Annotated in this window: 32 protein-coding genes, 1 rRNA gene and 1 pseudogene; 16 read left to right on the top strand and 18 right to left on the bottom strand. The window is 45.5% G+C overall.

The window, feature by feature from the left end; translation table 11 throughout:
• Nucleotides 1–298: 298 nt before the first annotated feature.
• The 9 genes and pseudogenes from JWG39_RS12730 to JWG39_RS12690 all read left to right on the top strand — a co-directional run bounded on the left by JWG39_RS12730 (nt 299) and on the right by JWG39_RS12690 (nt 14,360).
• The gene (locus JWG39_RS12730; RefSeq protein ID WP_205219794.1) at nt 299–793 is read left to right on the top strand and encodes an NUDIX domain-containing protein; all 495 of its coding nucleotides are present in this window, start codon (nt 299–301) and stop codon (nt 791–793) included.
• Between the two features lie 409 nt (nt 794–1,202).
• Nucleotides 1,203–1,877 (top strand): ABC transporter ATP-binding protein, encoded by a 675-nt coding sequence (locus JWG39_RS12725; protein ID WP_205219793.1) that lies wholly within the window; start codon nt 1,203–1,205, stop codon nt 1,875–1,877.
• 7 nt (nt 1,878–1,884) lie between these two features.
• Nucleotides 1,885–4,380, top strand: coding sequence for an ABC transporter permease (locus JWG39_RS12720; protein WP_205219792.1), 2,496 nt, complete (start codon nt 1,885–1,887; stop codon nt 4,378–4,380).
• A gap of 694 nt (nt 4,381–5,074) precedes the next feature.
• Nucleotides 5,075–5,632, top strand: a complete 558-nt coding sequence (locus JWG39_RS12715) for an arylesterase (RefSeq protein WP_240192133.1) — start codon at nt 5,075–5,077, stop codon at nt 5,630–5,632.
• A 1,173-nt stretch (nt 5,633–6,805) separates the two neighbouring features.
• On the top strand, nt 6,806–7,468 hold the full coding sequence (locus JWG39_RS12710) for a hypothetical protein (protein ID WP_205219790.1): 663 nt from the start codon (nt 6,806–6,808) through the stop codon (nt 7,466–7,468).
• A gap of 279 nt (nt 7,469–7,747) precedes the next feature.
• Nucleotides 7,748–10,996: a response regulator gene (locus tag JWG39_RS12705; RefSeq protein WP_205219789.1), complete on the top strand. Its 3,249-nt coding sequence runs from the start codon at nt 7,748–7,750 to the stop codon at nt 10,994–10,996.
• A pseudogene (locus tag JWG39_RS12700) lies at nt 10,974–11,890 on the top strand (diguanylate cyclase domain-containing protein). Before JWG39_RS12705 ends, JWG39_RS12700 begins: the two are co-directional and overlap by 23 nt.
• A gap of 368 nt (nt 11,891–12,258) precedes the next feature.
• Nucleotides 12,259–13,065, top strand: a complete 807-nt coding sequence (gene scpB / locus JWG39_RS12695) for a methylmalonyl-CoA decarboxylase (RefSeq protein WP_205219788.1) — start codon at nt 12,259–12,261, stop codon at nt 13,063–13,065.
• Nucleotides 13,066–13,319: 254 nt separating this feature from the next.
• Entirely contained in the window at nt 13,320–14,360 is a 1,041-nt protein-coding gene (locus JWG39_RS12690) for a nucleoside hydrolase (protein WP_369130622.1), read from the top strand.
• Nucleotides 14,361–14,472: 112 nt separating this feature from the next.
• Here the strand turns inward: JWG39_RS12690 and JWG39_RS12685 are convergent, their stop codons facing one another.
• Nucleotides 14,473–14,913, bottom strand: a complete 441-nt coding sequence (locus JWG39_RS12685) for a phosphate-starvation-inducible PsiE family protein (protein ID WP_205219786.1) — start codon at nt 14,911–14,913, stop codon at nt 14,473–14,475.
• A gap of 542 nt (nt 14,914–15,455) precedes the next feature.
• Between JWG39_RS12685 and JWG39_RS12680 the strand changes: the two genes are divergently transcribed.
• From JWG39_RS12680 to JWG39_RS16850, 4 genes are all read left to right on the top strand, one after another.
• On the top strand, nt 15,456–15,737 hold the full coding sequence (locus JWG39_RS12680) for a YkvA family protein (protein WP_205219785.1): 282 nt from the start codon (nt 15,456–15,458) through the stop codon (nt 15,735–15,737).
• A gap of 124 nt (nt 15,738–15,861) precedes the next feature.
• Nucleotides 15,862–17,028, top strand: coding sequence for an ATP-grasp domain-containing protein (locus tag JWG39_RS12675; protein WP_205219784.1), 1,167 nt, complete (start codon nt 15,862–15,864; stop codon nt 17,026–17,028).
• Nucleotides 17,029–17,130: 102 nt separating this feature from the next.
• Nucleotides 17,131–18,195 (top strand): peptide-methionine (R)-S-oxide reductase MsrB, encoded by a 1,065-nt coding sequence (msrB, locus tag JWG39_RS12670; protein WP_205219783.1) that lies wholly within the window; start codon nt 17,131–17,133, stop codon nt 18,193–18,195.
• An 806-nt stretch (nt 18,196–19,001) separates the two neighbouring features.
• A complete protein-coding gene (locus JWG39_RS16850; protein ID WP_275889011.1) occupies nt 19,002–19,127 on the top strand; it encodes a hypothetical protein in 126 nt (41 codons plus the stop codon).
• Nucleotides 19,128–19,507: 380 nt separating this feature from the next.
• On the opposite strand, the gene lpxB is transcribed toward JWG39_RS16850, so the two are convergent.
• The 7 genes from lpxB to JWG39_RS12635 all read right to left on the bottom strand — a co-directional run bounded on the left by lpxB (nt 19,508) and on the right by JWG39_RS12635 (nt 26,535).
• Nucleotides 19,508–20,659: a lipid-A-disaccharide synthase gene (gene lpxB / locus JWG39_RS12665; RefSeq protein WP_205219782.1), complete on the bottom strand. Its 1,152-nt coding sequence runs from the start codon at nt 20,657–20,659 to the stop codon at nt 19,508–19,510.
• Nucleotides 20,656–21,633: a Gfo/Idh/MocA family protein gene (locus JWG39_RS12660; RefSeq protein ID WP_205219781.1), complete on the bottom strand. Its 978-nt coding sequence runs from the start codon at nt 21,631–21,633 to the stop codon at nt 20,656–20,658. Before JWG39_RS12660 ends, lpxB begins: the two co-directional genes overlap by 4 nt.
• 11 nt (nt 21,634–21,644) lie before the next feature.
• Nucleotides 21,645–22,352 (bottom strand): ABC transporter ATP-binding protein, encoded by a 708-nt coding sequence (locus tag JWG39_RS12655; protein WP_205219780.1) that lies wholly within the window; start codon nt 22,350–22,352, stop codon nt 21,645–21,647.
• A 3-nt stretch (nt 22,353–22,355) separates the two neighbouring features.
• A complete protein-coding gene (locus JWG39_RS12650) occupies nt 22,356–23,135 on the bottom strand; it encodes an ABC transporter ATP-binding protein (protein WP_205219779.1) in 780 nt (259 codons plus the stop codon).
• Nucleotides 23,132–24,439 carry an ABC transporter permease subunit gene (locus tag JWG39_RS12645; RefSeq protein WP_240192130.1) on the bottom strand — a complete coding sequence of 436 codons (1,308 nt, stop codon included), beginning with the start codon at nt 24,437–24,439 and terminating at the stop codon, nt 23,132–23,134. The genes JWG39_RS12650 and JWG39_RS12645 overlap by 4 nt, the downstream gene beginning before the upstream one ends.
• Complete coding sequence (locus JWG39_RS12640) at nt 24,417–25,331, bottom strand: branched-chain amino acid ABC transporter permease (protein WP_205219778.1); 915 nt, start codon at nt 25,329–25,331, stop codon at nt 24,417–24,419. The genes JWG39_RS12645 and JWG39_RS12640 overlap by 23 nt, the downstream gene beginning before the upstream one ends.
• 76 nt (nt 25,332–25,407) lie before the next feature.
• Nucleotides 25,408–26,535, bottom strand: coding sequence for a branched-chain amino acid ABC transporter substrate-binding protein (locus tag JWG39_RS12635; RefSeq protein WP_205219777.1), 1,128 nt, complete (start codon nt 26,533–26,535; stop codon nt 25,408–25,410).
• 257 nt (nt 26,536–26,792) lie between these two features.
• Here JWG39_RS12635 and lpxK point away from each other — a divergent pair, with 257 nt between their 5' ends.
• Nucleotides 26,793–27,836 carry a tetraacyldisaccharide 4'-kinase gene (lpxK, locus tag JWG39_RS12630; RefSeq protein WP_205219776.1) on the top strand — a complete coding sequence of 348 codons (1,044 nt, stop codon included), beginning with the start codon at nt 26,793–26,795 and terminating at the stop codon, nt 27,834–27,836.
• A 245-nt stretch (nt 27,837–28,081) separates the two neighbouring features.
• Nucleotides 28,082–29,071, top strand: coding sequence for a UDP-3-O-acyl-N-acetylglucosamine deacetylase (gene lpxC, locus JWG39_RS12625; protein ID WP_205219775.1), 990 nt, complete (start codon nt 28,082–28,084; stop codon nt 29,069–29,071).
• 79 nt (nt 29,072–29,150) lie between these two features.
• Here the strand turns inward: lpxC and JWG39_RS12620 are convergent, their stop codons facing one another.
• Together JWG39_RS12620 and JWG39_RS12615 are read right to left on the bottom strand one after the other, a co-directional pair.
• On the bottom strand, nt 29,151–30,350 hold the full coding sequence (locus tag JWG39_RS12620) for a DegT/DnrJ/EryC1/StrS family aminotransferase (protein WP_205219774.1): 1,200 nt from the start codon (nt 30,348–30,350) through the stop codon (nt 29,151–29,153).
• Between the two features lie 198 nt (nt 30,351–30,548).
• A complete protein-coding gene (locus JWG39_RS12615; RefSeq protein WP_205219773.1) occupies nt 30,549–31,250 on the bottom strand; it encodes a tetratricopeptide repeat protein in 702 nt (233 codons plus the stop codon).
• Between the two features lie 166 nt (nt 31,251–31,416).
• On the opposite strand from JWG39_RS12615, the gene xseA reads away from it, so the two are divergent.
• Entirely contained in the window at nt 31,417–32,763 is a 1,347-nt protein-coding gene (gene xseA, locus JWG39_RS12610; protein ID WP_205219772.1) for an exodeoxyribonuclease VII large subunit, read from the top strand.
• A 120-nt stretch (nt 32,764–32,883) separates the two neighbouring features.
• On the opposite strand, the gene sat is transcribed toward xseA, so the two are convergent.
• The 8 genes from sat to rrf all read right to left on the bottom strand — a co-directional run bounded on the left by sat (nt 32,884) and on the right by rrf (nt 40,668).
• On the bottom strand, nt 32,884–34,161 hold the full coding sequence (gene sat / locus JWG39_RS12605) for a sulfate adenylyltransferase (protein WP_205219771.1): 1,278 nt from the start codon (nt 34,159–34,161) through the stop codon (nt 32,884–32,886).
• 165 nt (nt 34,162–34,326) lie between these two features.
• Complete coding sequence (locus tag JWG39_RS12600; RefSeq protein WP_205219770.1) at nt 34,327–34,860, bottom strand: pilus assembly FimT family protein; 534 nt, start codon at nt 34,858–34,860, stop codon at nt 34,327–34,329.
• A gap of 345 nt (nt 34,861–35,205) precedes the next feature.
• Nucleotides 35,206–35,751: a cob(I)yrinic acid a,c-diamide adenosyltransferase gene (cobO, locus tag JWG39_RS12595; RefSeq protein ID WP_205219769.1), complete on the bottom strand. Its 546-nt coding sequence runs from the start codon at nt 35,749–35,751 to the stop codon at nt 35,206–35,208.
• Between the two features lie 68 nt (nt 35,752–35,819).
• Nucleotides 35,820–36,878, bottom strand: a complete 1,059-nt coding sequence (locus JWG39_RS12590; RefSeq protein ID WP_205219768.1) for a GDP-L-fucose synthase family protein — start codon at nt 36,876–36,878, stop codon at nt 35,820–35,822.
• Between the two features lie 11 nt (nt 36,879–36,889).
• On the bottom strand, nt 36,890–38,014 hold the full coding sequence (gene gmd, locus JWG39_RS12585; RefSeq protein WP_205219767.1) for a GDP-mannose 4,6-dehydratase: 1,125 nt from the start codon (nt 38,012–38,014) through the stop codon (nt 36,890–36,892).
• Between the two features lie 4 nt (nt 38,015–38,018).
• Nucleotides 38,019–39,359, bottom strand: coding sequence for a UDP-glucose dehydrogenase family protein (locus tag JWG39_RS12580; RefSeq protein ID WP_205219766.1), 1,341 nt, complete (start codon nt 39,357–39,359; stop codon nt 38,019–38,021).
• Between the two features lie 20 nt (nt 39,360–39,379).
• A complete protein-coding gene (gene galU / locus JWG39_RS12575; RefSeq protein WP_205219765.1) occupies nt 39,380–40,243 on the bottom strand; it encodes a UTP--glucose-1-phosphate uridylyltransferase GalU in 864 nt (287 codons plus the stop codon).
• A gap of 308 nt (nt 40,244–40,551) precedes the next feature.
• Nucleotides 40,552–40,668, bottom strand: a 5S ribosomal RNA gene (gene rrf, locus JWG39_RS12570).
• Nucleotides 40,669–40,727 lie beyond the last annotated feature (59 nt).

The raw sequence follows: 40,727 nt of genomic DNA, 5'->3' as shown, positions 1-40,727 counted from the left end.
TTGATCGAAGCGGTGGTGCATTGACCAAGGCCTGCTTTGTTGGTTTGAGTAAGTGTGTTTGTGATGGGACAGCATATCGCCGGGAGCGAAAAGTTACAAAATCCATCGTAACCTCCTTAGAAGATTAGTCTTTTAAGGAGGGCAAACTCGGAATTTCACTTATTTGTCAAGAAAAAAACTTCTCCTTGTAATTTATTTTTTTCTACATGCAAAATCTTAACCGGACACTACTGACATTGAATCGTTCTCACAGTACAATTTCATGTTAATTTTGCAGAAATTCTTTATCATGTTCAAAATGAATCAAAAAAAATTCCCCGAACCCGTCGTTGGTGCCTTTATTTTTAATAACGAAGGCCAGATTCTTCTGTTGCAGGAGGCAAAGTTTGACGATCAGTTTGTGCCCCCTGGAGGACACATCGAGATGGGGGAGACCTTTGAAAAAGCACTGCGGCGGGAGGTCAAAGAAGAAACCGGGCTTATAATTGACAATATCCAGGTCATGGCACTGCAGGATGTCATTCTGCCTGCCGGGAAAATTCCTGCCCGCCATTTTGTTTATATCGGCTTTGGCTGTACAACACGTTCCACCGAGGTTGTTCTCAACGAAGAGAGTCAGGATTACGTCTGGGTACTGCCTGAAAATTCTCTTCAACTTCCCCTGCATCCTTATACCCGCGCCTTTATAACCGAATACCTGTGTGGAAAAGATTCCGCCTGCCGCACCACACTCCTGTACAACTATTACGCCTCCCACGACACCTCTTCGAAGCAGGGTTCCCGCAAACCATAAAGTGATGGAGAACAGGTTTGCAGTAAAACTGATTCCCCCACCCCGCTGTTACCCCATGGTGAATACCATTTTACGCCTTCTGCGATGTTTCCTGTCACCGTCACATTCCCGTCACCGTGTAGACAAGGCATGCCTTGTCTCTACATCATCGCCGGAATCGCCGCTTCGTGTTGATTTTTCGGAAACGGTTTCTCAATCCCGGCATTACCACCACGATCAATCCCATTATTTCAATCTCGACTCATCCCCACCCCACCGTTCCCCCCGCAGCAACAACATCCTGTGGTATCATTGCCAGATCAAAATGGTTAACCTGTCCTGGTTCTGCTCGAATTTTCATTCTCGATGGTTATCATAATCAGGACGCGACACTGATCTCTCATCCAAGACAAAAAACCGCAGGAAAATCATGTCAAGCACCCATATTCAGACTGAAAATCTCTCCAGGTATTATTATCTCGGCGACCAGAAAATAATGGTGTTAAGAGATATCTCACTCAAGATTAACAGGGGGGAGTTTGTGGTTATTGCCGGCAGCAGCGGCAGTGGCAAGACCACCCTGCTGAGCCTGCTGTCCGGACTTGACCGGCCGAGCAGCGGCAGAATAATCATGGGGGATAGAGATATCACGGATTTAACTGAAGATCAGCTGGCACCGGTGCGCAACACACTCACGGGCTTTGTATTTCAGGCCTTTCATCTGATCCCCTCACTTAACGCCATTGAAAACATCATGTTCCCGGCTGAGTTGCGAAAAGATCCCAAAGCCAGGGAGAAAGCCCAGTCGCTTCTTGATCAGGTTGGCCTGCGTGATCGCGGGAAAAACTTCCCGGAGCAACTCTCTGGCGGAGAGCAGCAGCGGGTGGCCATCTGCCGGGCGCTGATCAATGATCCCGAAATTATTTTTGCCGATGAACCGACAGGGAACCTTGATTCCGAAAACAGTGAAGGCATAATCCAGTTACTGGTCGATCTGCATAAAGAGAGGAATGTTACTCTGGTTATCGCTACCCACAGTCAGGCTCTGGCCAGTCGCGCCGGTAGAATCATACATCTTTATGATGGCAGGATAGAAAAGGGGTGAAGAGTCGATGAATATTCGGTTTCTGATACGAGAGATATTGCATGGCAAAAGCCAGGCGGTCGTTTTTATCCTCTGTGTGGCATTGTCTCTGGTGAGCATTGTTGCCATTAACAGTTTCCGCGGCGACGTCCAGCACTCCATTGCCAGTGATGCACGAGACCTGCATGGCGGTGATGTCATCGTTCATTCCCGCTACGAATTTTCTCCCGCGCTGCAGCAGGAAATTTCCCGGCTGGCTGAGCAGCCAGGAATTCAGGTTGCGCGTACCTGGGAATTTTATTCTGTTGCCAGAAGAGCAGATGGACGGGATTCACTGTTCAGCAATATCAAGGCGGTAGAGGCAGGTTACCCGTTATACGGCACGGTTGATTTACTCTCCGACAGAGATTTTTCTGCAGTTCTACAACCGGGGAAGGCCATTGTTGCTCCAGAGCTGCTTGACCGCCTGGGACTTGTTCCCGGCGATACACTGCTGCTTGGGGAGAGTTCTGTAGATATTGTTGATACCATTCGCCGAGAATCGTTACGCCCCGTCGATTTTTTCACTTTTGGCCCAAGAATCCTGGTCTCCGCTGCTGATCTTGCCCGGATGAACCTGGTCCAGCAAGGCAGCAGAGTGCAATATGAAACTCTTTTGAAAATTGCTGATTCCAGCCAGATTGAGAAGATCACCTCACAGTTGCAGGCCCTGGCAATTCCCGGGCAGGAACGTATCGCAACCTCTACGACGGCGAGTTCCCGGGTGAAACGATTTTTCGACAACCTGCTGTTCTTTTTGTCTCTGATCTCCGTTTTTACCCTGCTGCTGGCGGGAATCGGTATGCAGAGTTCTCTTGCCGCGTTCCTGCGTCCAAGGGAAAAGAGCTTCGCCATCCTCCGCTCTCTCGGGGCCACCGGATCATTTCTGCTGTGTCACTATCTGGTGATAGTCTTTCTGCTGAGCGCCATCGGATGTACTATTGGCATACTCTCCGGGCTGCTGCTTGAAAAGAATTTCTCCACCCTCTTTGGCGGACTGCTGCCAGATAATATAGTTCTTGGAGGTTCACTTGCAGACGTGCTGGAAGGAGTCGGACTCGGGCTGGTGGTGGTGAGCTTTTTTACCTTTCTACCACTCAGCAGAATACAAAATGTCAAGCCAGCAGCCGTGTTCAGAAAGGAAATCGAGAGCGGACGGACGAATCGCAGTGCTTATGTGCTGACGGGGTGTGGAATCATCCTGCTGACCGGACTTGTCGTCCAGCAACTGGATGATCTGCGTATCGGTTTATATTTCCTCGGCGGTGTTTTAGCCCTCATTACGATAATTTCAGTGTTGATCAGCATACTGTTGCGACTGCTTTCCCGATTGAGAATTGCTTCCCTGCCATTGCGGCAGGCAGTGAGAAGTCTGCTGCGACCGGGGAATGCAACCCGGACGATTGTCGTCACCCTTGCCTCGGCCCTCTCAGTGCTGCTGACGATCTACCTGATTGAGTACAATCTCCATGCCACCTATATTGCATCCTACCCCGAGGATGCCCCAAATCTTTTTTGTCTGGATATTCAAAAGAACCAGCAGCAGGACTTTCTAAAACTCGTTGGCAAGGATGTGGAGCTTTTCCCTGTTATCCGCGCCCGCCTCGCTTCTATCAATGGTGAAAAGGTTCGCAGAACAGCTGAAAGGAAAAAGCGGGGGGACAGTCTTGCCCGTGAGTTTAACCTGACCTATCGCCAACAATTGCTCAGTGATGAAGTATTAATCAAGGGAGACTCTCTCTTTGGCAGAGTGAGCGAACAGAGTGGCCTGATTCCAGTCTCTATTCTTGATACTGTGGCAGATATGGGGGATATGAAGCTGGGCGATGTGTTGATGTTTAATGTGCAGGGCGTGCCAATGAAGGCTGAAGTGAGCTCTATACGCAGTCGCACGAAATCGATGCTCTATCCGTTTTTCTATTTTGTCTTCCCGGAAGAAAATTTGCGTGCTGCCCCGCAAACCTTTTTTGGGGCACTGAAGGTACAAAAAAGTGAAATAGCTCAATTGGAGAATACCATCGTTAACCGTTTCCCCAACATCAGCACGATCAATGTGGGTGAAACGGCAGCTGAACTTGAAAAAATTCTACAGAAACTCTCTGCAATCATTAATTTTTTTGCTTCTTTTTCAATTCTGGCCGGTGCATTGATCCTGGTGAGTTCTGTATTGGCAACACGAATGTCCAGAATCAAAGAGGCGGTTTACTATAAGGTTCTCGGCGCGAATACCCGGTTTGTACTGCGGGTCTTTTTTCTTGAGAACTTCATCCTCGCCCTGCTGAGCAGTGGATGTGCTATCCTGGTCGCTCAGGCGGGCAGTTGGGCACTCTGTCTCTTTCTCTTTAACATTGAGTACGATCCGAGCTGGCAGATGAGTTGTATCATGCTGATTCTGACCGTCTGTCTGGTTGTCACCCTGGGGCTGCTCAGTTCAGTATCTGTTTTGCGTCAGAAACCGATAGGTTTTTTACGAGAGCAGTCATGATGCCAGAGTCAAAGGCAGGGGAACGGGAGACGGGAGACGGGAGACAGGAAAAAGCAAAAGGTCTTTGTAGAGACGACCAATTTGGGCGTCTCCAGCACAACGGGCGTTTTATCCCACAACGAACGTTTCTACAATGAGATCAATTTACATCCTGTTTATCCATTCATGGTTACAAACTACAAAAGGAACCACGAATGGACACGAATGGACACGAATTATTACTGAAAAAACCATAAGAGAATGCCCTTGTGGTTGAATTCGGTCTGTTATTTGCTTTGAGGTAATTGATATATGAGAGCGTAAAACGCTCAACCCCGACTTTCGGATGACTCCCAAAGTTGATTAATAATTCTGGTGCACTGTACGGCTTAACTTCGAATACAAACGTTTTCGTTTAATGCGTTGTCCCTGTTCGTGAAAATTCGTGTCCATTCGTGGTTACAAACTGCAAAAGGAATCACGAATAAACACGAATTATTACTCATTCGTCATCGCCAAAAAAGATGTCCACGCAGTCGCGTTCTCTGGTCAGTAAAAATGGAATTGGCAGCAGAGCCCATAAAAATATTACATCTGAAGGGATAATTAAGATATGAGAAAGACACTCTGTATGGTTATGTTCGTAACATTGTTATCTCTTGTCGGCTGCAGTCAGGAACAGGAGAAAAACCATGAGACAAAGGAATCAGAAACAATGATGAAAACGATTGTGGCGGTGGGAGACAGTCTTACCGCAGGTTATGGGGTTGATGAAGGTGCCGCCTATCCGGCTCTGCTTGAGGAAAAGCTGCGGACAGATGAATATAATTATAATGTTGTGAATGCCGGGGTGAGCGGGGAAACCAGCAGTGGGACACTCAGTCGTATGGAATGGATACTCACCCTGGAACCCGATATCGTTGTCCTGGAGACGGGGGCAAACGACGGTCTTCGTGGTATTGACACTGAGGTGGCTGAAAAAAATATCAGCGAAATCCTCCAGCTCCTTAAAGATAAAGACGTGGTCGTCGTCCTCGCCGGGATGAAAATGGTCTGGAATATGGGACCGGCTTATGTGGCACAGTTCAATAGAATCTACCCAAAACTGGCGAAAGAATTTGATGTCGTGTATATGCCATTTTTTTTAGAAGGGGTAGCGACGAGGGGTAACTTGAACCAGGGAGATGGCATCCATCCAAATGCACAGGGGTATCAAATAATAGCGGAAAATATCTATCCTTATGTTGTACAGGCGATCAAAAAGAAGAATTGAGCGCTGAAAATCCTCATCAATAATACCATTTACATTTTGTATTGGCAGATTCAAAGACAGTGGGACAGACGCCCAATTTGGGCGTCTCTACGATGTCAGCGATTTATCTTACGGGTATTGATTGTACAAATCCGGATACAATTCTGCCGCAATAACCACGTGGTAGCAATATGGCGTTGTCTTTGTGGGAAGGATGTCCTTGTAGAGACGCCCAATTTGGGCGTCTTCAGCACAACAGGTGGCTTATCTCACAACAGACGTTTCTACAATGAATTAATGTATTACCCTGTTTGTCCTGTCGTGTTTTTGGGTCAGTAAATGTAAATGGTAGAACAAAATTTACCAGCGTCATTCAAGCGTTTTTTGCGTGAAAAAACATCTTGTATGGCGCTTGCCTCGTGGTCTTTCGATATTTCTTTGCCCCTCTTCCAGATCTCTTCCATGGAGACCTTTCTCTCCTTTTCCACTTCGTGTCGTGGTCTCCGTTTCGCCACGGCTTGTCTTCACCAGGCTGGGACTTGTTCATTATACCATTCCTATTAAGTTATACCCCGTTTTGTCTCCTGTTTATCCATTCATGGTTACAAACGACAAAAGGAACCACGAATGGACACTAATAAACACGAATTATTACTGAAAAAACCATAAGAGAAGCTGGATTCAAGTAATAAGTGCAATACGTTTGCCAGTGAAGTTTTCCAGCGGGGTTAGCCCTTTTAAGACCTTTCTCGGTGTCAAATTCAACAACAGAACTCCGTTGTCTTTTTCCTGTCTCCTTCCTCCCGTCTCCCTTTTTCTTTCTCCCTTTTCCCGTCCCCCCTGCCTTTGAATCCGCCAATACAAAAGTAAATGGTTTCAGAGAAAACTTCTGGTATAAGAGAAACCTTCAGAGTTTTGTTTTGTGGCCCTCTCAGCAGATTTCCGTCTGATCATCGCTATGACCTGAACAACACAGCGATCACCTTCCCTCCAAAAGAGTTGCAACCAATTTTAGATGAAATTTTATTCTTAGCCTGATTCAGGCTCCTGTTAATCTCCGTTTAAGTATTTTTGGTTTAAAGAAAGACCATGATCTGGTACTCTTTTAAAAGAGTGATTCTCTGGTAGCTGTGCATGGTAATATTCGGTCAGCATGCGAGAAGCTACTTAATTTAAGGAGAGAGGAGTCCTTTAATGAAAAAGATAGCATTGACAATTTGTTTATCAATGATTGTAATGATTGGTTATACCTCTGCATATACATATACCAAAAAATGGACAATGGATGAATTAAAAAAAGGAGTAGGATGGTATAATCCTTCTGGATATTCATTTCACTGCGAAAAGTATTTTAGGGATTCCGTGATTCAGAGTTGCTTAAAAGAAGAGTCTAAAGCGTATAAAAAGTCTAAAGGTAATATCGCGTATATGAAAATAGAGCATCAAAATTTAGAAAAATCGTGGGCTAAATATAATCTTAAGATGTCTGGGGACTTTCAATCAAATACTTATAATTCACCCTCACCTGCTAAAAAGAAACATCTGACCGATAAACAGAGGGAGCAGAAAAGATTTGATGATAGAGTATACCAGAATGGCGTTATTGCAAGTCGATCTTATAATAATATGTTACAAAATATGAGACAGATAGGTATAAGAGAAAATAATGAACAAGGCGACCCGAGATTATATCAGACAATCATTAGAATAGAATCTAATTACAACTATTACTATAATTGCATAATCAAGACTGCATCCATCGATATGGCCAAAAAATTCAACCATCCATATAATAATATGGAGAAATACATGGCAGAAAATATCGAATCTCTCTTCAAAAAATGTAATAAAAAATAATCAATAGCGGTATGTTTATATGGCATATAAATGATGAAATTTAAATTATTTCCGTAAAAGAAGGGGGAAATAAAAAGCATCGAACAAGGCAATTGAGAAGAACGATAGTACTGCTATTGAAAGTTCGATTCGCAGAGTGGTTAATTTGAGACTCAAAGCATTTATCCAAACCTCAATTACGGATTTCAAGTACACAATTCAACTGCTCAAAAAAGCAGAAGTGGATCAAACTTTTGATTTTACATTTGAATGATCGAACGTTAAGGAAAAGGGATCTTCATGAAAAATAATGAAATTAAAGGCATTTGTATTAAACTGATTGCTGCGATCATCATGCCCATAGTGCTTGTTTTTGGCTCCATGATGTTAATCATATCACGGGACCATGACGTTTATAAGATGCTTTGGTATAGCCTTTTGGGGGTTATTATTCTTTCACTACCCACCCTTTTTTTAACAGGTAAATTGATTAAAAAAATTAAAAATATATTGGAGACCACCAGAATGATTGTTGATAAACTTCCCTTTGGGATGGTTATTATCAACAAACAGAAACGGATTAAATTGGTGAACAAGGCAGCATTGGATATCATGGGTTATGAAAATGCCAATGAACTCATAGGGAAGGCCTGCTACGACAGTATATGTGGTACCGGAAAGGACAAGTGTCCAATTCTGGATCTTGGTCAGCATTTGGATAAATCCGACCGCATTCTGCGTCGCAAAGATGGCACAGAGATTTCCATCATGAAGACAGTTATTGAAGCGCACCATAACGGTGAAGATATTCTGTTGGAAACATTCATTGATATAACTGAAAAGCAAAAGATCCAATCAGATCTACAGAATGCCCTGACCGAACAGACAGCCATATTTGAAAGCAGCCTTGTGGGAATTATGGTGCTTCAGAACCGCATTTTAACCAAAGCTAACCGGCGCATGGCAGAGATGCTCGGATACAAAACTGAGGAAATTGTGGGGAAGGGCCCTGAACAACTTCATTTATCCATGGAAAAATTTCATGCGTTTGGGGAAAAACATTACTGGCGTTTATCCCAAAAAGAAATGGTGAACATTGAATACCCCCTTCTCCATAAGGATGGCCATACCGTCTGGTGCCTGTTCAACGGCAAAGCCATGGCCCCCCCTGATCTGGCAAAAGGGGCCGTCTGGGTTATTGAAGATATCACCGAAAGGAAGCGTATCCAGGAGGAACTGCACCAGGCCAAGGCACAGGCCGAGGCTGCCAACCTTGCTAAGAGCGATTTTCTGGCCAATATGAGCCATGAGATCCGAACCCCCATGAACGCCATCATCGGAATGTCCCACCTATGTCTGGGAACCCGGTTGAATTCCCAGCAGCACAACTACATCCAGATGATTCACCAGTCTGCCCAGTTGTTGTTGCAGATCATTAACGACATTCTTGATTTTTCAAAAATTGAGGCAGGTAAGCTGGAACTGGAATTTATACCCTTCAGTCTGGAAGAGGTATTAAATAACTTAAGTAACATGGTTTCCATCAAGGCCCAGGAAAAAGGGCTTGAGATTCTGTTTGATATCGCTCCTGGGACACCGGTTCAGCTGATCGGTGATCCTTTGCGGTTTGGTCAGATACTGCTCAACCTTGCGGGAAACGCTTTGAAATTCACCGAATCCGGTGAGATTGTGGTCAGAATTCGAGCGGTTAAAACAGACGAGGATACGGCGGAACTGGAGGTAATGGTAAGAGATACAGGGATGGGTATGACCCCTGTCCAGCAGTCAAAACTCTTTCAATCTTTCAGTCAGGCAGATAGTACCACAACACGAAAATTTGGGGGAACCGGTCTGGGGCTTGCCATTTCCAAACATCTGGTTCAGTTAATGAAAGGCGATATCTGGGTTGAAAGCGAGCCTGGCAGGGGAAGCTGTTTTTACTTTAACACAGTTTTGGGCAGGGATGAGACAAAAGCCGAATCGCGTATTCCTGTGAATCTGGACCAGCTCAAAGTTTTGGTGGTGGACGATGTGGCCAGTGCACGCCAAATGTTTGAGGCAACCCTTGGCTCTTTTTCCTTCAGGGTAACCTGTGTGAATTCTGGAAAAGCAGCCCTGGAAGAATTTGAAAAGGCCCCGAAAGAAGATCCCTTCAGTCTGGTTCTCATGGACTATATGATGCCTGAAATGAATGGTATCCAGGCCTCCCGGCGGATAAAAGAATCCGACAAAAATGTCCATATTCCCACCATCATCATGGTAACCGCCCTTGGCAGGGATGAAGTGATGGCAGAGGTCCAGGAAGGTGATCTGGATGGTTTTCTCACAAAGCCGGTCACCCCTTCTGGTCTGCTGGACGTCATTATGAATACGCTCAGCGGCAAAGGAATACCCAGAAGGGGCGATCACTCTTCTGATCGCTGGGAAATCAAGACCCTGGAAACCATCAGGGGTGCCCAGGTACTTCTTGTTGAGGATAACATTATCAATCAACTCCTTGCAAAGGAACTCCTTACCCGGGCAGGGCTTGGGGTGACCATCGCCAATAACGGAAGACAGGGGGTTGAACTGGCCGGAAAAACAAAGTTTGACGTCATATTGATGGATCTTCAGATGCCTGAAATGGATGGCTTTGAAGCCACTCAAATCATCCGGGGAAAAAGCTTTGACAAACAGCCACCCATAATTGCCATGACTGCCAATGCTATGGCCGGGGACCGTGACCGCTGCCTTGCCGCCGGAATGGTTGATCATGTGCCCAAACCTATTGAACCCAAGGTTTTGTTTGAGGCCCTGGTTAAATGGATACCGGCATTTGAAAAACAGCCGCCCCTGGTGGAACAGGAAGAGGCTATGGAGAAAAAATCATCCCTGCCCACTGATCTGGCCGGCATTGATATTGAAACCGGATTAGAGAGAACCAGCGGTAATAAAGACCTTTACATCACCCTTTTGAAAATTTTTGTTAAAGATCACGGTAATGACAACCAGACCATAATGGAAGCTGTCGCAAGAAATGACATTACCCTGGCCCTGAGGACAGCCCATACCCTTAAGGGCGTTGCAGGGGGGATTGGGGCACAGGGATTGTATGACAGTTCGCAGCAGGTTGAAAGTGCGTTAAAGGAAAACCAGATCACCTGCCTCGCCCCCCTGATGGAAAGGCTGGCCGGTGATTTGACGGAAGTTGCAGCAGATTTGAAAAAAAAGATCTTACCCCCACTGCCTGGGACTGAAACCATCTATGCACAGCCCATTGATATGGAAGAATTAACCTTGCTGCTGGACCTGTTTGAGGGATTGGCCAGGGAGATGGATCCTGATATGGACAGTAAAGCCGAGGAGATCAACCAGCTGCTTCACCGTCATGACAGTATCCATAAAGAGCTGGGTGCAAGGCTTTTGGATCAAGCGGAAAACCTGGATTTTGACGAGGCACTTGAGACGCTGGCGGAACTCAGAAAGAGCTTGAATACGGACTGTTCATCTCTAACCGTTGACAGGCCCCAGGCTTTTTGGGAGAAAAATGGAGAGGAAAAAAATGGATAAATCCAGCAGCATTCTCATCGTGGACGATGAGCGGCACAATATTAAAGTGCTGTCTGAACTTTTGCGCAAAGACTATAAGATCATGGCAGCTAAAAACGGGGAACAGGCTCTGAAAGCTGTGCTGGGAGACAATCCGCCGGACCTGATTTTGCTGGACATCATGATGCCGGGAATCAATGGGTATGAGGTGTGCAGAAAACTCAAAGAAAATGACCATAGCATGCACATTCCTATTATATTTGTATCAGCCCTTGGTTCTTCCGATGATGAGTCCCTTGGCTTTGAGTTGGGTGCGGTTGACTATATCACCAAGCCGTTTAAGCCGGTTATTGTCAAGGCCAGGGTCAGAACCCATATCCAGTTGAAACAAAAATCAGACCTTCTTGAACGCATGGCTTCAATTGATGGTCTCACAGAAATTCCAAACCGTCGAAGTTTTGATGAGACACTTGAAAAAGAAATTCGCAGGTCCGCAAGAAACAAAATGATATTATCATTGATATTGATGGATATTGATTTTTTTAAAAAATATAATGACCAATACGGACATGCAGAGGGTGATGACTGTCTGCGGCGAGTGGCAAAGGCTATAGACGGATGTATGCAAAGGGCTACTGATTTTGCTGCCCGTTATGGGGGGAAGAGTTTGCTGTAATTCTTCCGGACACCGACAGGGATGGCGCGATACAGATGGCTGAGAAGATACGACTTGCCGTGGCCAGATTGAATATCAGGCACACTGCATCGGATGTGGCAGACCATGTCAGCCTCAGCCTGGGTGTGGCCACTGTTGCTGCTGACCTGGAGAGTTCACCTGTTGATCTTATCAAGGCAGTAGATATTTTTCTCTATAAAGCCAAAGAAAACGGTCGGAACCGCGTTGTTTCCGGTTAAATTGAGCTAAAAACTTTGTGAGTTCCAGGTTTTTTGCAACACAACAAAAAGGGGACAGATTGAGAGCGCCGGGAAAAGCTGGCAAAACAAGCTTTTACCGGCTTTGTCTATCCGGGAATTCCGGGCAAAACCGGGCCGCTCCACCAGGGCTGCCTTCAGAGATGCTTGAGCCGTGTGAGGTGAAAATCTCATCCACGGTTCTGAGGGAGGACGGCCCATATATGTAGTAAGTTTGGCCAATCACCAGTTACGACCTCACCTGCCAGGCTGTTGAAGAAGGCGGGCCTTCTGAAGAAAATATCGGACTACGCCGTTTTTCCCGCAATGGACCGGAACAATGAAATTGATCGAGAATTGGAGGAAGAATAATGGAACATGACACATCCGAAAAACAAGAGATTGTTACTTATGAAGAGCAAAACAGCTTCATAGGCATCATTACCATGAACAATCCGAAGAAACTCAATTGCCTGAGCACCGAACTGGTGACGGGGATACTGAAAGCATTTGATCATCTTGAGGAATCACGGGCTCATGTCGTTATTCTGCGGTCTTATTCAGGATGCAAAGTGTGGTCCGCAGGACACAATATTAAGGAAATCCCGGTTGACGGCCAGGATCCCCTCAACTGGAACGTCCCCTTTGAGCGTCTTCTCCATCGCGTACGAACCTGCCCCATTCCAGTGGTCGGAATGATCGAGGGGAGTGTGTGGGGAGGCGCGTGTGACCTTGCCATGACGTGCGACATCCTCGTGGGGACGACGACCACGACCTTTGCCATCACCCCGGCAAAACTTGGCTTGTCTTACAACACGACCGGGGTGAACCATTTTCTCGGTGTGCTTCCGATTCACATCATTAAGGAAATGTTTTTCACGGCCCAACCTCTCTCCGCAGACGTCGCGTATCGACTGGGGCTTCTGAACCGTCTCGTGGAACCCGGGGAACTGGAATCAGCCACCCTGAAGCTTGCCGGTGATATTGCCAGCCGCGCACCCCTTGCGGTGCAGGTACTCAAGGCGGAGATTCAGCGCCTGACGGCCGGTCCGGGTATTCTTCCCGATGATTTTGAAAAGATTCAGGGAATGCGTCGGGAAGCCTACAGGAGCGAGGATTTCAAGGAAGGGATTCAAGCATTTTTTGAAAAACGCAAACCGGAATTCAAAGGAAAGTAAATATAAAAAAAGAGAGTCGTAAAAAAGCACTGGAAGGAATTCTGGTCCTCGATTTTACACATCTGATTTTTCAAGACCTGACCCTGTTGTTTTTCTTAAATCACGGACGGTTCCCCCGTGAAATTGTTTTTGAGGGGAATTTTGAGGCACAATTAAAAAAAGGAGATCACGACATGAAGGACATTGGGTCCTGCAAGCGGCATCTATTAACGAAAACACTTGCAGTGATATGCATCATCTGCTCCTCTCTTTTTATGTCAGGCCACATTGCTGCGGCTGCGGAGAAAGGGGCCATAAAACAGGTTGTTATCGATACGGATATGGGATGGGATGACATCCTTTCCATTCTGTATTTAATGAAGAATCCGAACATTAACATTATCGGAATTACGGTAACGGGGTGTGGAGAAACCAATCTTCGGTGGGGAACAATTATCGCGAAAACCCTCATGGAACTTGGTGGAAAAACCCAGGTGCCGGTCGCTGTCGGGACGAGTACTCCGCTAAAGTTTGACCATGTTTTTCCACAGGCATTCAAAAGTGATATGAATGATATCATGGGGTTACTCGGATCGTTAAATCCTGATAAAACGATGAATATCGATACTCGGCCCGCATGGAAATTTCTTGCCGATAGTATTGATCAGAGTGAAGATAAAATTACCATTCTGTCTCTTGGCGGTTTCACGAATCTTGCCAGAATGTTGGAACTCTATCCCGCAACTCATATAGACAACATCGAGAATGTATATGCCATGGCAGGCGCAGTATATGTTGACGGGAATGTTGCGATGTTCAACAATGCACGGTCTGAATGGGACCAGGGACCTCTTTACAGTACAAACTACACTGCTGAGTGGAATGTCTTTGCTGATCCTGTGGCGGCAAAGAACATCTTCGACTCTGAGATCCCAATCACTCTCATACCGCTTGATGCCTGTGATTACGTGATATTAGATCCTGGTTATATCGAAAAAATCACAGCCACTGATAACCTTGCGATCCTGGCCAGACACATTTTTGAGAAAAAAACAGGGAGTAGCAACGAAGGGATTCCTGTCCCCATTTTTGACCCGTTAGCCGCCGTAATTATGGCTGATGGAATGAAAAACTATCAAATTCATTATGAATATCTTGATGTAAATATCATGGATAGGATGAAGAATAATCAGTGTGGAAAAACGTCTGTTGTGGAGGCCGGCACAAGAAAAATCGGCATCGTTCAGGGCGTCTCACAAGTTCAGTTTGCCACGAATTTTGCAGCTGTGATCAACAAAAAAGTGCGCAACGAGTGAAATAGTGCAAAAAGAGTCCTTAAGTATGATGGGAGTGTAGAACAATGGGGTCAGTCTATTATTCTTAAAAAAGTAAATCTGGTGGATAAAGAACAAGATAAACAATGAATACTTATATTTCCTTTTCTGACTCAGGAGTATAAATAACGGCTAAAGTTCGAACGATTCCCAGTGAAAGAATCAATAGGGAAAACCCTATGTTAGTTTGCCATACAACATCTTCATGGGTGTAGAGAATTACTATGAGTTCTCGGACAACAAATATGATAAAAGGATCCATCATACTATGAAGACGAAATCGTTTTGATTTAAAGTATTCAATAAAACTTCTAAAGAGTTCCAAAATTACTAAAAATGACAGTATGTCTGTAATAATATGGTTAAATCCGTCTGAAAAATTTTCAATAGATATCAATCCTTTTATTGAATAAACAGTTTTTACAAGACCGATTATTAGAATAATAATTATAAATATAATAAGGGTATTGATAATAAGTTTTAATGATTTTTTGAATAATTCTTCAAAGTTTATATTTTTGATGACAGTCAGCATGATTTCCTTTTTTTTAGTGAGATAGAATCTTTCTTATGATTGAAAATCACTATATATTGCAGATATTTGAAAGGTGATACGATTTGATTATATTTTTATTAAAAATCGAACGGTATTTCTTGAAACAGGAAGATCTCAGACTGATATTGCTGATACAGCAAATCATTCTAATACCATTTCAATTAAGTTATGACCTTGTTTGATGCCATTTTCACTTTCTATTGGCGAATTCAAAGGCAGGGGGATGGGAGACAGGAGAAAGGAGACGGGAGACAGGAAAAAGCAAAAAACGAAACAGCAAAAAACTTTTTGCCAACGAATAAAAGCTCTAATCATGCGAATAAAGGCAAAAAACTTTAAGAAGTTAAGCTTTTATAAAAAATGCCCTTTTTCGCATGATTAGACCATTTCTATTAAGTTATGCTCGTTTTACATCCTGTTTATCCATTCGTAATAGCCAAAAAAGATTTCCACGCAGTTGCGTTATCTGGTTAATACAAAATGTAAATGGTATTAAACCTAAAATAAAAAACAAATCGAAAATGGATATCCTGAAAAAATATGTAGAATATATGCTTTTAATTTTCCCCATGCTTAAAGATACTTTTTCGGGTGAGTATAAAGAACTACCTAAAGGTTCGATAATCGCAATTATATGTACACTGTTATATATTTTATCTCCAATAGACTTGATTCCAGATATCATTCCAGTGCTTGGTGTTTTAGATGATGCGGTAATGATTTCATTATGTATGAAACTTGTTTCAGATGATATTGAAAAATATAAAAAGTTTCGTGAAAATAAATCTGGCTTAGAAAAGTAGTTCAAAATATCCAATCATGCTCCCCTTCTGTCTGTAATACTAAATAGAACACTCTTTTCAGAAGTCGATATCTTTTGCGAGAGAATACAATTTTTATAAACCAATCAATGTAAAGGATTTTATTATGTTTTTGTTAGACAAACCTTATGTATCAGATTTTCTTAAAAGAACAATTAAAGAAAATGCTATACCTGTTGTTGATACCATAGAATCTCGAGAATTAGGTCTTCTTAAAGGAACAAATATTATCAGTGAAGAAACAGCAAAATTAGAGGCTGAAAATAATCCTTTAATTTATACAAATTCAGAAAATACCATAGGTTGGATTTCTGAAAATTTATCCTTTACCGATATTCCACAAAAAATAGAATTATTTAAAGATAAATATAAATTCAGAGAATTAATTTCGGATTTATTCCCTGATTTTTTTTATAAAAAAGTGGATTTTAATTCTTTAGATGAAATTGATATCAGTTCATTTCCTTTCCCCTTTATTATTAAGCCCTCAGTAGGATTTTTCAGCATGGGAGTGTATAAAGTAAATGCAGGAGAGGAATGGAGTGAGGTTAAGGAAAAAATAAAAAATGAAGTGAGCAAAGCTCTAAAGATTTATCCTGATCAAGTTATAAGCTATACTTCATTTATAATAGAACAATGTATCAATGGGGAAGAATTTGCTATAGACACATATTTTGATTCACAGGGCGATCCCGTAATTTTAAATATTTTACAACATGCTTTTTCTGACGATTCAGATGTAAGTGATAGAATCTATATGTCATCAAAAGAAATTATAAAGAACAATTTTGAAGATGTATACAGTTTTTTGAAGAAAATCGGAGAGCTGGCACAAGTTAAAAATTTCCCCTGCCATGTTGAGCTGAGGAAAGAAAGTGACGGAACGTTAATTCCTATTGAGATAAACCCCATGAGATTTGGAGGCTGGTGTACAACACCTGATTTCACCTATTCTGTGTATGGAATTAATTCATATTTATACTATTATAATCAGCAGAAACCTGACTGGGATAAAGTATTAGAGGGCAAAGATAATAAAGTTTTTTCTTTGATAGTCTTAGATAATTCTACAGGAGTTGATGGAAATAACATAACATCTTTCAACTATGAAAAATTACTTTCAGATTTTGCCAAACCACTGGAATTGAGAAGGATAGATTACAAGGAATACCCAATTTTTGGATTTCTTTTCACAGAAAGTGCCGATGATAACTTACAGGAATTAGAAAATATACTGAAATCAAATCTTAGAGAATATATTACAGCTAAATAAAAGAATTAAGAAAGGAGACAGGAGAAGGGAGGCGGGAGAAAGGGAAAGGCGGAACACATTCAGCGGATTATTCGTTAAATAAACACAGCAAAGCGAGGTCTTATGAAAAAGATAACAGGGTTATTTTTGTCAGCATCAATACTTTGTTCTGCATCATTAGCGAGCGCGGATACAACGGTTTTAGCGGGCGGCTGTTTCTGGTGCATGGAATCGGATTTTGAAAAGCTGCCCGGGGTGACGGATGTTGTCTCTGGCTTTACCGGTGGTACAGTAGAAAATCCGACCTATCAGGGAAACCATGATGGCCACTATGAAGCCGTGCAGATAACCTATGATCCAGAGAAGGTCAGCTATCAAAAATTATTAGATTATTATTGGGTGCATATTGACCCCTTTGACAGCAGAGGGCAATTCTGCGACAAGGGAGAGAGTTATTTAAGTGCTATTTTCGTCGCTAATGAGCAGGAACGAAATCTGGCGGAACAGTCAAAGCAGGTCGTTAAAGATACATTTCCCAATAAAACCGTGGTCACTCCTGTATTAAATTCCAGCACTTTTTATCCTATACAAGGGAATGAGAGTTACCATCAGGATTATTACAAAAAGAGCCCTTTGCGTTATAAAGCGTATCGCTGGAATTGCGGGCGGGATAAACGTTTACGAGAGATTTGGGGGAAACCTGTCAGCCACAAAGAGGTGACGGGGAAAAGTGCGAAATATGTCATCCCCGCCAAAGCAGTATTAAAAGAGAAATTAACACCTTTGCAATACAAAGTAACACAAAAAGCGGGCACTGAAACACCCTTTAAGAATGAATACTGGGATAACAAGAAAGCGGGCATTTATGTAGATATCGTCTCAGGAGAGCCCCTTTTCAGCTCGCTTGATAAATACAAATCCGGTACAGGATGGCCAAGTTTTACGAAACCACTCGAACCTGCAAATATCATTGAAAAGGAAGATAGAAGCTGGTTTTCAGTAAGAACGGAAGTCGTGAGCAAACATGCGGGTTCTCATCTGGGGCATGTTTTTAATGACGGGCCTGCACCGGCAGGACTGCGCTATTGTCTGAATTCAGCGGCATTAAAGTTTGTTCCTGTAGAAGAACTTGAGGAACAGGGGTACGGCATGTACAGCAAATTATTTACTCCAAAAGCTGACCAATAATTTTTAAAGGGGACCTCAAAGAGCTCGCTGCACCCCTCTGTGAGGGGTTTTTTTGAGGTTTCCTTTCACCCGTTTGATTCCCCCATCGTTATCGTTACGTTTCGCGTCACCGTGTAGACAAGGCATGCCTTGTCTCTACAACACCATTGCTAAAATCCCTGCCGTACCGATTTTTCATCAATGGTGATGATCGCGTTCTCTGGTCAATACAAAATGTAAATGGTATCATATCAGCCTGACCATCAAAAGAGTAAATTTTCATGTGACCACAACGCGTTGTTCCTCTTCTTCCGGATACACCGTGGAAGGATGACGTTTCAGCACCATGGATGCATCAAAAGGACATTGCGGGGGGCACAATAGAGCAAAAAAAATGCACTCCTGCCCCTGCGGAGAGATAATACGACGTTTTTAACGAAAGACAGATGGGATCAGAAGAGGTTGTAATTTCTCCTTTTCCCATCTCTTTAAGATGGTGTTTTTTGTTAAATAAATCAATATATTACGAAATTCACAGGGAATATTATTCCCTGAATAATAATATTTCAAAGTTTTCCAGAGCTGATCTCTCAACATAAATTGAGGAGCTTAGATAAATTGGGGGTTGTTTTCCATCAATCCTGTGATAAAATAAGGGTATTGGAAGATTTTACAGGGAAAATAACAGTCGGATATAATTTTCAACTTCGATGTCTTTAACGTCGTATGCAGTGGAAAATTTATCCAGTTATAAGGCGATATTATAGACTTTTTCCATGTTCTATGTATTGCATTCTTATAAAATAAACCTGAACAAGGAGTTACTCATGTCTAAAGGTAAAGATTCCCAGAAGAGCACCAAAAAAGCTGCCGGAAAAACATTGAAAGAAAAGCGCAAAGATAAAAAAGCAAAGAAAGCCAATAAAAAATCTACAATAAATGCTGAGCTCTAGTAACAGGGGGACCTTGAAACAGCTTGTATTTCGTTCATACTCAAGGCACAGGAGGAAATTTATCGCAGGCATATAAGTACCTTAGAAATTATTTTTGTTTTTTTTGAAAAGAATTTCGTGAAGGCCCTTATGCTGTTTTACCGTTCATCAGCGGTGTTATGATATCGGAGTCTGGCGTTTGCCTCCGAGGATAATTTCTTGACTGTAACGAAGAAGATGGGCGAAATACAGGTTATAAAAGATACCCTGGAAGGTTGTAATGAAAGGCAGCGATGACTGCTGTTTGAGAAGATGAAAAGAGGAGAAAAAAGATAGAAATGCCCAGATCCCGGGCGATTGTCCTTGTTGTACGTTTTCGTTAGAGATTTCTCGCAACCCGCTCAACGCTCAAGTAACGCCAGCACATCATCAGCCACCCTCCCCGATGCCCCCGGCTCTCCAAGCGCCGCCTTCACCTCCGCCAGCCCCTGCAACATCGTCTGCCGCTTCTCTGTATCAAAGAGTTGTCCCTGCAACTCATCAGCAATTCGCTGTGGTCTTACCTCCTTTTGCAACAGCTCCGGCACAACCTCGCGATCAGCAATGAGGTTGACGAGAGAGAAGTATCTCACCTTAATAAGGCGGATACCAAGCTGGTAGGTGAGCGGAGACAATTTATAGCAAACCGCCATCGGCCGCTGCAGGATGGCCAGTTCAAGGGTAACCGTGCCAGAGGCGGCAACGGTACAGTCACAGGCAGCCATCGCTTCGGTGTGGGAATCGGCCACCAGTTCGATACGAAGATCTGAGAAATCAGACAGGCCGCATTCTTGAAGAAATTCTTCGGAGATAGTCGAGGCGCGGGGAATGAGGAAAACCGGTGGGGTGTCGAGTCGTGCCTGCAGCTCCCGCCCGGCGGCGAGAAAAATCGGCAGCAGTGAGGCCACTTCCCGTTTCCTGCTGCCTGGAATAAGCCCGACACAAACCGTGGCTGGATCAATGTGTCGTTCCCGCAGAAACTGTTCCCGGTCCGTTGTCTTCGTAATGCTGTCCAGCAGCGGATGGCCGACATATCTCGCCGTCAGGCCATGTTCACGGTAGAATTTCTCTTCAAAAGGAAGAATGACACCGAGTCCGTCCACCCGCTGACGCAGGGTTTTTACCCGTCCGGTACGCCACGCCCAGATCTGCGGACAAATATAGTAATAGACTGGAATACCAACTTTTTTAGCAACCTTTGCGAGCAGCAGGTTGAAGTCGGGAAGGTCAATAATGATCAGGAGATCAGGGCGGCTCTGCCGCAGTCGTCGCCGCAGAATACGCTGGGCACGGATAATATCCGGCGCATGCGCCAGAACTTCCACCACACCCATCACTGAGATCTTTTCTGCCTCAAAAAGAATCTCCACGCCTTCCGCTTCAAGCAGCGGACCGCCCATGCCGCAGAAGTGAATGTCACTGTGGCGCTCTTTGAGCGCTTTCACGAGGTTGCTGCCATGCAGGTCCCCGGAGGCTTCTCCGGTGACGATCATTATATTGAGGCTCTTTTTCATGGTACCGCCAATGAGAATGTATTGAACGCCGTGCTTACGGCACCTGCCTTGATCTTCTCCATAACTTCGAGGGCTACGGCGAGAGCTGCTCTGCCCTCTTCTCCGCTTACCTCTGGACGACTGCGCTCGCGTACATGACCGACAAATGCGCAAATCTCGTCAAACAGAGCATCAGCACTGTCAAACCGCTCCTCCTCCGTTGAGAGGAGAGGCTGGCCCTCTTTCATTCCGTTACTCTTCACCCAGGAAAGAGAGCGTTCCGCAAAATTGACATCAAGTCGTCCCCCAGGCTGTAACACCTGCATCCGCCGCTCATTAATCGGAGAAACACGGCTGGCAGTGAGGGTGGCCACTGCCCCGCTGGTAAATTCAAACCATGCAGAGGCCGTGTCAGTGTTGGGGGTCACCGTTGCTGCCCCTGCAGCCGCAATAGACTTTAAGGGAGCGTCAATCATGCTCAGGATGAGGTCAATATCGTGGATCATCAGATCAAGCACTACGCTTACATCAACACCGCGATTCTTGAAGGTTGCCACCCGGGTAGCCTCAATAAGTGCGGGAGAATGAAGCCGGGCCCGCATGGCCCGCACCGCCGGATTGAAGCGTTCAAGGTGTCCTGTCTGCAGAATGCATTTTTTCTTTTTGGCCTTTGCCAGTAGTTCATCGGCCTCGGCAAGGGAGACGGTGATCGGTTTTTCCAGCAGGACATCAATGCCCTGGTCGAGAAAAAATCCGGCAACGTCACGATGGCTGACAGTGTTTACCGCCACAGACACCAGATCAACCTTTTCGGCCAGTTCGTGATAATCAGAGAACGCTGCACAACCACACTCAGCGGCTACACTCTCGGCCCGCTCTCTGTTGCGGTCTGCAACGGCCACCAGGTTCACATTTTCCAGCGCGGCATATTTCCGGGCATGAAATCGGCCAAGGTAACCGACTCCAATAACTGCAGCCCGCAACACCTCTGCCATGGTCAAACTCCTTAAATACCGAGGTAGGCTTTCCGGATATCTGAATTTTTGAGCAGATCCTGTGCCTTGCCGGCAAGAGTTATGGTTCCGTTCTCCAACACATAACCGCAGTCTGCAATCTGCAGGGCCTGGTTGGCATTTTGTTCAACAAGAAAGACGGTAACGCCCCGCTCCCGGTTGATCTCTTTGATAATATCAAAGATCTGTTTAATAACCAGTGGCGCAAGCCCCATGGAGGGCTCGTCGAGCAGCAGCAGCTTCGGCCGGGTCATCAGCGCCCGGGCCACGGCAAGCATTTGCTGTTCTCCTCCGGAGAGCGTACCACCCGCCTGTGAACGACGGCGGGCAAGAATGGGAAAGAGATCAAAACAGTTCTGCATATCCTTTTTGATTCCGTCTGCATCCCGCCGGAGAAAAGCCCCCATGTCGAGGTTCTCCTGGACGGTGAGCTGTGGAAAGATATGCCGCCCCTCGGGTACCTGGGAAAGGCCCATTTTCACGGTTGTTTCCGGCGATTTGTTCTGAATCTCCTGATCAAGAAAGGTGATTGTTCCCTCGCGTGCGGCGACTATGCCAGAAATGGTCATCAGGGTGGTACTCTTCCCTGCGCCGTTAGCCCCGATAAGGGTGATAATCTCACCCTCGTTGACCTCAAGGGAAATGCCCCGCAGAGCCACAATGTTCCCGTAGCCGGCCACTACATTTTTCAGTTTCAGCATGGTTTACTCTCCGAGATACGCCTTAATGACGGCGGGATTGTTGCGGATCTCTTCCGGTGTTCCTTCGGCGATCCTGCTGCCGTAATCCACCACGAAAATCCGCTGTGACAGGCTCATGACCAGCTTCATGTCATGCTCAATAAGGAGCACGGCGAGACCTTCTCCGGCAATTTCACGGATGAGATCATTGAGATCTTCGGTTTCCTGCGGATTCATGCCGGCAGCAGGTTCATCGAGGAGCAGCAGGTGCGGCTCGGTGGCCAGAGCCCGGGCTATCTCAAGGCGGCGCTGGGCACCGTAGGAAAGATTTTCCGCGAAGTCATTGGCAAACTCCGCAAGGCCAACCTTCTCCAGCAGTCGGTAGCTGTGCAGGAGAATCTCCCGCTCCTCACGACGTGCACGGGGGGTCCGGAAGATTGCCCCCAGAATAAAGGTTTTCGTGCGACAATGACGGCCTATCATCACATTTTCCAGCACGGTCATTTTGGGGAAAAGGCGGATGTTCTGGAAGGTGCGCGAAAGCCCTTTGCTGGTAACAATGTTAGGTTTTAATCCTTTGATACTGACTGGTTTCTCGCCCTTTCCAGGGGTGAGAAAAATATCTCCGGCGGTCGGTTTATAGATTCCGGTTACACAATTAAAAAAGGTGGTTTTCCCCGCACCATTCGGACCAATGAGGGCGGCAATCTCACCACTGTGAACGGTGATGTCCAGTTTGTTCAAGGCGCGGATACCGCCAAAATCCATGGTGAGGTTCTGCACCTGCAGGATCGGTTCACTCATGCCCCACCCTCCTTTTTTTCAGCCTTGATACTGTCGATATCATATTTTCGCCGTACCACTGAGATCAGTCCCTGCGGACGGAAAATCATCATCAGGACGAGGATGGCACCAAAAAAGAGCATCCGGTACTGACTGAGCTCCCGCAGGTACTCTGGAAGCAGAATGAGAATCAGCGCACCGAAGATAACCCCGACGATGGATCCCATGCCACCGAGGACGACGATGGAGAGGATCATGGCTGATTCCAGAAAGGAGAAGCTGACCGGATAGACAGAACGGTTCTGTGCGGCAAAGACAACTCCGGCGATGCCAGCCCAGAACGCTCCAAGAGAGAACGCGGCGAGTTTCGTCCGTCGTTTGTCTATTCCCATGGCCTGACAGGCGATTTCATCTTCGCGCAGGGCCAGCCAGGCGCGGCCGAGGCGGGAGTCCTGCAGTCGGTTAACCACAAAGATGGTAAGAACCACGAAGAGGACCATCAGGTAATAGAGATAGAGAATCTTCTGGGAAGGTGTAAGACCCAGGCCCAAAAAGGTGGGACCGGGAATGTTGACAATTCCGGCGACACCGTTGGTAAGTTCGGTCCAGTTTTCAAGGACAACCCGGATGATTTCACCAAAACCGAGGGTAACGATGGCAAGGTAGTCACCGCGCAGGCGCAGGATGGGAAAGCCGAGAAGCAGACCAAAAATCGCGGCAAAGAGCCCGCCGAGGGGCAGTGCCATCCAGAAATTGATGCCGTAGTGAAGGTTGAGCAGTGCATAGGTGTAGGCACCGACGGCATAAAAGGCAACAAAGCCGAGGTCCAGCAGACCGGCCATACCGACGACGATATTGAGACCGAGTCCGAGCATGATGTAGAGAAGTGCCATGATCATGATATTGATCTGGTATTCATTGACGACCTGCGGATAGATGATCGTCAGGAGCAGCACCACAGCACAGACGATGGCGCGTTGTCTCGGGTTGGTAATAACACGATTGATCAGAGAATCCCGGTGTGCCTTTTTTTTCACAATTTTATGAGGAGACGTGCCCCTGAAATGATGCCAGAGGCGAATCCCCCACGCCTGTATGGAGAGATAGAGGAGCCAGAGGTGCGGAAGGCTCTGCAGCACGGCAGTGCCGATGCCCACCCACATTACATTCTTCAGTCGCCATATAATATTATCGCTGAGTGGATCAACCCTCATACCCAGAATCGGGAAGGTGAGAATCATGAACCAGCCGGAGACAAGCAGAATACGTCTGATATCTTTTGCCGTAATCATCTCTTCCTCTTCATACTTTCTCAGTCTCAGCATGGCCAAGAAGACCAGCGGGACGGAAGATTAAAATCAGCACCAGCAGCGAAAAAGCAAAAACATCTTCGTAGGCGCTGGAGAAATAACCGGTGGCGAAGCTCTCCGCCATACCGAGGACAAGCCCGCCGAGAACTGCTCCGGGGATGGAGCCAATTCCGCCGAGAACTGCGGCTGTAAAAGCTTTGATTCCAGCAATAAAGCCGATGTAGTAGTGAATGGAACCGGTATGCGAAGAGATGAGTATCCCTCCGACCGCAGCCAGTGCCGAGCCGATGATAAAGGTGGCGGAAATGATTCGATTGACGTTGATTCCCACCAGCTCCGCCATGGTGCGATCCTGGGCAGTGGCGCGCATGGCCTTGCCTGTACGGGTAAATTTTATGATCCAGGTGAGAATGAGCATGACGATAACGGTCGTCATCCAGATGACAAAGTCGGAACTGGAAAATGTTGTGGCAAATGGCTCAAGAAAATCAAACTCGGGGATAACCTCGGGAAATCCAAGATATTTTTCCGTCTGCCCGAGCATGACGTAGTTCTGCAGGAAAACCGACATGCCGATTGCCGAGATAAGCGGAGAGAGACGCGGTGCGCTACGCAATGGCTTGTAGGCGATCTTCTCCACCGTATAACCGTAACCACCAGCCCAGAAGATTGACGCTGCGGTGGCGATACAGATCATTGCCCACAGTGGCAGGCCAAGGACGGTGAGCAGTGAGGATGCAAGAAAGAAGACAAAAGCCCCGATCATATAAATCTCACCGTGGGCAAAGTTGATCAGCCCGACAATCCCATACACCATTGTATAGCCGAGAGCGATCAGAGCGTAGATTGACCCTTTGGTCAATCCGCTGGCAAAGAGTTCTATAAAATATTGATAGTCGAAATCCATGGCGCCTGAGTGGAAAAAGGAAAGCCTGAGCCGGGAATTCCTGACTCAGGCTTGAGAGACATCGTGTTCCGGCAGGTTATTTCTGTTCTACAAATTCACCATCAACAACCTTTGAGACAGCATACCCGATTCCGGTTGCATCGCCAACCTCATCGAAGCTGACATTTCCCATGGGAGTGGCAACGGTCTCAGATCGCAGAGCCTTTGCCACTGCGGAAAGCTCAGTGGAGTCAGCCTTGTCGACAGCATTGACGAGGACAATCATGGCGGTGTAGGCATTGAGATAAAATTCACCGGGCTCAGAGCCGAATTTCTTTTTATGCTCTTCTATCGCCTGAATGGCCAGAGGATTGGAGGTGGTGTCTTTTGAGCTGGATGCATACACGCCTTCGGCATATTTTTTCGCAACGTCAATGAAGGTTTTTACACGAATACCATCGTCTGAGACAAAATACGTCTTCATCCGTTTCTTGCGCATGGTAGTGACTATCTTGGACGCTTCTGGATGATATCCACCATAGAGCACAACATCAGCTTTGGACCGTTTTATCTTCTGTACGATAGCAGAATAATCAACTGCACCCTGGGTAATACCCTCTTCAAGAACGATTGTGGCACGCCCGTCTTTTTCAAATTGCTCTTTGGCAAAGGAGATAAAACTTTTGCCGTAGTCGCCTTTGTCATCAAGAAGAGCAATTTTTTTTGCCTTGAGTGTATCAAGGATAAAATCGACATCAACCTGAGCCTGGGCATCATCGGGGGCAACTGTGCGGAAGAAATTAGGATATTGCCCATCCTTGGTAAGCCCCGGAGTCGTTGCCGAGGGAGAAATGACAAGGATTGACTTCTCTTTGTAGAGAGGCATTACGGCTGCAGTTGGTCCGGAACAGGTATGTCCTATAACAACATCCACGCCGTCGGAGATCAATTTTTTTGCACTGTTGACGGCGATCTCTGGTTTACAGAGATCATCTTCAGAAAGGATCTCAATTTTTTTGCCGTTGATACCACCTTCAGCATTTACCTTTTCTGCAATAATTTGCGCTGCTTTGAGGGTAGGCAGTCCGTAGGAGGCGAGCTGTCCGCTGTGGGCTCCAGCGACACCGATCTTAATAGTATCACCTGCAGACGCAGCCACCGGCGCGAAAGCAAAGAGGCAACATGCCGCCATAAAAAATGCAGAATTACGAAGTGGGAACTTCATGGAAATGCTCCTTGTTTGGGGTTTTGAGTGCCTCGCATTGCGATCGCTCTTTCATCTGTATCCCTCGGAATCAGACGACAGAGTGTACACTCGATAGAGTACCTGCAGGATATCGTTTCAATTGACAACTTCTCACCTCATATCTGCAAGAAGTGACAAATGTGAGTATAATGGTGCAATTATAACGTAAATCACCATGCAAACATATCTCAAAGTTGACATACTTGCATAACCTTTTGTTTTTATCCTTTATACAAATGAAAACCAGACTCGATCTCCTTTTTCTCCTCGGGCGCCCCCTCGGTCCTGTGTACGGTATGGTGATGAAAATCCGTACCCTGTTCTACCGTCACGGTATTTTCACGGTACATCAGATGGGGGTGCCGGTAATTTCCGTAGGCAATCTCGTGCTTGGCGGCACCGGCAAATCTCCAATGGTGCGACATCTGGCCCGGCTGCTGCAATCTTCCGGGTTTCGGCCGGCGGTGATCAGTCGTGGTTACGGTGGAATGGCCTGCGAGGCTGTCAATGTTGTTTCCGACGGCCGCTCTCTCCTGCTCAATGCGATGCAGGCAGGTGACGAGCCCTTCATGCTGGCGAAGTCCCTGCCGGGTGTTCCGGTGCTGACCGGGAGCAAACGGCGGCTGCCCGCAGCCCGGGCTGAAAAGGAGCAGGGAGCGGATTGTCTTGTGCTTGATGATGCCTTTCAGCATCTGGCCGTTGGACGGGACATCAACATCGTCCTTTTCGATTCCACAGCCCTGACAGGCAACAGCCGCATCTTTCCTGCAGGTCCTTTGCGGGAACCATCCTCCGCCCTCAGGCGGGCAGATTGTTTTGTTCTGACTGGAACGACCGGGGCAAATACGAAACAGGCGACGAAGTTTGCCGCCAGGCTCAGAGAACAGTTTCCTGAAAAACAGGTCTTCCTGGCCAGGCGAAAACAGTATCAGCTTTATTCAGAGGCTGGCGAGGTCGTCTCGTGTGAAGATGTACCGGCAGCAGCAGCTTTCTGCGGGATAGCGCATCCAGAACGATTTGAACAGAGTCTGAAGGAGCTCGGGATTTCGCTCAAGCTCTTTACAGCACTGCCGGACCACTTCACCTATACGCAGAAAAGTTTGCAGACGTTCTGTAAGAAGGCAGGCGAGGCCGGTGCGGAAGTACTGATAACAACGGAAAAAGATATCGTAAAAGCAGGTGAACTGGAAAGTTCACTGCCCATTTTCACTGCTCGATTTGAAGTCGCCCTGCCGAAGGCATTTGACCGTTATATACTGGAAAAGCTTCAGAAAAAGTGAGTGCTGTGTGTGAAGGACATTGTCAGCAGGCCTGTTGCGGGAAAAAGAACACACTCATCAGCCACGATATGTGGCTTTTATCCCATAGTTTTACTGTTGTTTGTTTTTGTATCGGTACAAAAAATAAAACTTTTATTCGATATTTCATAATGATACATTTAATTGCCCTCCTTTTTCTGTTTCAGGTATAGTTCTTGCTTATTACCCTTTGTACAACAAAACAAATTTCTTCGAAGGGTAAAATTATGAAATATGCAATGGATCCTCACCAGTACACACTCAAGAAAACGGTAGACTGTCATGGTATTGGCCTGCACTCCGGGCGTGACATTTCGCTGCGGATTAAACCAGCCGCAGCCGATACTGGAATACGTTTCTTCCGCAGTGATCTTCCAGGCCAGGCACCTGTTTATGCACACATGAACCGGGTGGTTGACACCACTCTGGCGACGACCATTGGCAACCAATATTTTCGGATCTCCACGACGGAACATCTCATGGCAGCTCTTCGTGCCGGCGGAATTGACAATGCCGATATCGCAGTAAATGCCCCAGAGATTCCGATCATGGATGGTTCTGCAGCTCCTTTTGTTGAAGCTTTGAATCAGGCGGGGATGAAACAGCAGAATCGCTGCCGCCGCGTCTTGAAGATTACCAGACCTGTCACCTATACCGATGGCGACAAACGCCTCACCATCTCTCCTTACGATGGCTTCAAGGTAAGTGGTGAAATTTCCTTCGATGCCGAGATAATCAAACACCAAAAATATACCTTTGACCTCAACAGCGGTCATTTTGATGCAGATATTGCCCGTGCACGTACATTCGGTTATGTAGAAGAGGTGGAACAGCTGTGGGCGAACGGACTTGCACAGGGTGGTAATCTGACGAACGTTATTGCAATTCACTGGGATCGCAAGTCCATTCTTAATGAAGACGGCCTGCGCTACAAAGATGAATTTATCCGCCACAAAATTCTTGATCTCATTGGCGATATTGCACTGCTCGGAATTCCTGTTCTCGGTCACATTGAGGCGTACAAAGTTGGTCACACCCAGCATCTTGGTTTGATGAAAGCCATTGAAGAAGCCGAGAATTGCTGGGAAGTTGTTGAACTGAAGAGTAACGGAGGACAATCTGTCCTCAGCCGTATGGCTGCAAGTACCAGAGCAATTGGAACGACCATGCTCCCCTTCTTCCACACGGAAGAGGAACCGACAGCTCTTGCCGCCTGAAGTTACGTACGATAATATAAAAAAAGAGGCCATATCGCTTTAAAGCGATATGGCCTCTTTTTTATTCTGTGAAACAAATTCAGGCTGAAATGGCAACAATTGCCTTTTTGATTTTCTCGAAATGAGCATCGTCCATTTTGACGTTGATGGGATAGCAGAGAGTCCGTGTCAGGATTGCCGCAGTCTTCGGTAATGCATCCACATCGTAATGAATCCGCCTGCGACCATCGACGTCGGCAAAGGGATAACCAGACCGGGTGACGCTCTTCTCTCCCAGGAGATGTTCCCAGTGGGTGTAATAGTGCCAGCTGTTTTCACTGAAATTTATTGCCCCGCAGTCGTGTGCGCGTAAAACTTCATTCACCCTGCGGGACTCATCTGCAGTCGGCAGGAGAAAGGTAACAAAGGAAGCGTTGTCTCCAGCTTCATCCAGAATAGTACGGAAACTTACCCCGGGAATATCAGAGAGGATTTTTTTCAGGCGGGCTTTGTTTGTACGTTGAGTGGCGATGAGTGAATCAAGTTTTTCAAGTTGACCCAGTCCAATTGCCCCCTGGAGTTCCATCATGCGGTAGTTGGATCCAAAAAAGCGACGTCCATCAGCTCCGCGTCCTCCCGGATTCTCAGCATGGTCATGACCATGGTCATGATACTCACTCATCTTTCTCCACAGGTCTGCATTCCGGGTGATTATCATTCCCCCTTCACCAGTGGTAAGAGTCTTTACGGAATCAAAGGAAAACGTACCGCATGCCCCGAAACTGCCGAGATGCCTTCCGTGAAGATAGCCACCAGTGGCCTGGGCAGTATCTTCGAGTATGGGAATGTTGTGTTTTTCACCGATGGCAACGATCTCCTCAATCCTGGCCGGAGCACCCATCATGTGAACGGGAACAATGCACTTTGTCTTGTCAGTGATTTTATTTTCGATATCGTCGGGATCAAGATTAAGGGTATCGTCAATTTCAGCAAAAACAGGAACAGCTCCAATCTCAAGGATTGCTTCCCAGGTTGCAACAAAAGTAAATCCCTGGGTAATGACCTCATCACCGGGGCCAATTCCGAGGGCCATGAGTGCCACTTTCAAAGCAGCGGACCCTGAAGTGACTGCCTGTGCGTGGGTGCTACTGGTATAGGCCGCAAATTTCTCTTCAAATTCACGAACCTTATGAATTCCTTTGCGTTGTTCTCCAAACTCATAGCGGAAAAGCACGCCGGTATCAAGAACCTCATTGATATGACGTCGTTCTTCTTCCCCAAAAATTTCATAACCCGGCATACTGCCTCCCCTGCGTACTTCATTGCAGTTTTATGTATTATAGATACCTTGAAACAGCCTGCATTCGTTCATATTCGAGGCACAGGAGGAAATTTACCGCAGGTATGCGATTGATATCGGAGTCCAGACGTACCTCCGAGGATAAATTTTTTACTGTAACGAAGAAAATGGGCGAAAGACTGGTTACTCAAGGTATTCTTATTTTGTAATAACCGCTTTTACCTGCTCTATTCTGGACTGCATAAGCAGTTTGTTCTGAGCCATGTTCGGGTCATCACCGGCAGTTATCACATAATCGTTGTAAATTGCGAGAGCCCGTTCAGCCTGACTCTGTTCTTCAAGAATTCGTCCCTCGCCGTAGAAACCGATGAATTTATATCCAGCAATATTCTGCAGTTCATGATAGAGAGCAATTGCTCCGACAAAGTCTTTTGCCCCTTCAAGTGCCTGTGCATTCCCATAGAGAAGCAACCCGTAGAGCGGGTTACTCTCGGAAGTTTCGCCTCGGATTGCACCAAAACGATCTGCAGCATCCTTGAAATTTCCCTGGGTCATTGCGAAGCGGGCCAGTTCTACTTTCGCCCAGGTAGCCGCAGGGGTAGAATCATACTCTTCAACTATTTTCTCGAGGGATGCCTGGCGTTGCTCCTGTGGGTCACTTATTGCGACTGCAAGAGCGGAGGCCCCATTCTGGATCTGTTTCTGATGCGAGGATCGCCAGAGTGAAAAAGAAACGACGAAAATTGCCAGCAGAATAAGCAGCCATTTAATGACCCTTGAGTTCCGGCTGATATATTGAATCGCCGGTTGCGGAACGTTGATATGCTCAAGAACAGCTTCAACCTTATCAATGGTTGCTTCGGGACCAAGACGCTTATTGTACGCACTCTCGATTGACATGCGATATTTCTCCATTTATTTTGAATGGTCTGCAGCATAATTGTCTACAGACAGAAAAGATTTCTAACACCAGTGTACGTATTCAACAGGGTTTTCAATATAAACGATTGCCCTTTTGCTGTCATTGGGAAACCGGCTGGTGTCCAACTTTTACCCGTAATACAATATGTCTTCAACTTCATCTGATACAATCCTGACCGTCGGGCAATTTACAAGTAATCTCAAAGAGATACTGGAAAGTCTATTTCGTTTCGTTCATATTTCGGGGGAAATTTCCAACCTGCGCACTCCCCTTTCCGGTCACTCTTACTTCACTTTGAAGGATTCTGAAGCGCAACTGCAGGCAGTTCTGTTCAAACGCCAGAAACGTTTTGTTGATCTGCAACTGGAAGATGGCCAGAAAGTGATTTGTTTTGGTCGGATATCTGTCTACGAACCACGAGGGAACTATCAACTGATTGTTGACAGTATTGAAGTGAACGGTTCTGGCCAACTACAGCAAGACTTTGAAAAACTGAAGAAAAAGCTCTTATCCAGAGGATATTTTGATGATGCTCGAAAATTAAAGATACCAGTCGCACCACAAAGAATAGCAGTGATAAGTTCTCCTGCTGGAGCTGCTTTTATCGATTTTTTGAAAACGATCCGCTTGCGGGGAACATCGGCTCATATTGAACTTCTGCCAGTTCCCGTCCAGGGAAACGAGGCGGCAGGGAAAATCGCCGCTGCAATCAACACCTTAAACACGTTGAACAGGCATGATATCATTGTTCTGATCCGGGGTGGTGGCTCGCTGGAGGATCTCTGGGCCTTTAATGAAGAGGTTGTAGCGGATGCCATTTTTAATACGCGGCTGCCTGTTGTTACCGGTATCGGCCATGAAATTGATTTTACCATTGCAGATTTCTGCGCTGACTGGCGATGTTCAACCCCGACAGCTGCGGCCGAGTTGCTGACCCCGGACCGCAGGCACAACAAAGAACGTCTGAGAACATGCAAAGTAAGACTTTGTAACCGCATCACCGAACAACTGAACACCGCAAGGCAAAATTTAAAACTCCAGACCCGCGATCTTCACCGTTTCACCTATACTGTTGATGAATGTTCGCATCGGCTGGAGATGAGCCATGCACTGTTGACTCAGGCCATTGACACTGTAATAGGTGAAAGAGAAGACCGACATGTTGAGCTTTATCATCGCCTCATGTTGAGTGCCCCTCTCAATCGTATTGAGAAAAAACGTAATAATCTTGATTGGGCCCTTGGTAAAATTTTCACAACAATGAACCAACAACTTGCTTCCAGGGAAAAAAATATTGCAGGGACGGCAGCTCTTTTACATGGAGTCAGCCCGCTGGCGACCCTTTTACGTGGTTATTCCATCACACGTACCATACCGAAAAAAGGTGAAAAAGAGATTGTTCGAAACAGCGCTTCAGTTCAATGTGGTGAGCAGATTGAAGTTTTGTTACACGAGGGACGGCTTGAGTGTGAAGTGAAGAAAATTGAATAAGAACTGGCGGACTGTGGTTCTGAGGTAAAAGACAGCAAGATTTTTATTAAAAACAACAGTGGCCATCTCCTTAAAAGAAGATGGCCACTGTTATTTTTTCAGCGTATGTATCAGAAAACCTTACATGCTGTCGCCAGATGCAGCTCCCTGCATTTTAACTTCAACTTTTTCAGTAAGACTTGCATAATATTTTTTGAGGTAAACCAGAACTTCTTCACGCCCAAAGTGATCCGGGATGGGTCCACCTTCGGAAAGAGCTTTCCGAAGTTTGGTTCCGGAAAGAATAACACGGCTTTCCTTGTTATGGGGGCAGGTACGCAGAGAAGCCATACCGTCACACTCGGTGCAATAGAAAGTCCAGTCAATTTTCATCGGTTTACACAGCAGATCTTTGGCATCATCTCCGGTGTAGGGAATGCGGTCAAATATTTCCTGTGCTTCAAAGAGACCATAGAAGTCACCAACACCTGCATGGTCACGTCCGATCAACATGTTGTTTACGCCATAGTTTTGACGGAAGGTTGCATGAAGAAGACCTTCACGGGGACCAGCATAACGCATATCAAGAGGATAACCAGCGTTGATAACATTTTCTTTCACGAAGTATTTGTCAATCAGGATGTCGATTGCGCCAACCCGAACGTGAGCAGGAATGTCACCTGGTTTCAGATTTCCGATGAGGGAGTGAATGAGAACGCCGTCGCATACTTCAACTGCAATTTTAGCGAGGTATTCATGGGAGCGATGCATCGGGTTTCTGAGCTGAAGGGCCGCAACGTTTGCCCAACCGCGATCATCAAACATTTTACGGGTTTCAGCAGGTTTGAGATATACTCCCGGGTATTCTTTGGGGTATTCACCTTCAGAGAGAACTTTAACAGGACCGGCAATGTTGAATTCTTTCTGTGCCATTACCATCTTGACACCTGGATGATCTTCGAGGGCTACTTCCCAGAATTTACCATCGACAGAATCTTCTCCGTGACCCATGAAGACGTTCTCGCATTCCCACTTTTTATCAGTCTCGGTCATCTCGTATTTTTCTTCTACGAGCATGGTAGCAAAGACTTCGCCTTTTCTAACGAGGGCAACTTCTTGACCTTCTTTTACATCAGCGGCATCGCCTGTAGTGATATCAAGAGTAATGGGTACTGGCCAGAATGTACCGTCAGCAAGTTGAAAATTTTCGCAGACGTTTTTCCAGTCGGCTTTTTTCATAAATCCTGTAAGCGGGGAAAAACCACCGATTCCCAGCATGATAAGGTCGCCTTTGGCCCGATCTGAGATCTCAATTTGTTTGAGACCAGCTGCTTTTGTTTTCTCAGCAGCAAGCTCAGAACCTTCAAGCAATGCACATACCAGACCTTTTCCGCCATGGGGAGCAACTAACTTTGACATGATTTCCTCTCGATAAAGGTTAAAAATTAGCAGTTACGATACCTTTTACCGCCTCTGCAAACTGAATGACCGTTCATTAAAAGAATATCTATTATCTTGCATGAGGAAAGTCAAGGGAAAAGGCAAGAGATGATGTTTTTTGCGAAGAGAAAAATAGCTGTATTTTTATTTGCTTTTCTCTACACGTATTCTGCCGAGGGAATTGATTACAACCTTCCCCTCTTCTTCCCCGCTCCACAGAACCTTAATAGTACCACCGAACATTCCGAGTCGATTCCTGTAAATCAGCCTGTTGTCGGGGAAATTGGTTGTAAACGTGAGGAGAGACTGGCGGGCGGGTGTCGAAGAGGAGCCCTGCAACACATCAGTTGAGAGAAAACCTGTCTGCTTTTCGTTCGGCTGCTGGACACCATCTTTTGCTGTCCCACCGCCATTTCCATTGTCTTGAAAGACGGTTATCTGATTAAGATCTCCATCTTCTTTTCCTTCGCTGTTGGAAAAAAGAACGACAGTATTCGAATTAATTTTAAAGGCATCCAGACGGGCGTCCATCAGAAGCGTTACGGTGTTGCGGATAAGAGTATTAACCTTTCGCGTATGGGAGAAACGGGTCATCTCCGGGCCAGCAAATACTGTCAAGACAAGGAAGAGAGCAACGACAACCATAACTTCAACGAAACTCAGTCCATTTTTAGTCAACAGACTTCCAGATATCCTTTTCAAGGAATTTTTCATAAGCGTCTACCTGGTAAATGAGATGATAAACAACAACATTTATTGGTCGGACTTATGGCTACCTTGAATAATCAGTCTTTCGCCCATCTTCTTCGTTACAGTAAAAAATTTATCCTCGGAAGATCAATCATATACCTGCGGTAAATTTCTTCCTGTGCCTCGAATATGAACGAAATACAAGATTATTCAAGATACCCTTATTTTCAACAGACATCTTTAAAGGAGAGACCTCTTCTTTAAAGATGTCTGTAACGAATAAAAGGGGCGATTATTCGGTGTTTTCTTATGTAAAAGAGCGTCTTGCAGACCTCAGAATTCGATTCCTTTCTGAGCTTTTATTCCTGATTGGAAAGCGTGTTTTTCTGCTTTTATAAAAGAGACGGTATCAGCAATATCTGTTATCTCGGGAGCAGCATTTCTACCAGTAATGATGATTGATAATCTTTCGGGTTTGTGTTGCAGAAGAGCAACAATTTTTTCTACTTCGAGGAAATTATAGTGAGGCAGATAGGTCAACTCATCAAGAATGATGAGATCGTATTTGTCGCTGTTGACCTTCTCTTCAGCAAGTGCAAAACCAGTTCTTGCAACTTCCCTGTCTTCTTCAATATTTTTTTTCTTGAAGACAAACCCTTTGCCGCAAATATGCCATTCAAGGTTATCAATCTTTCGGGCCATCAACCGTTCCCCGAAATCTCCCTGTCCCTTGAGAAATTGAATTACACATACCTGCATTCCATAGCCGAGAGCACGAAATGCGGTGCCAAGAGCAGCTGTGGTTTTTCCTTTACCGTCACCGGTATTAACAATAATACGCCCTTTCTCAGCCATGTGGGAATCTCCTTGTGAGATCATTCAAGGTATCCTCATGAAACGTTAAAAGTGTAGCAACTTTTCACTCAGATTGCAAAAAAAAAGGATAATCAACGAGAGAGGTAGTTATGATAGGTAGATTTCAATGCTGAAGAAAAATCAAACCGGGGTTTCCAGCCCATCTGACTGAGACGGGAAATATCAAGCAGTTTCTGTGGAGTGCCATCGGGGTAACTTGAGTTGAAACGAATTTCTCCTTCATAACCAACCGTTTCCGCTACGAGCCTGGCCGTGTCGTGAATTGTCATGTCTTTACCCGTACCAATATTTACAAACGACGGGTTGGGGAGTTTAAAGAACGAGGGATCCTGCTCCATAACATCAAGGCAGGCCGATGCCATATCATCAACATGAAGAAACTCCCTTTTGGGAGAACCGGTACCCCAGAGTTCAACAAAAATTTCTGTATTGGAGTTTAGACTTTTTTCTGCAGAATTGTAGCCGATTGAAGCTGCAATATCCTCGGGGATCTCGCCATATCTTTCTTCATCTGCTGAAATGGCTTCAACGTCACCCTGTAATGCCAGTTTGGCAAGATGGCATTTACGAAGCATTGCCGGGATAACGTGGCTGTTCTTCAAATGGTAACTATCCCCCGGTCCAAAAAGATTGGTGGGCATTACACTGCGGTAATTCGTGTCATACTGCCGATTGTATGATTCACAGACTTTAATACCGGCGATTTTGGCGATTGCGTAGGCCTCATTGGTAGACTCAAGAAGACCTGTGAGTAAACTTTCTTCGTGCAGAGGCTGAGAGGCTAATTTGGGGTAGATACAGGAGCTGCCGAGAAAAAGAAGCTCTTTTACGCCACACTGCCAGGCCTGATGAATGACGTTGCACTCCATCATCAGATTTTCATAGATAAAATTGGCGGGGTACGTACTGTTGGCAAGGATTCCACCAACTCTTGCTGCAGCGAGAACAACGACATCAGGACGTTCCTTCTTGAAAAAGCACGTAGTCTGATGCTGATCAAGAAGGTCGAGTTCATGGTGACTTCGGGTGATAATCTTGTGTATCCCCCGCTTTTTAAGTTGTCGAATAATGGCTCCGCCAACCATTCCCCGGTGACCGGCTACGTATATTTTTTGATTGGAATCAATCATGAAAAGAACTCCTATTCATTGTGATCAAGGATTGTATAACCTTCACTTCTGCACAGGTCATCGCGTTTGGCTTCTTCATAATCATGACGTACCATTTCTACGACAAGCTGGGAAAAGGACGTTTCAGGCGTCCAATGTAATTTTTCCCTTGCCCTGGAAGGATCTCCCAATAAGGTTTCAACCTCAGTGGGCCGAAAGTAACGGGGATCAACACGTACAATAACATCCCCCAGAGCTAAATTGCTCGAAGGAGGAAGCGAACCGGAAATGGTATCAACAACTCCAATTTCTTCTTTTCCCTTTCCTTTCCATTTGAGCATCACACCAAATTCAGCGGCAGCTGCATTGACAAATTCACGTACAGAGTGCTGCTCTCCTGTGGCAATGACAAAATCCTCGGGAGCCTCCTGCTGGAGCATTAACCACTGCATGACCACATAATCACGGGCATGGCCCCAGTCCCGGCGGGCATCAAGATTTCCGAGATACATGCAGTCCTGCAAGCCAAGAACCATACGTGCAACAGCTCTGGTAATCTTGCGGGTAACAAAGGTCTCTCCACGTCTTGGAGATTCGTGGTTGAAGAGAATTCCGTTACAGGCATACACACCGTATGCTTCGCGATAATTGACAACAATCCAGTACGCATACATTTTTGAGACAGCATACGGGGAACGCGGGTAGAAAGGCGTTGTCTCCTTCTGAGGGACCTCCTGGACTTTACCGAAAAGTTCAGAGGTTGACGCCTGATAAAATTTCGTCTTTTGGGTCAGGCCCAGAATGCGTATTGCTTCAAGCAGACGCAGTGTCCCGAGGGCATCAGAATTTGCCGTATATTCTGGTTCTTCAAAAGAAACAGCGACATGGGATTGAGCTGCGAGATTGTAAATCTCATCCGGTTGAATCTTTCCTATTATATGGATAAGGCTGGAAGAATCAGTCAGATCTCCGTAGTGAAGGATAAAATTTCGGTTAGAGACATGCGGGTCTTGATAAATATGGTCAATACGACTGGTATTGAACGATGAAGAACGTCGTTTGATACCATGTACCTCGTAGCCTTTTTGCAACAGGAGTTCAGCGAGGTAGGAACCATCCTGTCCGGTAATTCCGGTAATAAGTGCTTTGCGCAACATATATTTATCCCTCTATCAATGAGCGACCACGACCAATACCATAATAGGCAAGGCCCCTGCTTTCTATGCGGGAAGGTTCGTACAGATTTCGTCCATCAAAGATAACTTTATCCTTAAGTTCACTGACGAGAAGTTCAAAATCCGGTACGCGAAAGGATTTCCATTCTGTCACAATGAAAAGGCCATCGGCCCCATGAAGAGCACCCTCCTTTGTTCCCATAAGAGTTAAATCATCTCGGGAACCAAAGATTCTCTGGGCTTCTTCCATTGCTTCGGGATCGTAGGCCTGAACCTTTGCTCCGGCTTTCCAGAGAAATTCAAGTAATACACGGCTGGATGCCTCACGCATGTCATCAGTATTGGGTTTGAAAGCAAGTCCCCACACCGCAAATTTTTTGCCTTTGAGATCACCATTATAATGTTTAAAAGCATGATCAAATAAAATCTTTTTCTGACGATAATTCACATCTTCAACGGCCTTCAGAATTCTTGTTTCATAGCCAATGTCTTCTGCAGAACGCTGGAGGGCCTGAACGTCTTTTGGAAAACAGGAACCACCATAACCACATCCGGGATATATAAAATGATAGCCAATTCGAGAATCAGAACCGATCCCTTTACGCACCTGCTCAATATCAACTCCGAGACGCTCAGCCAGCCCGGACATTTCATTCATAAAAGAAATTTTTGTGGCAAGCATGCAGTTGGCTGCATATTTAGTGAATTCTGCACTTCGAACATCCATAACAATAATTTTGTCATGATTCCTGCTGAAAGGTTCGTACAACTCACGCATCTTTGCTTCAACATTTTTATTAGAAGTTCCTACAATAATTCGTTCCGGCCTCATACAATCCTCAAGAGCAGATCCTTCCTTGAGAAATTCCGGGTTTGACACAACATGAAAATCGATATTGGTGTGGCGTTCTTTTAAGACACCTTTTATATGAGCAGCAACCCTGTCAGCTGTTCCAACAGGTACAGTAGACTTGTCAATAATGATTTTAGGAGTTGTCATTAAAGAAGCAATTTTACCCGCCACTGCGAGGACATATTTGAGGTCTGCACTGCCATCTTCATCAGGCGGAGTGCCAACAGCAATAAATTGCAATTCTCCGAAAGCGACTCCTTTCTGTGCATCTGTTGTAAAAATTATTCTCTTCTTTTCACAGTTTTGAATAACAAGTTCTGAGAGTCCCGGTTCATAAATCGGAATTTGTCCACTACTCAAGTTCTCAATCTTTTTTTCGTCAATATCAACACAACAAACCTGATGCCCAACATCAGCAAGAACTGCTGCCTGAACAAGCCCTACATAGCCAACACCAAATACAGTAACATTCATAAATACACCTTAAACGTGTTTCAAAGAATTTTTTTAATATATTCTCTCAGTTGAGGCCCAATTTCAGGGCGTTCCAGAGCAAATGCAAGATTGGCCATCTGAAAACCGGCTTTGTCACCACAGTCAAATCGTGTACCCTCAAACTTGAAACCAAACAGAGGTTGTTCTTTAAGCAGCTCAACCATGGCGTCTGTAACCTGAATCTCATTACCTGCACCACGCTTGTGGTCCCCGAGAAGGTCAAAGATGCGAGGGGTAAAAATATAACGTCCGATGGCTGCAATATTGGAAGGTGCACTTTCAGGATCAGGCTTTTCAACCATATTCGTGACACGAATGATGCCATCATAATCCTCTTCTCCGGATAAGATCCCGTATCTATTGGTATCTTCTTTCGGAACTTCAATCGTGGCGACCATGGATGCTCTGAGTCTGTCGAACATTTTTATCATTTGATACAGTACAGGCGTTTCGCTCTGGATGAGGTCATCGGCAAGAAGAACCGCAAAGGGCTCATCACCTACAATGTCTCGAGCACACCAGATGGCGTGGCCAAGTCCCAGAGGCTCACTTTGTCTCGTATAAATAATTGTCCCCGATTTAGGGACGATCGACTCAATAGTTTTGAGAAGATCTGTTTTATCTCTCTTGCGTAACGTATCTTCAAGTTCATACTGACGATCAAAGTGATTCTCAAGAGGAGTTTTTCCACTTCCGGTAACAAATATTATCTGTTCAATACCAGAGGCAAGAGCTTCTTCAACGGCATATTGAATAAGAGGCTTGTCGACAACGGGGAGCATCTCTTTGGGCATTGCCTTGGTTGCAGGTAAAAACCTTGTTCCTAATCCAGCTACAGGGAAAACAGCTTTTTTGATTTTCATTTCCAGGCTCATTCAAAAGTTAGTGATCTCAAAATTTTTCAGTGGGTAAGCATAATAATGGCAGGTAAAAACAAAAGCCACAACAACTGATTGTCAAAATCTTTTGAAAATAAACAATAAAGAAGCTGCTTTCGCAGCGGAGGTGTAACCAGATCAGACGATAAAAATATTAATATAGAGCATTGTATAAATCTTTGAAAGTGAGGAAATGGTATAACAGGGCAAATTTGTCCATTTTTTTTGAACAATGTAGAGCGGACAAAAAAAAGAGTCCCGTAAGGAAAAACCTTACGGGACTCTATCGTAAAAAATGGCGACGACCTACTCTCCCACATAGTCACCCATGCAGTACCATCGGCGCAGAGAAGCTTAACTTCCGTGTTCGGAAAGGGAACGGGTGGATCCTTCTCGCTATGGTCGCCACAAACTTGAATCAGAATCATTATAAAATGACACTGAGCAATAAAAAAGATAATTGAATAGT

Source organism: Desulforhopalus vacuolatus (assembly GCF_016918505.1).
Lineage (GTDB): Bacteria > Desulfobacterota > Desulfobulbia > Desulfobulbales > Desulfocapsaceae > Desulforhopalus > Desulforhopalus vacuolatus.
Note: the sequence above shows the minus strand (reverse complement) of the source record. Positions and strands in the feature narration are given on the sequence as shown.

Excerpts from the sequence above, each read along its gene's own strand:
- lpxB (WP_205219782.1), bottom strand. The coding sequence starts at position 20,659 with ATGAAAAAGAGCCTCAATATAATGATCGTCACCGGAGAAGCCTCCGGG.
- JWG39_RS12725 (WP_205219793.1), top strand. The coding sequence starts at position 1,203 with ATGTCAAGCACCCATATTCAGACTGAAAATCTCTCCAGGTATTATTAT.
- JWG39_RS12655 (WP_205219780.1), bottom strand. The coding sequence starts at position 22,352 with ATGCTGAAACTGAAAAATGTAGTGGCCGGCTACGGGAACATTGTGGCT.
- JWG39_RS12680 (WP_205219785.1), top strand. The coding sequence starts at position 15,456 with ATGGATATCCTGAAAAAATATGTAGAATATATGCTTTTAATTTTCCCC.
- lpxC (WP_205219775.1), top strand. The coding sequence starts at position 28,082 with ATGAAATATGCAATGGATCCTCACCAGTACACACTCAAGAAAACGGTA.
- JWG39_RS12615 (WP_205219773.1), bottom strand. The coding sequence starts at position 31,250 with ATGTCAATCGAGAGTGCGTACAATAAGCGTCTTGGTCCCGAAGCAACC.
- JWG39_RS12685 (WP_205219786.1), bottom strand. The coding sequence starts at position 14,913 with ATGCTGACTGTCATCAAAAATATAAACTTTGAAGAATTATTCAAAAAA.
- JWG39_RS12710 (WP_205219790.1), top strand. The coding sequence starts at position 6,806 with ATGAAAAAGATAGCATTGACAATTTGTTTATCAATGATTGTAATGATT.
- JWG39_RS12730 (WP_205219794.1), top strand. The coding sequence starts at position 299 with ATGAATCAAAAAAAATTCCCCGAACCCGTCGTTGGTGCCTTTATTTTT.
- JWG39_RS12590 (WP_205219768.1), bottom strand. The coding sequence starts at position 36,878 with ATGATTGATTCCAATCAAAAAATATACGTAGCCGGTCACCGGGGAATG.
- JWG39_RS12645 (WP_240192130.1), bottom strand. The coding sequence starts at position 24,439 with ATGCTGAGACTGAGAAAGTATGAAGAGGAAGAGATGATTACGGCAAAA.
- JWG39_RS12705 (WP_205219789.1), top strand. The coding sequence starts at position 7,748 with ATGAAAAATAATGAAATTAAAGGCATTTGTATTAAACTGATTGCTGCG.
- galU (WP_205219765.1), bottom strand. The coding sequence starts at position 40,243 with ATGAAAATCAAAAAAGCTGTTTTCCCTGTAGCTGGATTAGGAACAAGG.
- sat (WP_205219771.1), bottom strand. The coding sequence starts at position 34,161 with ATGTCAAAGTTAGTTGCTCCCCATGGCGGAAAAGGTCTGGTATGTGCA.
- JWG39_RS12720 (WP_205219792.1), top strand. The coding sequence starts at position 1,885 with ATGAATATTCGGTTTCTGATACGAGAGATATTGCATGGCAAAAGCCAG.
- JWG39_RS12715 (WP_240192133.1), top strand. The coding sequence starts at position 5,075 with ATGATGAAAACGATTGTGGCGGTGGGAGACAGTCTTACCGCAGGTTAT.
- msrB (WP_205219783.1), top strand. The coding sequence starts at position 17,131 with ATGAAAAAGATAACAGGGTTATTTTTGTCAGCATCAATACTTTGTTCT.
- JWG39_RS12640 (WP_205219778.1), bottom strand. The coding sequence starts at position 25,331 with ATGGATTTCGACTATCAATATTTTATAGAACTCTTTGCCAGCGGATTG.
- scpB (WP_205219788.1), top strand. The coding sequence starts at position 12,259 with ATGGAACATGACACATCCGAAAAACAAGAGATTGTTACTTATGAAGAG.
- lpxK (WP_205219776.1), top strand. The coding sequence starts at position 26,793 with ATGAAAACCAGACTCGATCTCCTTTTTCTCCTCGGGCGCCCCCTCGGT.
- cobO (WP_205219769.1), bottom strand. The coding sequence starts at position 35,751 with ATGATCTCACAAGGAGATTCCCACATGGCTGAGAAAGGGCGTATTATT.
- xseA (WP_205219772.1), top strand. The coding sequence starts at position 31,417 with ATGTCTTCAACTTCATCTGATACAATCCTGACCGTCGGGCAATTTACA.
- JWG39_RS12660 (WP_205219781.1), bottom strand. The coding sequence starts at position 21,633 with ATGGCAGAGGTGTTGCGGGCTGCAGTTATTGGAGTCGGTTACCTTGGC.
- JWG39_RS12650 (WP_205219779.1), bottom strand. The coding sequence starts at position 23,135 with ATGAGTGAACCGATCCTGCAGGTGCAGAACCTCACCATGGATTTTGGC.
- JWG39_RS12580 (WP_205219766.1), bottom strand. The coding sequence starts at position 39,359 with ATGAATGTTACTGTATTTGGTGTTGGCTATGTAGGGCTTGTTCAGGCA.
- JWG39_RS16850 (WP_275889011.1), top strand. The coding sequence starts at position 19,002 with ATGTCTAAAGGTAAAGATTCCCAGAAGAGCACCAAAAAAGCTGCCGGA.
- gmd (WP_205219767.1), bottom strand. The coding sequence starts at position 38,014 with ATGTTGCGCAAAGCACTTATTACCGGAATTACCGGACAGGATGGTTCC.
- JWG39_RS12635 (WP_205219777.1), bottom strand. The coding sequence starts at position 26,535 with ATGAAGTTCCCACTTCGTAATTCTGCATTTTTTATGGCGGCATGTTGC.
- JWG39_RS12690 (WP_369130622.1), top strand. The coding sequence starts at position 13,320 with ATGTCAGGCCACATTGCTGCGGCTGCGGAGAAAGGGGCCATAAAACAG.
- JWG39_RS12675 (WP_205219784.1), top strand. The coding sequence starts at position 15,862 with ATGTTTTTGTTAGACAAACCTTATGTATCAGATTTTCTTAAAAGAACA.
- JWG39_RS12620 (WP_205219774.1), bottom strand. The coding sequence starts at position 30,350 with ATGCCGGGTTATGAAATTTTTGGGGAAGAAGAACGACGTCATATCAAT.